This window comes from Microbacterium sp. 5K110 (assembly GCF_005774735.1).
In the GTDB taxonomy this organism is placed as follows: domain Bacteria; phylum Actinomycetota; class Actinomycetes; order Actinomycetales; family Microbacteriaceae; genus Microbacterium.
In genome coordinates this window covers 1-55985 of the sequence record NZ_VBUM01000002.1, presented here as the reverse complement: position 1 = coordinate 55985, position 55985 = coordinate 1, and the positions used below count along the sequence as shown (strand labels likewise).

The following is a 55985-nucleotide window of genomic DNA, read 5'->3' as shown; positions in this document are numbered from 1 at the left end:
ACACCGCGATCGCGGCATCCACGGTCGGCGGTTCGACGGCGCCGGCGGAGATCGCCCCCGGCGCATCAGCTGACCTCGTGATCGTCGACGCCGACCCGCGCGCGGCCGACGAGGCGGGCCTCCGCGCGATGCCGGTGCGCACGACGCTCCTCGCGGGTCGCGTCACGCACACGTCCTGACCCGCCGGCGCGTGAGGGGTCGATTTCTGTCGCCTCCGGGCGACTCAGGCGACAGAAATTGACTCCTCACCCCGCGGAACGGCGAAGGGGGCGGTGCCGAAGCACCGCCCCCTTTCAAAAAGAGCTCAGGCCGCGAGGTGTGCGAAGAGGAACCAGCGGTCCTTGTCGAGGCCGCGCTTGATCTCGATCGCGACGTCCTGGCTCGAGAGGTCCGTCTCGTCGAGGCCGTCGATGGCGGTCTGGATGTCGACAAGGACGGCGTCGATGTCGGCGATGACGGCCTGGATGACCACGTCGGACTGCGCGAAACCGGCGGGGACGGCGGTCTGCTTCGCCTTGGCGGCGACGGTGGAGAGGCGCGCGTCGATCGGCAGACCCAGGGCGACGATCCGCTCGGCGGCGAGGTCGGCCCAGTCCTGCGCGTGAGCGACGACCGTGTCGAGCAGCTCGTGCACGCCGATGAAGTTCGAGCCGCGGACGTGCCAGTGGGCCTGCTTGCCGTTGACGACGAGGGCCTCGAGGCCGAGGACGATCGGGGACAGGAACTGCGCGGTGCTGGAGGCCATGGTCGAGTCGACGGTGGTGGCGGCGGGCGTCTGAACGGTGCTCATGAGATCTCCTCGGGTTCTGCGGAAGTCGTGTTGACAGCAACGCTACTCACACGCGAACATTCCGCAAGCAAGATGAGGCTCGGCTAAATCCCTGGTGGCGAGGCAATCCTCGCCTTACCTGGCGGTAGTGTCACAGCATGACGATCGCCTCGGATGCCACGGTCCTCGCTCTCCCCGACGCCGCCCCGACGGTCCACGAGACCGCGTTCGTGGCATCCGGTGCCCGGGTCGTGGGAGAAGTGACACTGCGCGAGGGATCGAGCGTCTGGTACAACGCCGTCGTTCGCGGGGACAGTGCCGCGATCGTGCTCGGTCCGCGGAGCAATCTGCAGGACAACGTGTCGGTCCACGTCGACCGCGGACGCCCCGTCACCATCGGCGCCGACGTGTCGGTGGGGCACAATGCCGTCGTCCACGGGTGCACGATCGGCGACGGCAGCCTCATCGGGATGGGGAGTGTGGTGCTGTCGGGCGCCGAGATCGGCCCCGGATGCCTCGTCGCCGGGGGAGCGGTAGTACTCGAGGGCTCGGTCATTCCGGAGGGTTCCCTGGTCGCGGGTGTGCCAGCGAAGGTGCGGCGCGCGCTGACCGCCGAGGAGCGGGAGGGGATTCTGCGGAACGCCGAGACGTACCTCGCGCACGCGGAGCGGCACGCGAGGGCGGCGCCGGTGAAATGAGACCCGCTTTTCACCTCGGCGCGGTCACTTCCTCGACATAGACCGGTTCGATGCCGACGGCGATGTTCGATGTGCCCGGCCCCAATTCGGCGAGGACATCACCCGTATAGGAACGCACGATCGTGCGGTGGTCCGTCGCCGTGGTGATGGGGACATCCTGTGTCGCGGTGTCGTTGTCCGCGAACGGTGCGTTCTTCCACATCAGTCGACGCGTGCCACCGGCTTCATTTGTGAAGGTCATCTCGGAGACGTCCGCACCGACTGAGGCCGCGGACGAGAATCTGTATCCGTCGAGATGGCGGATGAAGAAGCTCATCGCGGCCGCCGCGGGTTTGGGCTGATACGCGCTGACGCCTGCGGTCGGCTGACGGTAAAGACCGAAGTTCGCCTCTGGCTCCCGGGGATCCGTTCCGTCATCGAGTGCCGCATACCAGACCGTCTGCGCGACGGCGGGGATCGACTTCATCGTCGCGTATATCTTGACCAATCCCGCTCCCGCTTGTTCCGCGTTGAGAACGCGGCTCACGTTACCCAGAGGCGGGCTCACGGTTGTGTTCGTCAGCCCGACCTCGCTGACGATGATCGGCTTGGATTTGCCGGCATTGTGTTGACGGATGAGCCTGTCCAACCCGCCGATGCCCTTGCGGAGGTCGTCGATGTTCGCTGCATATCCGTGCGTCGAGATGACGTCGGCGTAGGCGAGACCGCCGGCGTCGATGAAGTCGGCGAACCAGGTCATCGGGATACCTGCGGTGTTCCCGCGACGATCTTCACCGACGGATGCTCAGGCTTGACTCCCTGCCACACAGCCTTCACGAGGTCGGCATAGCAAGCGCCCGATTGGCAGCCGCTGGTGTTGCGCCGCGGTCGATTGAACTCGTTCCACACTTCGACCTTGTCGACCGTCGGGTTCGCATCGAGGACGGTATTGATGTATTTGACGAAAGCGTCTTTACCTTCTGCCGTTGTCGGAGGCGACATCGGACCGCTCATATCCCCGCCGTAGGCGCGCGGATTGCCGTAGCTGGCTACGAACATCATGTGCAGATCGTTCGCTTGGGCGGCGTCCGACAAATTCTCGGCGAAATCTGGGACGGAGTACTCCCCGGCGACGCGCTCGACGCTGGTCCAGGTGGTCTCGTCGCGGATCTCATTGATGCCGAGTGCGGTGACCAACGGGATGGTCGGTGTGAGCGGCCAGGTTGATTCCACGTATGTCTGCTTGCCCCAGTGCGTGGCGACAGCGAAGAACGGAGAGGGTGTGCCAGGGGCTCGGCCCGACACCAAAAAGTGCGCGGAGACTTTATCGTGACCGTTGTTGATCTCGAATGCGTAGTAGCCCGTGTCCACTATCCGAGGAACGATGTCGGTGGATGGAACTTCGTCGTCCGTTCCTGAGTCGACGACCGTCCCCGCATGATTCGTCACGGTCCAGCGGAGCTGGCCGCCCTCGTTGTGAACGCGGAGCCGTACGTCGTCCGGGGAGGTGAAAGTCAGGGACGGTGCATCTATCCTCAGCGCTCTCTGGTTGTCGCCGCGGAACATCACGCCCGAGCCCAAGACCAGGATTCCGACGACCACGACGATCATGAGCGCAAGGCCGACGGCAGGAAGTTCTGCGCGCCGGGCGTGTCGAAATTTCACCGCCTTGATCATCACCGGAAACAGTAGTCGGCCAGGTCCGGTGCACGCTGAAGGCCGCGGGTTCTCTCCGACGGCAAGCGCAGCGATCAACCACCACGGCGCTCGAGATGCCTGATCGAAGTGACCAACACGACCATCCCGACCAGCTCCACGAGCGTCTGCGTGACGACGGCCGCGGCCGCAGGCGCGAGCGGCGCGGGGAGGGCCAGTGCGATCGGCAGGATGACGAGCGAGTTCCGCGTCGCCCCGGAGAACATCAGACCCCGCGTGGAGGCCACGTCGTGACGCCAGACGCGCGCGACGAGCAGACCGAGGGCGCACGCGATCACGAGGAACGTCACGTAGATCGGCACCAGCCCCACGAGGTCGGACGCATGAGCGCGAACCGTCTCGACCTGCGCCGCGACGATGACGGCGAGGGTGACCGTCATGATCGGCACCATGCCGGCATCCATCGTCCTCTCCACGCCCCGGGCGAAGACGGATCGGCGGGCCAGGAGCTGCGTGCAGACCGCGAGGCCGAGAGGGAGCGCGATGAACAGCAGGAACGCCCGCACGAACGGTCCCACCCGAAGGGTGCCGAGAACGTCGGGGCCCGCCATCATCGCCAGGAATATGGGGAGGAGCGCGATCTGCAGGAGCATCAGCAGGGGCGATACCGCAAGGAGTTTCGACGCCGCACCTCCGGCCATGCGCGTGAAGACGATGACGTAGTCGATGCACGGAGTCAGAAGCACCAGGAGCACACCCACGAGGAGTGCGTGGTCGTGCGCGACGAGCCGGGACAGGCCGAAGACCACCGCCGGAAGGAGGACGAAGTTCAGCACCACGGCCGCAGAGAGGAAGCGGAGATCGCGAAGGCCGCGGGCGACGTCGACGAACGGGACCGCGAGGAATGTCGCGTACAGCAGCGCGATGAGGGCGGGTGCCACGAGTGCCTCGGCGATCGGTGCGCTCCGGGGGGCGAGAAGACCGAGCGTTGCGCCGAGGAGGATACCCGCGACGAAGAAAGGGACCTGCCACCGGTTCGCCCACTCCATCATCGCCCCGAGCCTACGGGGGAATCCCTCACAGCCCGGACAGAGAAGACGCTCAGCTTCTGTTCAGAAAAGGCACGAAAACGCTACGCTCGGGCCTGAAACGTCGCCACCTCTGATCTGGAGTCATCATGACCACAGCACCCCCGCCGCCACCGGCCGCCGCTCCCGCGTCCGTCCCCGGCAAGACTCTCGGCATCGTCGCCCTCGTCGTGGCGATCTTCTTCAACGTCATCGGACTGATCCTCGGCATCGTCGCGCTCGTCCAGAGCCGCAAGGCCGGGTACAAGAACGGCTTCGCGGTCGCGGCGATCATCGTCGGTGCCCTGCTGACCATCGTCGCGATCGTCGTGATCGTCTCGGTGGCCTCCGTCATCGGCGTGGCCACCGAGGCCTACCAGGCCTGTGAAGCGGTGGACTTCTCGGGAACCGTCATCGTCGCGGGCACCGAGATCTCCTGCACCACGGTCAGCCGCTAGAAGCGCGCTTCCGGCGGGGGCCCGTCACCGTCGGTGGCGGGCCCTTGCGCTGTTGCGGGAGGTCGGCCGGACTCCGCGGCAACGGTCGGCCACCGGCGGTGAGCCGGCTGGATGGCCAGATCCGTCACGGTGGGCCGAGCGGCCACGGAGGCGGCCGGTGACCGGCGAAGTGGAGGGGATGACGGGAATCGAACCCGCACCATCAGTTTGGAAGACTGAGGCTCTACCATTGAGCTACATCCCCGCGGCGGCGAACCGCAGCGGCATCCACTCTACTTCACGCGTGGGCCTGGCCTGAACACACCACGGAGCGCGCGTCGCCGTGTCGAGAACAGGCTGTGTCGCGACAACAGGGCGATCCTCCGGAAATCCGCCTGTTTCTGACGCATCGCCTGTTCTCGAGCCGCTGACAACATCAGCCGCGAGCCGCGGATTCCGCTCACACCAGCCCCCGCACCTCGATCGACTAGACTTTCAGGGGTCGTTTCGTCGAACGCGTCCTACGCGTCGCCCCGGGGCGTAGCTCAGCTTGGTAGAGCGCCCGCTTTGGGAGCGGGAGGCCGCAGGTTCAAATCCTGTCGCCCCGACGCAACGGCCCCACGGACCACAGGCCTAGCCGGCCCCCGCGTGCGCGCGGGCCACACGAGGAGAACACACCGCATGGTCAACAGCACCGTCGAGAAGCTCAGCCCGACCCGGGTCAAGCTCCACATCACGGTCTCGCCCGACGAGCTCAAGCCGAGCATCAGCCACGCCTACGAGCACATCGCGCAGGACGTGCAGATCCCCGGCTTCCGCAAGGGCAAGGTGCCCGCGCCGATCATCGACCAGCGCATCGGTCGCGGCGCCGTCATCGAGCACGCCGTCAACGAGGGTCTCGACGGGTTCTACCGCCAGGCCGTCGAGGACCAGGAGCTGCGCGTGATCGGCCGTCCCAGCGCCGAGATCGTCGAGCTGCCCGAGCTCAAGGACTACTCCGGAGACCTCGTGATCGACGTCGAGGTCGACGTGCGTCCCGAGTTCGACCTGCCCGCCTACGACACGATCACCGTGACCGTCGACGCCGTCGAGGCCGATGACGCCGCGGTGGATGCCGAGCTCGACCGCCTGCGCGCCCGCTTCGGCACGCTCGTGACCGTCGACCGTCCGGCCGCGACGGGCGATTTCGTCGAGCTCGATCTCGTCGCCACGATCGACGGCGCCGAGATCGACCGCGCCGAAGGCGTGTCGTACGAGGTCGGCTCCGGCGAGCTGCTCGAGGGTATCGATGAGGCCGTCGACTCGCTCACCGCCGACGAGCAGACCACGTTCCGTTCGAAGCTCGTCGGTGGCGACCACGCCGGCGAAGAGGCCGAGGTCGCGGTCACCATCACCGCCGTCAAGGAGCGCGAGCTCCCCGAGGCCGACGACGACTTCGCCCAGATGGCGTCGGAGTTCGACACCCTCGCCGAGCTGCGGGCGTCGCTCGCCGAGCGAGTCTCGGAGCAGTCGGTCTTCACGCAGGGTGCCGCCGCGCGCGACAAGTTCGTCGAGGCGCTCATCGAGGCCGTCGAGATCCCCGTGCCGCCGCAGCTCATCGAGGACGAGGTCCACAACCACCTCGAGGGCGAGAACCGCCTCGAGGACGACGTGCACCGCGCCGAGGTCACCGAGGCGAGCGAGAAGCAGTTCCGCACCCAGATGATCCTCGACAAGATCGCCGAGGATGCCAACGTGCAGGTGTCGCAGGACGAGCTCACGCAGTACCTGATCCAGTCGGCCGCGCAGTACGGCATGGCTCCGCAGGACTTCGTCAACGCGCTGCAGCAGGGCAACCAGCTGCCCGCGATGGTCGGCGAGGTCGCTCGGAACAAGGCGCTCGCGATCGCCCTCGGCAAGGTCACCGTCGTCGACTCCAACGGCAAGCCCGTCGACCTGGCCGGCTTCATCGCCGTCGAGGGTGAAGAGGCCGCCGAGGACGAGGTCGTCGAAGAGGCTCAGGAGATCGCCGACGCCGCCGCCGACGCGGACGCCGTCATCGAGGCCGGAGAAGCCGCCGCCGAGGAGGAGGCCCCCAAGAAGGCCCCCGCCAAGAAGCGCGCTCCCGCCAAGAAGAAGGCCGCCGAGAAGGCCGCCGACAGCGAGTAAGACTCGATCGTCATTCTCGACAGGGGGTGGATGCCACGGCATCCGCCCCCTGCTCTTTTCCCGGAGACGAAGGGCTCGACATGAGCGACTGGCAGGACCGCGTGGATGCCGTTTGGGCGGACAGCGCCCTGACCGAGGACGAGGTGATCGACCGCATCGACGTCCTCGCCGCCGAGCGCTCCGTCGACGACCCCGTCGCCCTGTTCGAGCGGGCGGGCGCGCGTGACTCGGCGGGCCGCGAGGCGGAGGCCGAGGTCCTGTACCGCCGAGCCCTGGAGATCGGGCTCGACGACGAGCGCCGTACTCGAGCGACGATTCAGCTGGCCAGCACCATCCGCAACCTCGGCAAGATCGACGAGGCGCGAGAGATGTTGCGGGCGGAGTACGAGCGGGAGCCGCGCGGACCGCTGCACGACGCGGCTGCGGCGTTCTACGCCCTCGCGCTCGTGTCGGCCGGCGAGGCCGAGCGAGCGGCATCCATCTCGCTTCAGGCCCTCGCTCCGCACCTGCCGCGCTATACCCGTTCCGTGACCGGATACGCCCGCGAGATCGCGGACGGACACGCCTGATCCGCCCGCGGCGAACACGGCGACCGGCCCCGAACCGCGCCGGTAGATTCGTTGCAGATCACCGGAAGAGGAGCACACATGCCCGAACCCCTTATGGCAACGAGCGTCTTCGACAGGCTGCTCAAGGACCGCATCATCTGGCTCGGTTCGGAGGTGCGTGACGAGAACGCCAACGAGATCTGCGCCAAGATCCTGCTGCTGGCAGCCGAGGACTCGCAGAAGGACATCTACCTCTACATCAACTCGCCCGGCGGCTCGATCACGGCCGGCATGGCGATCTACGACACCATGCAGTTCGTGCCGAACGACATCGTCACGGTCGGCATCGGCATGGCCGCGTCGATGGGCCAGCTCCTGCTGACCAGCGGCACCAAGGGCAAGCGCTACATCACGCCCAACGCCCGCGTGCTGCTGCACCAGCCGCACGGCGGCTTCGGCGGAACCGCGAGCGACATCCAGACGCAGGCGCAGCTCATTCTCGACATGAAGAAGCGTCTCGCCGAGATCACCGCCGCCCAGACGGGCAAGAGCGTCGAGCAGATCAACGCCGACGGCGACCGCGACCGCTGGTTCAGCGCGGCCGAGGCCCTCGAGTACGGCTTCGTCGACCACATGCGTGAGCACGCCACCGACGTCGCCGGCGGCGGCGGGACCGCGGCCTGAGGCCGAGGGCGAGAGGAAAGGACACCGCAATGCACACTCCCACCTTCGGCGGCGGCGCCGCGCACATGCCGAGCAGCCGCTACATCCTGCCCCAGTTCGAGGAGCGGACAGCCTACGGCTACAAGCGCCAGGACCCGTACAACAAGCTCTTCGAGGACCGCGTGATCTTCCTGGGCGTCCAGGTCGACGACGCGTCGGCCGACGACGTCATGGCCCAGCTGCTCGTGCTCGAGTCGCAGGACCCCGACCGCGACATCATCATGTACATCAACTCGCCCGGCGGCTCCTTCACTGCCATGACGGCGATCTACGACACGATGCAGTACGTCTCGCCGCAGATCCAGACCGTCGTGCTGGGCCAGGCCGCGTCCGCTGCGTCGGTGCTGCTGGCGGCCGGCGCCCCCGGCAAGCGTCTGGCTCTGCCCAACGCCCGCATCCTGATCCACCAGCCCGCCGTCGGCGAGTCCGGTCACGGTCAGGCGTCGGACATCGAGATCCAGGCTGCCGAGATCATGCGCATGCGCACGTGGCTCGAAGAGACCATGGCCCGTCACACCGGCCAGGACGTCGCGAAGGTCAACAAGGACATCGACCGCGACAAGATCCTCTCCGCTCAGGAGGCGATGGAGTACGGCATCGTCGACCAGGTCCTGACGACGCGCAAGCGCGTCCCGGCGGCCCTGACCGCCTGAGCGCCCCTCATCGATGCCCCGCCGAAATCTCATCGGCGGGGCATCGTCGCGTCCGGGTCTTCTGAGGGTGAGTCGCCAAGGCCGAAGGAGAGCGGATGCGGTGCCCGGAGGGCGCGGCATCCGTGTCCGCCCGTGGCGATCAGACGAACGGCACTCGCGCAAATGCCCTCGATTGTCGTGGGCAGCGGTTAGGCTCGGAGGCACTCGGGCGAGTGGGCCGGGTGACGAGGAGGACGGGCATGGCACGCATCGGAGAGAGCGCCGACCTGTTCAAATGCTCCTTCTGCGGCAAGAGCCAGAAGCAGGTGCAGCAGCTGATCGCGGGTCCCGGCGTGTACATCTGCGACGAATGCGTAGAGCTGTGCAACGAGATCATCGAAGAGCGCATGGCCGAGTCGTCCTCCGGCGAGGTCGCCGACTTCGACCTGCCGAAGCCGCGAGAGATCTTCGGCTTCCTCGAGGAGTACGTCGTCGGACAGGAGTCCGCGAAGCGGGCCCTGGCTGTCGCCGTCTACAACCACTACAAGCGCGTGCGCTCGCACGGCACTCTTCAGCCCGCCGAGCAGCGCGCCGAAGAGATCGACATCGCCAAGAGCAACATCCTTCTGCTCGGACCCACGGGGTGCGGCAAGACGTACTTGGCCCAGACCCTCGCGAAGCGCCTCAACGTGCCGTTCGCGGTCGCGGATGCCACGGCCCTCACCGAGGCCGGCTACGTCGGTGAGGATGTCGAGAACATCCTGCTCAAGCTCCTGCAGGCCGCCGATTTCGACGTGAAGCGCGCCGAGACCGGCATCATCTACATCGACGAGGTCGACAAGATCGCCCGCAAGGCCGAGAACCCGTCGATCACGCGCGACGTGTCGGGCGAGGGCGTGCAGCAGGCCCTCCTCAAGATCCTCGAGGGCACGGTCGCCTCGGTGCCTCCTCAGGGTGGTCGCAAGCACCCGCATCAGGAGTTCATCCAGATCGACACGACGAACGTCCTGTTCATCGTGGCCGGCGCCTTCGCGGGACTCGAAGAGATCATCTCGTCCCGCGTGGGCAAGCATGGCGTCGGTTTCGGCGCTCCGCTGCACCGCAAAGAAGATGCGCCCGACCTGTTCAGCGAGGTCCTGCCCGAAGACCTCCACAAGTTCGGTCTGATCCCCGAGTTCATCGGTCGTCTGCCCGTCGTGGCATCCGTGTCGCCGCTCGACCAAGACGCGCTCATGGAGATTCTCACGGCCCCGCGCAACGCCCTGGTCAAGCAGTACCAGCGCATGTTCGAGCTCGACGGCGTGCAGCTGGAGTTCGAGGAGGACGCGTTGCGCGCGATCGCCGACCTCGCGGTGGGCCGCAAGACCGGCGCGCGTGGTCTTCGGGCGATCCTCGAGGACGTGCTGGGTCCGGTCATGTTCGACGTGCCGTCGGCCGACGACATCGCCAAGGTGGTCATCACCCGCGCGGCCGTCGAAGACGGTGCGCCCGCGACGATCGTGCTCGCTCAGAAGCGCAAGAGCGCCTGACCTTCACGATCTCCGACGGTCCCGATCGCACCTCGCGATCGGGACCGTCGTCGTTTCAGCCGGTGAGGCCGCGACGCTCGAGCAGCGGCTGGATCTCGGCATCCCGACCGCGGAAGTCACGGTAGGCCGCGAGCGGGTCGCCGGAGCCGCCGACGCCGAGGAGACGCTGGCGGAACCGGTCGCCGTTCTCGCGCGTGAGGCCGCCGTTCTCGCGGAACCACTCCACCGTGTCGGCGTCGAGCACCTCGCTCCAGATGTAGGAGTAGTACCCGGCGCTGTACCCGCCCGAGAACACGTGCGCGAAGTACGTCGAGGCGTAGCGAGTGGGCACCGCGGGGTTGTCGAGACCGATGTCGGCGAGGGCCGCCGCCTCGAACGCCGCGACGTCGATCTCGCCCGCCGCCTCACCGACCGACAGACCGTGCCAGGCCTGATCGATCCAGGATGCCGCAAGGTACTCGCTCGTGGCGAAGCCCTGGTTGAACGCCTCCGACGCGTGCAGCCGCTCGACGACGTCGGCCGGCAGCGGCTCGCCGGTCTCGTGGTGTCGCGCGTAGTGGGCGAGGATCTCGGGCCAGAAGATCCACATCTCGTTCACCTGGCTCGGGAACTCCACGAAGTCGCGGTGCACCGCGGTGCCGGCGAAGTGCGGGTAGGTGACCGTCGCGAACAGTCCGTGCAGTGCGTGACCGAACTCGTGGAACAGCGTCGTGACCTCGTCGAGGGTCAAGAGCGTCGGCGTGCCCGGTGCGGGCTTGTTCACGTTGAGGTTGTTGACCACGACCGGGGCTGTGCCGCGCAGTCGTGACTGCGTCACGATCGAGTTCATCCACGCGCCGCCGCGCTTGGAGTCGCGCGTGTACAGGTCGAGCAGGAACAGGCCGAGTTCGCTGCCGTCGGCGTTGTGCACCTCGAACACCCGCACGTCGGGGTGGTAGCCCTGGAGGTCGTGGCGCTCGGCGATCCGGATGCCGTACAGCTGCTCGGCGGCCGAGAACACGCCGTCGCGCAGCACTCGCTCCGCTTCGAACCAGGGCCGCAGCGCCGCACGATCGAGGTCGTATTGCTCGGCCCGCACCTTCTCGGTGTAGAACGCCCAGTCGTGCGCTTCGATCGCCACGCCATCGGTGTCGGCGATCCGCTGGAGGGCCTGCTGCTCGGCGCGCGCGTTGGCGGCCGCGGGACCGGCGAGGCGGCGGAGCAGATCGCGCGCGGCATCCGGAGACCCGGCGGTCTGGTCGGCGAGCACCGCGGCCGCGTGCGAGGGGTAACCGAGCAGGGCGGCGCGCTCGGCGCGCAGCCGCACGATCTCGCGGAGCGTCGCACGGTTGTCGTTCGCGTTCCCGCGGGTCCCGCGCGCCCGCGAGGCCTCCAGCAGCCGACGACGGGAGTCGCGGTTCGTGAGCGAAGCGAGATACGGGTGCCCGGTGTACAGCGTGAGCGTGACGACGTAGCGACCGTCGAGCCCGCGCTCGGTTGCGGCCTGCGCGGCGGCCGACAGCTCGCCCTCGCTCAGTCCGTCGAGTTCGGCGGCGTCGTCGAACACGACGGCGAGGTCGTTGGTGTCGGCGAGCAGGTTCTTCTCGAACGTCGTGGTGAGCGTCGACAGGCGCTGGTTGAGGTCGGTGAGGCGCTGCTTCTGCGCGTCATCGAGTCCCGCGCCCGCCAGCGACATCTCGCGGTGGCGACGTTCGACGAGATACCGGCTCTCGGCATCCAGGTCGAGGGCGTCCAGGGACTCGTGCACGGCGGTGACGCGCGCGAACAGCGCGGTGTCGAGCTGGATCGCGTCGCCGTGGGCGGACATGAGCGGTGCGAGCTCTTCCTCGATGGCCTGGATCTCGGGCGTGCCGTCGGCCGAGGCGACGGTGTAGAACGTGCGAGCGACGCGGTCGAGCATCTCTCCGCTGCGCTCGAGCGCGACGAGGGTGTTCTCGAACCTCGGGGGCTCGATCTGGGCGGTGATCGCATCGACTTCTGCGCGCTGCGCGGCGAAGGCCTCGTGGAACGCGGGGAGGTAGTGCTCCGGGCGGATGCTGCCGTAGGGCGGCAGATCGTAGGGGAGCGGCGTCGGAGCGAGGAGGGGATTGGTCACGGCATCCGTCATCGTTCCAGCGTAGTCACTCCGACATGCAAAGAAGGGTTTGCATAACTTTCGATGCAAAGGTAACTTTGCATTCGTGACCAGCCCAACCGACCCCCGCGACCGCGTTCTCGACGCGGGAGCCCTCCGCGCCCTGGCCCACCCGCTGCGGGCACAGCTGTTCGATCTGCTCAGCCAGTACGGACCGCAGACGGCGAGTGGACTGGCGTCGCTCACCGGCGAATCCACCGGGGCGACGAGCTACCACTTGCGCGCCCTCGCCCGGCAGGACCTCATCCGCGAGGTCGAGGGGCGCGGGACCGCGCGCGAACGCTGGTGGGAGCGCCCCGTCGGGATGGTGACGCTGTCGAATCCCGAGCTCTCGCACACCGCCGCGGGTCGTGCGATTCAAGAGGCCGTGCACAGCGAGACCCTCAACATCCGCCAGCAACGACTGCTGCACTTCGCCATCCACGGATGGGAGGAACCCGAGCCGTGGCGCGAGGGCAGCCTCATCTCCACCGCCAGCGCGCGGCTCACCGCGGAGCAGATGACCGAACTCAGCGCCCGGCTGCAGGCGGTCGTCGACGAGACCGTCCAGCGCTATCGCCATCAGACCGGAGACGGGCTGCGCGTCGTCACGATGCGCGCCGACGTCTTCCCCCTGCCCGCCGAAGGAGGCTCCTCATGACCGCGCTCACCGCGCCGCTCGTGGCCGCCACGACCGTCGAGAAACTGCTCCTCGCTCTGTCGCGGGCCCTGGCCGAGCACGCCCACGCCCGCATGCAGGCACGCGTGGTTCGCGCCGACGCCACCGCTCAGCGCGCCGTCCTGCTGACGAAGTCTCGTCGGCCGGTGTTCGAGGCCGAGTCCTACCTCAGAGTGCGCTGACCGAATGACCGAGGGCCGGGATACGGCATCCCGGCCCTCGGTCGTCGAATCAGGCGAACTCGTCGTCCGTGTCATACCGCACGACGACCTCGCCCGAGGCGTCCTGCGACACGATCACGCCCGTATCGAGCTCAGCGACGGGGCGCCCCTCGAGGAACGTCAACGTCCACCGCGGAGCCGGCGCGCTCAGCCCGTCGGGGTTCAGCGCCGCTTCGACGGCGGCGATCTGGGCGTGCAACACGGCCGGCACGGCGGCCGGCGGCTGCTCGCGAGCGGTCCAACGGGTTCCGAGCTGCATCAGTCCTCCTGGGGTGCGAACACGATGTCGGTGACGGTGGTGGCCTCGGCGTCGGCGAACGCGATCGTCTCGATGCGTCCCACGGCGCGCAGGTCGCCCTCGGCGAGGCGCAGGAGCGCCGCGTGCGGGCTCGCGATCGTCAGCGAGGTCACCGGCGTCTTCTGCGAGGCCTTGGCCTCGGTCTTGGCGCGACGGATGCCGATGAGTGCTTCGCTGACCGCGGTGAGCACGGCCGGGTCGCCCTCGATGCCGAGCGGCGTGGGCCACGCGGCGGTGTGCACCGAGCCCTCTTCGAACCACGACCAGGTCTCTTCGGCCGCGAACGACAGCACGGGGGCGAACAGGCGGACGAGGGCCGACAGGGCGGTCCGCAGGGCGAGGGCCGCAGACGCCTGACCGGCGTCGGTGCGGTCGTACGCCCGCTCCTTGACGAGCTCGAGGTAGTCGTCGCAGAACGTCCAGAAGAACGACTCGGTGATCTCCAGCGCGCGCGCGTGGTCGTACGCCTCGAAAGCCGCCGTGGCGTCGTGCACGACGGCATCCAGGGTCGCGAGCATCGACGCGTCGAGCGCGTGCGTGACCTCGGCGCCCTCGGGCACCGGGAACGACAGCACGAACTTCGCCGCGTTCAGCAGCTTGATCGCCAGGCGCCGGCCGATCTTGATCTGCGTCGGGTTCTGCGGGTCGAACGCGGCGTCGGTTCCGAGACGGCTCGAGGCCGCCCAGTAGCGCACGGCGTCGGAACCGTGCTGCTGCAGAATGTTGGCGGGCGTGACGACGTTGCCCTTGGACTTCGACATCTTCTTGCGGTCGGGGTCGACGATGAAGCCCGAGATGGCGGCATCCGTCCACGGCACCCGACCGTCTTCGAGGGCGCTGCGCAGCATCGTCGAGAACAGCCACGTGCGGATGATGTCCTGCCCCTGCGGGCGCAGGTCGAACGGTGCCACGAGGTTCCACAGCTCGTCGTCGCGCTGCCACCCACCGGCCAGCTGCGGGGTGAGCGACGACGTCGCCCACGTGTCGAGGATGTCGCGCTCGGCGTCGAAGCCGCCCGGAACGCCGCGCTGGTCCTCGGTGTAGCCCGGGGGCACGTCGGTCGTCGGGTCGACGGGGAGGGTGGCCGCCTCGGGGGTGATCACGCGCGCGTAATCGCGCTCCCCGTTCTCGTCGAGGGCGTACCAGACCGGGATCGGCACGCCGAAGAAGCGCTGGCGCGAGACGAGCCAGTCACCGGTGAGGCCGTTGGTCCAGTTCTCGTAGCGCACGCGCATGAAGTCCGGATGCCACGACATCTCGCGGCCGAGGGCCACGAGGCGTTCGCGCAGCTCCGCGTCGCGCGCGCCGTTGCGGATGTACCACTGGCGCGTCGACACGATCTCGAGCGGGCGGTCGCCCTTCTCGAAGAACTTCACCGGGTGCGTGAAGGGCTTCGGGGCGCCCTCCATCTCGCCGGACTCCTGCAGCAGCTCGACGATGCGCTTCTTGGCGCTGAAGACCGTCTTGCCCGCCAGTTCCGCGTACGCCGCCTTCGCGGCATCCGTCACGATGACGTCGGGAGCGTCGGCGACGATGCGGCCGTCTTTGCCGATGATCGTGCGGTTGGGGAGGTCGAGTTCGCGCCACCAGATGATGTCGGTGACGTCGCCGAACGTGCAGATCATCGCGATGCCCGAGCCCTTGTCCTGCTGCGCGAGCGGGTGGGGGAGCACCGGCACCTCGACGTCGAACAGGGGCGTGCGCACCGTCGTGCCGAACAGCGGCTGGTAGCGCTCGTCGTCGGGGTTGGCGACGAGCGCCACGCACGCGGCGAGCAGTTCAGGGCGGGTCGTCTCGATGAACACGTCGCCCGAGCCGTCGGTCTTGTGGAATCCGAGGCGGTGGTACGCCGCCGGCTGGTCGCGGTCCTCGAGCTCGGCCTGCGCGATCGCGGAGCGGAAGTCGACGTCCCACAGCGTCGGGGCGAGGGCCTGGTACGCCTCGCCGCGCTCGATGTTGCGGAGGAACGCCAGCTGGCTCGTGCGCATCGCGTCGTCGGAGATCGTGCGGTACGTCTGGTTCCAGTCGACGCTGAGCCCGAGGTCGCGCCACAGCGCCTCGAACGCCTTCTCATCCTCGACGGTGAGCTCTTCGCACAGCTCGATGAAGTTGCGGCGGCTGATGGGCACCTGGTCGGCGGCCTTGCTGCTCTTGTTGTCGCCGCCCGCGAACGGCGGAGTGAAGTCGGCGTCGTAGGGGAGGGAGGGGTCGCAGCGCACGCCGTAGTAGTTCTGCACGCGGCGCTCGGTGGGGAGGCCGTTGTCGTCCCAGCCCATGGGATAGAACACCGTCTTGCCGCGCATGCGCTCGAAGCGCACCTTCACGTCGGTGTGGGTGTAGCTGAAGACGTGCCCGATGTGCAGGCTTCCGGATGCCGTGGGCGGCGGGGTGTCGATGGAATAGACGCCCTCGCGGCCCACCTCGACGGCGCGGGCACGGTCGAAGACATACGTGCCGCGCTCGGTCCACGCGGCATCCCACTTCTGCTCGAGGCCCTCCAGGGCGGGCTTGTCCGGAATCAGCGACATGGGTACTCCTCGAGCGATATGTGCGGCACCGTGTGTGCGTGCCTGACTGTGGTCGCCTCCAGGATACCGAGTCCGGCCCGCGTGCTCGCGCGATGGGCGGACGGGCGTGGAACTCCGCCGATTTCGAGACCGCGTCCAGGAACTCGGTAAACTGAGGGCTTACCCCTACGCGATTTCGAGGTCGTTCCATGCCGTCCGTGCTCCTGCGCCGTCTCCTCTCCGTGACCGCCGTCGCGGCCGTGTCCGCCCTGGCCCTCTCGGCCTGCTCGGGAACGGATGAGGGTTCCTCCAGCGACAGCGAGCTGGTGTGGGCCATCGAGGGCGCCAACCTCTCGGCCGGCCACATGGACCCGCAGACCAGTCAGCTCGACGTGTCGGCCATGGTGCAGCGCGCCGTGCTCGACTCGCTCGTGTTCCAGGGGGCCGACGGGTCGTTCACGCCGTGGCTCGCCGAGTCGTGGGACGTCGAGGACGGCGGAGCGACGTACACCTTCCGTCTGCGCCAGGGTGTGACCTTCCACGACGGCTCGCCGTTCGACGCCGCCGCGGTGAAGGCCAACTTCGACCGCATCGTCGACCCCGAGACCGCGTCGGCGCAGGCCGCCGCGATGCTCGGCGGCGACCTGTACGCCGGCACCGATGTCGTCGACGAGAACACCGTCCGCGTGCGTTTCTCGCAGCCCTACGCGCCGTTCCTCCAGGCCGCGAGCACCGCCCTGCTCGGCTTCTACTCGCCGAAGGTGATCGAGACCTCCGCCGATCAGCTCAAGGCCGGAGGCCCGGACGTCACCGTCGGCACCGGTCCGTACGTGCTCAGCTCGTACACGCCCGATCAGGAGATCGTGTACACCGCCAACGAGGACTACTCGTGGGGACCCGACGGCGGCGGTGCCCCGCGGGTGAAGACTCTCCGCGTCGAGATCCTCCCCGAGGCCTCCGTGCGCCTGGGCGTCCTTTCCAGCGGCGAAGCCGACGTCGTGACGAACCTGCCGCCGAACCTCGTGTCGCAGGTTCCCGCCGACGACACCGTGAACGCGATCGAGTACCCCGGACTGCCCTACTCGCTCTACCTCAACGAGAAGTACGGCGTCTTCGCCGATCAGAAGGTGCGTCAGGCGTTCTCGCGCGCGATCGACGTCGATACCGCCGTGCAGGAGATCTTCTTCGGCCAGTACCCCCGCGCGTGGAGCATCCTCGGCGCGACGACCCCCGGCTACGACGCGAGCCTCGAGGGCTCGTGGCCCTTCGACCCGGCGGCCGCGAACGCGCTCCTCGACGAGGCGGGCTGGACGGGACGGGATGCCGACGGCATCCGCACCAAGGACGGTCAGCGCCTCACCGCCCGCTGGATCGCCTGGACCCCCGTGCCCGACGACCGCGCCGCCCTCGCGAACGCCCTGCAGTCCGACCTGCGCGCGGTGGGCTTCGACCTGCAGCGCGAAGTGCTCGAGCCCGGCGCGTACAACGAGCAGTACGGCCCGAAGACCTTCGATCTCACCGATTGGGGCTTCTCGGGCGTGGACGCCGATCTGCTGCGCAGCCACCTCGCCACCGACGGCTTCCAGAACGCCTCGCAAGTGAGCGACCCGGCCCTCGACGCGCTGCTCGAGCAGGGCGCGGCCACGACCGACCCCGCGGCTCGCGCCGACATCTACGCCCAGGTGCAGCAGTGGAACGCCCAGCACGTCGCGATCGTGCCGCTGTACAGCCCGGCCCTGATCACCGCCGTGCGTCCCGACGTCACCGGCCTCAGCTTCGACCTGTACGGCCGGCCGCTGTTCGCCACGGCGAACCTCGGCTGACCCGGAGAGACGGATGCCGCGTTCCCGCGATCGTGCGCGCGCCGCGCTGATGCGGATCGGCGGGATCGCGGCATCCGTCGTTCTCGTGCTGTGGGGCGCCGCGACGCTGGCGTTCCTGGCGTTCCGGATCATCCCGGGAGACGCGGTCGACGTGTTGCTCGGACCCCAGGCGCAAGTGAGCGAAGCGGTGAAGGACGGCATCCGCGCGGAGCTCGGCTTCGACCGGCCGGTGCTCGAGCAGTATGCGGCGTTCCTCGCACGGCTTGCGCGCGGCGATCTCGGGGAGTCGTACCAGTTGCGCCTGCCGGTGACCGAGGTGATCGGGCGCCAGCTCGGATCGACCCTGCAGCTCACGGGTCTGGCACTCGTCATCGCGATCGTGCTGGCGCTGGCGTCGGTGCTGCTCGTGCGCGGCCGGACCGCGCGAGCGGTGGCCGGCGGTGTCGAACTCGTCGTGCTGTCGTCCCCCGTGTTTTGGACGGGCCTGCTGCTGCTGTCGGTGTTCTCGTTCCAGCTGGGGTGGTTCCCGGTGTCGGGAGCGCGCGATCCCGCCGCCGTCGTGCTTCCGGCGATCACTCTCGCGCTTCCCGTCGCGGCGCTGCTGTCGCAAGTCCTCCGCGACGGCGTCGAGACCGCCGAACGAGAGCCGTTCCTGCTGACCGTCCGCGCCCGCGGAGCCTCCCCGCTGCGGGAGAGTACCCACCACACGCTGCGCCACGCCTCCGTCGGCGGGGCCACGCTCGCCGCCTACCTCGTCGGGTCTCTTCTCGGCGGGGCGGTGCTCGTGGAGACCGTCTTCGCCCGTCCCGGCATCGGCCGGGTCACCCTGACCGCGATCACCGACCGGGATCTGCCGGTCGTCACGGGCGTCATCCTGTTGAGCGCCCTCGTCTTCGTCGTCGTCAACACGATCGCCGACCTCGTCGTGCCGCTGCTGGACCCGCGGCTCGCACGCGCGACCCCCGCGCTCGGCCCCCGGACGGAGGTGCCCGCGTGAGCACCGAGATCCGCTCGACGCTCGTCCGGCGTCGCTCCGCCCCGGGCGGCACCGCGCGACGGGTCGCGCTGATCGCCGCCGCCGTGGTACTGCTCGCCCTCGGCTTCGCGGCGCTCGCGCCCGGCCTGCTCGCGACGCACGACCCGCTCCTCACCGACGTCCGTCAAGCGCTGCAGGCTCCGAGCGCGCAGCACTGGTTCGGCACCGACCAGAGCGGACGCGACGTGTACTCGCGCGTCGTGTTCGGCGCCGGGCGCTCGATCGGCATCGGGCTGCTCGCCACCGGACTCGCCCTCGTCGTGGGGGTCGCGATCGGTTCGCTCGCCGCGGTCGCGCCGCGCCCCGTGGATGCCGCGGCGATGCGGGTGATCGACGTCCTGCTGGCGTTCCCCGAGTTCTTGCTCGCCCTTTTGGTGGTCGCCGTCCTCGGGCCCGGAGCGACGAACGTCGCGGTCGCCGTCACCCTCGCGGCGCTGCCCGTGTACGTCCGGCTCGCCCGAACCCGCACGCGCGCGCTCTCGTCGACCGAGTACGCCGAGGCCGCCCGGATCGTCGGCGTGCCCCGGCCCGTGGTGCACGTGACGCATGTGCTCCCCGGGGTCCTGGCATCCGCGAGCGTGTTGGCGACGATCGGCATCGGCACCAGCATCCTCGCGGCCGCCGGACTGAGCTTCCTCGGACTCGGGCCGACCGAGCCGACGCCCGAGTGGGGGCTCATGCTTTCGTCGGGCCGCAACCTCCTCGTCCAGGCACCGTGGGTCGCGGTCTTCCCGGGACTGGCCATCACGGCCACCGTGGTCGCGGTCAGCATCGTCGGTCGGATCCTCCGTGCACGGTCCGAGGAGCGTGGGGCATGAGCGGCATCCGGGTTCGCGGCCTGCGCATCGCGGGAGCGGACGGCGAGATCGTGCGGGGCCTGGACCTCGATGTCGCGGCGTGGGAGTGCGTCGCGCTCGTCGGTGAGTCCGGCACCGGCAAGTCGCTCACCGCCCGGTCGCTCCTCGGTCTGCTGCCCCGCGGGTTGACCGCCGCCGCCGAGACGATGGAGATCGACGGCGTCGACGTGCGCGGCTTCGGCGAGCGGCAGTGGCGCACACTCCGTGGACGCCGGGTCGCCCTCGTGTCGCAGGATGCGCTCGTCTCCCTCGATCCGCTGCGGCGCATCGGTGCCGAGGTGGCCGAACCTCTCCGCATCCACGCGCCGTCGGTCCGCGGAGCGGCCCTGCGTGACCGTGTCCGCGACGCGCTCACGCGGGTCGCCCTTCCCGAACCCGACCTCCGGGCACGGCAGTATCCGCACGAGTTGTCGGGCGGTCTCCGCCAGCGCGCCCTCATCGCCTCGGCGGTGGCCGCGCGACCGGCCGTGCTCATCGCCGACGAACCGACGACGGCCCTGGATGCCACGGTGCAGGCGCGCGTGCTCGATCTGCTGCGTTCCGTCGCCGACGAAGGCGTCGCGGTCGTCCTCATCACCCACGACTTGGCCGCCGTCCGTCGCATCGCCGACCGCGTCGTCATCCTGCACGAGGGCGCCGTCGTCGAGACCGGACCGACCGCCGCGGTGATGGCCGCTCCACGCGACCCGCACACGCGCACCCTCGTCGCCGCGGCCGCTGCCGCGCCGTTGCGTCGCGCGCCGCGGACCGACGCTCCGCTGCTGAGCGCCGAGGGCCTGACCAAGCGGTTCGGCGACCGCGTCGCCGTCGACGGCGTCTCGTTCGAGGTGCGTCGAGGGCGCACGCTCGCGGTCGTGGGGGAGTCCGGGTCGGGCAAGACGACGCTCGCCCGAATGATCGTGGGCGTCGCCGAGGCCGACGCCGGCACTCTGCGCGTCGACGGCCGCGCGTGGTCGCCGCGCGCCGCGCGGGGCGCTGCCCGACGCCGGATACAACTCGTGCAGCAGAACCCGTGGGGTGCCCTCGATCCGCGCTGGAGCGTCGGGCGGACGCTCCGCGAAGCCGTCGCCGTCACCGGCGCGCCTCGCTCCCAGCGCCGTGCTCTCGTCACCGATCTGCTCCGCGAGGTCGGGCTCTCGCCGGCCTTCGCCACCCGGCGACCGGCGCAACTGTCGGGCGGACAACGGCAGCGGGTCGCGATCGCCCGAGCCCTCGCGGTCGGTCCGGAGCTGCTGGTGCTCGACGAGCCCGTGTCGGCCCTGGACGCCACCGTGCGCGCGCGTATCCTCGACCGCCTCCTCGACCTCCAGCACGAGCGCGACCTCGCGATGGTGTTCGTCACCCACGACCTCGACGTGGTGCGGGGCATCGCCGACGACGTCCTCGTGATGCAGGACGGCCGGGTCGTGGAGGCAGGCCCGGTCGCGCGCATCTTCGCCGAGCCGCGCCATCCGTTCACGAGAGAGCTGCTCGACGCCGCGGCATCCGCGCCCTCCGGTCCCGGCACGACGGCGTAGACTGGGCGAATCAGCACCGATCCGGCCATCACCGGGGAGCTCTCGGAAGAACCGGGCCACGGCCCGCAGTAGAACCGAGCGGGGCAGGCCCGTCACAGCCGCAGTGAGAGAGGCGCACACCCCGGTGGGCGCAATGCGGGGTGGTACCGCGGTCCGAACGGATCGTCCTCGCAGGTGGATCGCGACCTGCGGAGAGACATGACCTACCCACGCCCCTCATCCTTCGGACCGGCGGCCGATGCCGCGGCATCCGTCGTTCCCAGCCCCCGGTTCCCGGAGATCGAGAGAGACACGCTCGCGTTCTGGGACGCCGACGACACCTTCCGGGCCTCGATCGCACAGCGCGACGGCGGCGAGGAGTGGGTGTTCTACGACGGCCCGCCGTTCGCGAACGGCCTGCCCCACTACGGGCACCTCCTCACCGGCTACGCCAAGGACGTCTTCCCGCGCTTCCAGACGATGCGCGGCAAGAAGGTCGATCGCGTCTTCGGGTGGGACACGCACGGCCTGCCCGCCGAGCTCGAGGCCATGAAGCAGCTCGGGATCACCGAGAAGGACGAGATCGAGCGCATGGGCGTCGCCGTCTTCAACGGCAAGGCGCGCGAGTCGGTGCTCGAGTACACGCGGGACTGGCAGGACTACGTCACGCGCCAGGCGCGCTGGGTCGACTTCGAGCGCGGCTACAAGACGCTCGACACGACGTACATGGAGAGCGTTCTCTGGGCCTTCAAGACCCTGCACGACAAGGGTCTGGCGTACGAGGGCTACCGCGTCCTGCCCTACTGCTGGCGCGACGAGACGCCGCTGTCCAGCCATGAGCTGCGCATGGACGACGACGTCTACAAGATGCGCCAGGACCCCTCGGTCACCGTCACGTTCCCGCTCGTCGGTGCCAAGGCCGAGGCGCTCGGCCTCACCGGTGTGCGAGCGCTCGCGTGGACGACGACGCCGTGGACCCTGCCGACGAACCTCGCGCTCGCGGTGGGTCCCGGCATCCGGTACGCCGTGATCGAGGGCGGACCCCACGGTGCCGCCGACGTGCACCGCGCGCCCGACGGCACGCCCGACGAAGCGATCGAGGCCACCGCGCACCGCTACCTGCTCGCCGAAGACCTGCTGCCCGGCTACGCGAAGGACCTCGGGTACGAGACGCCGGATGCCGCCCGCCAGGCCGTGCAGACGACGATCCTGGGTTCGGAGCTCGCGGGCGTCTCGTACGACCGGCTGTTCGACTACTACGCCGACGCCGAGACGTGGGGGACGGGCAACGCCTGGAAGATCCTCGTCGACGACTACGTCACCGTCAGCGACGGCACGGGCATCGTCCACCAGGCCCCGGCCTACGGCGAGGACGACAAGCGTCTCGCGGACGCCGCGGGCCTGCCCACGATCATCTCGCTCGACGACGGCGGCCGGTTCCTCTCTGCCGTCACCGACGTGGCGGGGGAGCTGTGGATGGAGGCCAACCGGCCCCTCATCCGCCTGCTGAAGCAGCAGGGGCGTCTTCTGCGCGAAGCCTCCTACGAGCACTCGTACCCGCACTGCTGGCGCTGCCGGAACCCCCTGATCTACAAGGCGGTGTCGAGCTGGTTCGTGCGCGTCACCGACGTCAAGGACCGTCTGCTCGAGAACAACGAGCAGATCACCTGGGTGCCCGAGAACGTCAAGGAGGGCCAGTTCGGCAAATGGCTCGAGGGCGCGCGCGACTGGTCGATCAGCCGCAACCGCTACTGGGGCTCGCCGATCCCGGTGTGGAAGAGCGACGACCCGAACTACCCGCGCGTCGACGTGTACGGTTCGCTCGCCGAGATGGAGGCCGACTTCGGCCGTCTGCCGCGCAACGCGGACGACGAGGTCGACCTCCACCGTCCCTACATCGACGACCTGACGCGTCCGAACCCCGACGACCCCACTGGCCGCTCCACGATGCGTCGCATCGAGGACGTGCTGGACGTGTGGTTCGACTCGGGCTCGATGCCGTTCGCGCAAGTGCACTACCCGTTCGAGAACCACGAGTGGTTCGACGAGCACGCGCCCGCGGACTTCATCGTGGAGTACATCGGTCAGACCCGCGGCTGGTTCTACGTCATGCACGTGCTCTCGACCGCCCTGTTCGACCGCCCCGCGTTCACGGGGGTCTCGTGCCACGGCATCGTGCTCGGCAACGACGGGCAGAAGATGTCGAAGTCGCTGCGCAACTACCCCGACGTGCGCGAAGTGTTCGACCGCGACGGCTCGGATGCCATGCGGTGGTTCCTCATGTCGAGCTCGGTGCTGCGCGGCGGCAACCTCGTCGTGACGGAGGAGGGCATTCGCTCCGGCGTGCGGGAGTTCCTGCTCCCGATGTGGAACGCGTGGTACTTCTTCGCGACGTACGCGAACGCCTCCGGGACCGAGGGCTACGAGGCGCAGTGGCGCACGGACTCGACGGATGTGCTCGACCGCTACATCCTCGCGCTCACCGGCGACCTCGTGCGCGACGTCGCCGCCGATCTCGAAGGCCTCGACTCCACGACCGCGGCCGAGCGGCTGCGCGACTTCGTCGAGGTGCTGACGAACTGGTACATCCGCCGGTCGCGCGACCGGTTCTGGGTCGGCGTGACCGACGACCCGACCAGCCGCGAGGCGTTCGACACGCTGTACACCGTGCTCGAGACCCTCACGCGCGTCGCGGCGCCGCTGCTTCCGCTCGTGACCGAGCGGGTATGGCAGGGCCTCACCGGCGGCCGCAGCGTCCACCTCGAGGACTGGCCGGATGCCACGGCGTTCCCGGCCGCGGCCGACATCCGCACCGCGATGGACACCGTGCGCGACGTCTCGAGCGTCGCCAACGCCCTGCGCAAGCGCGAGGGCAAGCGCGTGCGCCTGCCGCTGCCGCGTCTGACGGTCGTGACCCCGGATGCCGCGGGCCTCGCGCAGTTCGAAGACCTCGTGCGCGAGGAGCTCAACGTCAAGGCGGTGTCGCTGGTGGAGTTGAGCCCGCAGTCGTTCGACGACTTCGGGCTCGCCCAGCGTCTGGTCGTCAACGCCCGCGTGGCCGGTCCGCGACTCGGGAAGCGTGTGCAGCAGGTCATCCAGGCGGCGAAGTCCGGCGCGTGGGCCGAGACCGACCGCGGGATCGTCGTGCAGACCCCCGACGGGGAGGTCGTCCTCGCGGATGGCGAGGGAACGCTCGAGACCGACGCGTCGCGCCTCGCCGAGGGCGAGGCCGTCGCGCTGCTCGTCACCGCCGACGGATTCCTCGTGCTCGACACGTCGACCACCCCCGAGCTCGAGGCCGAGGGCCTGGCGCGCGACATGATCCGCGGCATCCAGGACACCCGCAAGGCCGCCGGCTTCGATGTGAGCGACCGCATCTCGCTCACGCTGACGTTCGACGACGCCGAGGACGCCGCGGCCGTGGCCCAGGCCTTCGACGTCGCCGGGGTGGCATCCGAGACCCTCGCCGAGGGCGTCGTGCTCGCGAGCCGCACCGCACGGCTCATCGAACGCGGCGAGACTCGCGCCCCGGAGTTCGAGACCGTGATCGCCGCGAAGACGTACGCGAACGTCGGTGCCGTGACCGTCGCAGTCGCGCGCACGGCGGGAGGTGCCGCGTGAGCGACCGCAGCCGGGCCGACGCCGTCTACGCTGCGCTCCTGGAGCGCCAGGGTGAGCAGTGGGTGCAGCCCCGCATCGAGCGGACCCGGCGCGTCCTTGAGCTGCTCGACGACCCGCAACGCACGTACCGCGTCATCCACGTCACCGGGACGAACGGCAAGACCTCGACGAGCCGCATCATCGAGAGTCTGCTGCGCGCCCTCGGGCTGCGGACGGGCCTGTTCACCAGCCCTCACCTCGAGCGGTTCACCGAGCGCATCCTCATCGACGGCGAACCCGTCGCGGATGCCGCGATCGCCGACGCGTGGGACGAGATCCAGCCGTTCGTGCAGATGGTGGATGCCGAGCTCGTCGCCGCCGATGACGCGCCGCTGACGTTCTTCGAGCTCCTGACAGTGCTGGCGTTCGTCGCGTGCGCCGATGCGCCGATCGACGTGCTCGTGCTGGAGGTCGGCATGGGCGGGGCGTGGGACTCCACGAACACCGCCGACGGCGACGTCGCGGTCTTCACCCCGATCGACATCGACCACGTCGACCGCCTGGGGACGACGATCGCCGAGATCGCCACCGTCAAGGCCGGGATCATCAAAGAGGGCGCGGCCGTCGTCTCGGCCGCCCAGCCCGACGCGGCGAAGCGCGCGATCCTCTCGCGCGCCGAGCAGATGAACGCCTCCGTGGCCTTCCAGGGCGAGGCCTTCGCGCTCGAGTCCCAGACCCTCGCGGTCGGTGGACAGTTGCTCACGGTCCGCGGGATCGCCGGGACCTACGCCGAGCTGTACCTGCCGCTGTACGGCGCGCACCAGGGAGCGAACGCGGCCCTGGCGATCGCCGCCGTCGAATCGCTCATCGGAGGAGGCGCGCAGCCCCTCGCCTCCGACGTCGTCACCGACGGGCTCGGTGCGACGACCTCCCCGGGCCGCCTGCAGCTCCTCGGCACGGCGCCCACCGTGCTCGTCGACGCCGCGCACAACCCCCACGGCGCTCGTGCCCTCGTGGCCGCGCTCGATGAGGCGTTCGACATCGACGAGTGGGGGGCCGTGATCGGCATCCTGTCCGGCAAGGACACTGCCGGCATCGTCTCGACGCTCACCCCCGCCGTCGCTCGCGTCTTCGCCACGGCGCCGGACAGCGACCGCGCCGCCGACCCCGACGCGATCGCCGATGTCGCCGAGGCCGCCGACGTTCCCGTCACCGTGCACCCCACGCTCGAAGAGGCAGCGGACGCGGCGCGCGAGTGGGCCGCCGAGTCCGACCGTCGCGCCGTCGTCATCGCCGGCTCCGTCGTGCTGGCCGGTGAAGCGATCCGCCTCTCCGCGCTCGAGGACTGGAAGTCCGGGTGGCAGCGATGAGTCCGCGCGAGCGCCGCCCGCGCCGCACCCGCGGTGCCCTGGAGTCCCTCGGAGCGGTCGTCCTCGGCTTCGAGTCGATCGTCGTGTTCCTCGGCGGCCTCGTCGTCTACGGTCTCAAGGCTCTGCCCTGGGGGATCGAACCGTGGTGGGGCATCGTCGGCGGCGCCGTGATGGCGGTCGCGATGGTCGCGGTTTCGGGACTGCTGCGCCACCGCTGGGCGATCGTCGCCGGATGGGCGCTGCAGGTGATCCTCGCCCTCGGCGGCATCCTGGTTCCCGCCCTCGCGGTGGTCGCGCTCATTTTCGGCGGGATGTGGGCGTATGCGACCATCAAGGGAGCGGCCCTCGACCGTGCCAATGCACGACGAGCCGCCGACCCCGACCTCTCGAACGGAGAATGACCCATGGCCACCGAAGAGACCCTCGTCCTGGTCAAGCCCGATGGCGTCGCCCGCGGCCTGACCGGCGCGATCCTCGCCCGCATCGAGGCGAAGGGCTACGCCCTCGTCGACATCCGCCTCGTCGAGCCCGACCGTGAGCGGCTCGCCGAGCACTACGCCGAGCACGAGGGCAAGCCCTTCTACGAGCCCCTGCTGGAGTTCATGCTCTCGGGCCCGTCGGTGGCGATCCGCCTCGCCGGCAACCGCGTCATCGAGGGCTTCCGCTCCCTCGCCGGCACCACCGACCCCACGACCGCCGCCCCGGGCACGATCCGCGGCGACTTCGGCCGCGACTGGGGCCTCAAGGTTCAGCAGAACCTGGTCCACGGCAGCGACAGCCCCGAGTCGGCCGCACGCGAACTGTCGATCTGGTTCGACTGATCCCGGATGCCACCGCGGCCGCCGTCCCCGTCAGGGGCGGCGGCCGTCGTCGTCCGCGGAGCGCTCGTCGATCGGGCGTGGGGCGATGTGTCGCGTCTCGCGGAACCACAGTCCGGCACCGATGAGCGGCACGAACAGGATCATCAGCGTCCAGCCGACGTACTGCGCGGTGGCGAGGCGACGGGAGCGTCCGAAGAGGGATGCCAGCGCCCCGACCGTCAGCAGGAACGAGCACGCGGCGACGCCGGCGAAGACGACCCCCAGGGGCACGGGCATGAGCGGGTTCGGCACGTCCATGATCCGACCCTACGCACGCGCAGCGGGACGGGCCGGTGCGCAAGCCTCACAGCTGGGAGAGCACGTCCAGACGCAGCTGGGCCAGCACCGCGACGACGACATAGCCCCCGAGGGCCATGAGCGGGACCCACGGCATGAGGGAGGCCGCGGCATCCCGAACCTTCGCGCTCACCGGGACGACGCCCTCGCGCAACAGGTGCAGCGTGACGGCGAAGAACGTGGGGATCACGACCGACCACGTCACCATGCACCACGGGCAGAGCGTCCCGAGCACGAAGATGCTCTGCGAGATCAGCCAGATGACGAAGGTCATGGCCCCGGCGATGCCGAGCCAGAACAGGATCCAGAACCAGCGGGCGAAGCGAGCCCCCGCGAGGATCGCGACCCCGACCACGATCGGCGCGATCCAGGCGGCGAGGCCGATGATCGGGTTCGGGAACCCGAAGACGCTGCCCTGCCACGACTGCAGGTTCGCGCTGCACTGCACCAGCACGCTGAAGTCGCACGAGGCGGCGGCGCCGCCGTCCATCAATTGGTGGAAGCGCTCCATCGTCAGCGAGAACGCCGCCCACCACCCCACGACTCCCGCGATGATGAGCCAGACCGCCAGGACGGTCGGACGGCGGGGCGTGACGGTTTCGCTCATGCGGCCGATTCTTCCACTGCCGAACGGTGGCAACACTGTGCGATCCTTCGCCGTCGAGACGCTGCGGCGCTGCCGGTGCCGCGATAAACGCTTTCGGCACTGAAACACGCCGTCTGCGAGCGTTTCCCAGTGCAGGAAGCGTTTATTGCTGGGCAAGGTGGGCGTGCACGGTGACCGAATCGGGCCGACCGTGCGATAATGGAGCTTCGATGAGCCGCGGCCGCGCCGCAGGACCATCACCAGCAGACTTCGGGCGATGACCGCCCTTCGCAGCACGAGCCGCAGGCCGGCTGCAGACCGAGTGAGTTCGCGGCCCCGCCGGGTGCGGCGCCGCACGAGATTTCGCCGGGCGACGCGCGGTGTCGCCCGCCAGGGAGTACGTCCGATATGGCCGACGCAACCGACGATCAGACCCCCGCCGAGACCCCGGCGACCGATACGCCTCCCGCCGAGGCGGCGCACGACGAGACCCTCACCGCCGGCCACGCCCCGGCCGAAGAGACCGCCCCCGTCGAGGACGCCGACGACGAGGCGGCCGTGGATGCCGCCGAGGCTGCGGCCGATACGGACTCCGGCGCCCCCGCGGTGCTCGAGACCGGCGAGGCAGAGCCCGAGGCGCAGCCCGCCGACGGCGACGTCGCGGCAGCAGATGAGCCCGCGCCGGCGGAGGAGCCCGCAGCGGCGGAGGAGTCTGCAGCGGCCGAGTCGCAGCCCGCGGCGCCCGTCGAGCCCGACGCCCCGGAATCCGCCGCTCCGGCCGAGCCCGAGGCCCCGGCATCCGACGCTCCTGCCGAGCCCGCGGCATCCGATGCTCCGGCCGCGCCCGCCACGCCGGTGATCCCGACCGCGGTCTCGCTGGGGCTGCTGCCCGAGGTCTTCGTCTCGGCCGTCTCGACGCAGCTGCACTTCTACGCTCCCGAGCTTCCGGCAGCGCCCGCGCGCGACGAGGTCGACGAGATCGAGGACGAGGCTCCGAACGACCGGGTCTCCTCGAACGCACGCCGTCGCAACCGTCGCCGCGGGGGAGCGGCGGCGAACGGTTCCGACGAGCAGCTCGAGGCCCCGGCCGCCCCCGTGCGCCAGCGCGCCGTCGAGCTCATCACCGAGCCGCAGCGCATCAAGGGCTCCACGCGTCTCGAGGCCAAGAAGCAGCGTCGCCGCGACGGTCGCGAGGCCGGTCGCCGTCGCCCGGTCGTGACCGAGGCCGAGTTCCTGGCCCGCCGCGAGGCCGTCGACCGCGTCATGGTCGTGCGGTCCAAGGCCGGTCGCATCCAGATCGCCGTCCTCGAAGACAACGTGCTCGTCGAGCACTACGTCGCCCGCAACCAGGACGCGTCGCTCATCGGCAACGTGTACCTGGGCCGCGTGCAGAACGTCCTGCCGAGCATGGAGGCGGCGTTCGTCGACATCGGTCGTGGACGCAACGCCGTGCTGTACTCCGGCGAGGTCGACTGGGACGGCGTCGAGACCGGCAACCAGCCGCGCCGCATCGAGCTGGCCCTGAAGTCCGGCGACCGCGTTCTCGTGCAGGTCACGAAGGACCCCGTGGGTCACAAGGGCGCGCGCCTGACGAGCCAGATCTCGCTGCCCGGCCGCTACCTCGTGTACGTGCCGAACGGGTCGATGAACGGCATTTCGCGCAAGCTCCCCGACACCGAGCGCGCGCGCCTGAAGAAGATCCTCAAGGAGGTGCTGCCCGAGTCGTCGGGCGTCATCGTCCGCACGGCCGCCGAGGGCGCGACCGAGGACCAGTTGACGCGCGACGTGCAGCGTCTGACCGCGCAGTGGGAGCACATCAGCACCCAGGTGAAGACCATCCAGGCCCCGGCGCTGTTGCACTCCGAGCCCGATCTGCTGGTCAAGATCGTCCGCGACGTCTTCAACGAGGACTTCACGCGCATGCTCATCCAGGGCGACGAGGCACTGTCGACGATCTCCACCTACCTGCAGGGTGTCGCTCCCGACCTGCTGGAGCGCGTCGAGAAGTACGACGGCGACCAGGACCCGTTCGACGCGTTCCGCGTGACGGAGCAGATCGAGAAGGCCCTGGACCGCAAGGTGTGGCTCCCATCCGGCGGTTCGCTGGTCATCGACCGCACCGAGGCGATGACCGTCGTCGACGTCAACACAGGCAAGTTCGTCGGTTCCGGCGGCAACCTCGAAGAGACCGTCACCAAGAACAACCTCGAGGCCGCGGAAGAGATCGTCCGTCAGCTGCGGCTGCGGGACATCGGCGGCATCATCGTCGTCGACTTCATCGACATGGTGCTGGAGTCCAACCGCGATCTCGTGCTGCGTCGCCTGATCGAGTGCCTGAGCCGCGACCGGACGAAGCACCAGGTCGCCGAAGTCACCTCGCTCGGGCTCGTGCAGATGACCCGCAAGAAGCTGGGTCTGGGTCTGCTCGAGACCTTCAGCGAGGCGTGCGAGGTTTGCGCGGGTCGCGGCGTCGTCGTGCACCACGACCCCGTCGTCAAGCACCGTTCGGCCTCCGCAGGCAACGGTAACGGTGGCTCCAACGGCAACGGCAACGGCAACAACCGTCGCAGCCGTGGTGGCAACGGCCCGTCCGCCGGGAACGGCGCGGGTAACGGCACCGCCCCCGCGAACGGCGGACAGGCCGCCCCGACCGGCGGCACGCACGTCATCACCGAGGGCGTCAAGTCCGCACTCGCCCAGATCGCGGCATCCACGATCCACCCCACGGTCGAAGACCCGGCCGTGGTCGAGGCGGCCGTCGTCGCCTCGGTCGAGGCGGTCATGGATGCCAAGGTCGAGGCGCCCGTGCGCGAGAAGCGCCCGCGCAAGAAGCGCGAGCCGAAGGCAGCGCGCACCGAGAAGGACGCGCTGCTCGAGTCGGTGCTCGAGGCTCTCCCCGAGCCCAAGGCGCCGGGTCAGGGCCGCTCACGCCGCCGCGTGACGACCGCCGCGCTCACCGGCACCCCGGTGAACGCCCAGCCCTCCGACGGTTCCTGAGTCCCCCAGGCCACCCGCGCGTGAGGGGTCAAGATCTGTCGCTTCAGACGCGGTCAGGCGACAATTCTTGACCCCTCACGCCTCCGCGCGGGCCCGGCGCTCGCGGGCGGTGATCCGCAGACCGGACGCGCGCAAGCGGCGGACGAGTTCACGTCCCCCGACGTGCTCGGCGCCCGCGGCGACGAGGTCGGCGTGGCGCTCATCGGGCACGTCGTAGTGGTCCAGATCGAAAGCGCGGCGAGGAATCCCCGCGGCGGCGGCGAAGGCGTGCAACTCGTCGATGCTGGCGTCGCTCACGAGGTGCGCCCAGAGTCGCCCGTGCGCAGGCCACTGCGGGTCGTCGATGAGAATCGCCACTCCGTGATCCTACGGCCGACACGCACCCCCGATGCTTTTGCCGGATGCCGCCCGGTGAGCTAAACTCGTCCTTTGGTGCGTCGTGTCCGCGCGTTGGCGCGAGACCCCGCGGGCTTCGGCCGGCAGATCGCACCGAGACTCAGGGCGTGAAGCCCTCCCGACGTCATCAGACAAACCGGAGCCGTGCGCTCCCGAACGAAACAGGTGTGAAGTGGTTTACGCAGTTGTGCGCGCCGGCGGCCGCCAGGAGAAGGTCCAGGTCGGCACGATCGTTGTGCTCGACCGCCAGAAGGCGAAGATCGGCGAGAGCATCCAGCTGCCCGCCGTCCTGTTCGTCGACGGCGACGCGGTCACGACCGACGCCGACAAGCTCGCGAAGGTCTCGGTCACGGCCGAGGTGCTCGGCGAGGAGCGCGGTCCGAAGATCGTGATCCAGAAGTTCAAGAACAAGACCGGCTACAAGAAGCGCCAGGGCCACCGTCAGGACCTCACGCGCGTCAAGATCACCGGCATCAAGTAAGAGCCAGGAGACGCAGAGATGGCACACAAAAAGGGCGCAAGCTCCACCCGTAACGGTCGTGACTCCAACGCACAGCGCCTCGGCGTGAAGCGCTTCGGGGGTCAGGTCGTCCTCGCCGGCGAGATCATCGTGCGTCAGCGTGGCACGCACTTCCACCCCGGCGCCAACGTCGGTCGCGGTGGCGACGACACGCTGTTCGCGCTGGCCCCCGGCTCGGTCCAGTTCGGTCAGAAGGGCGGCCGCAAGGTCGTCAACATCGTCGCCGCAGCGGAGTAATCCGCAGCGCACGGCGCTCTCGAGGGGGTGGGCACTGCCCGCCCCCTCGTCGTTTTTCCCGCCCCGGCCTCGGCCGGCCCATCCCGGAAGGACCTCTCATGGTCACCTTCGTCGACCGCGTCACCCTGCACCTGCGTGCGGGCAAGGGCGGCAACGGCTGCGTATCGGTGCGCCGCGAGAAGTTCAAGCCGCTCGCCGGCCCCGACGGCGGTAACGGCGGACACGGCGGCGACGTCGTGCTCGTCGCCGACCCGCAGGAGACGACGCTGCTGTCCTACCACCACTCGCCGCACCGCTCCGCGGGCAACGGCGGGTTCGGGATGGGCGACCACCGCTCCGGGGCGGCCGGTGAGGAGCAGGAGCTCCCCGTGCCCCTCGGCACGGTCGTGAAGGATGCCGACGGCGAAGTGCTCGTCGACATGCTCACCCCGGGGATGCGCTTCGTCGTCGCTCCCGGTGGGCTCGGCGGGCTCGGCAACGCCGCTCTGGCCTCACCCAAGCGCAAGGCCCCCGGCTTCGCGCTGCTGGGAACGCCCGGGTGGGAGGGCGATGTCGTCCTCGAGCTCAAGACCGTCGCCGACGTGGCGCTGGTCGGTTTCCCGTCGGCCGGCAAGTCGAGCCTCATCGCCGCCGTCTCCGCCGCGCGGCCCAAGATCGCCGACTACCCGTTCACGACGCTGCACCCGAACCTCGGCGTCGTGCAGGCCGGCGACGTCCGCTTCACGATCGCCGACGTGCCCGGACTCATCGAGGGCGCGAGCGAGGGCAAGGGCCTGGGCCTGGAGTTCCTCCGTCACGTCGAGCGCTGCACGGCACTCGTCCACGTCCTGGACTGCGCGACGCTCGACCCCGGTCGCGACCCGCTCACCGACCTCGACGCCATCCTCGCCGAGCTCGCCGCCTACCCGGTCCCCGAGGGCCAGTTGCCGCTCCTCGAGCGCCCCCAGATCGTCGCGCTGAACAAGGTCGATGTCCCCGAGGCGCGCGATCTCGCCGACCTCGTGCGCCCCGACCTCGAGGCGCGAGGGTTCCGCGTCTTCGAGATCTCCACGGTGAGCCGGGCGGGGCTGCGCGAACTCACGTTCGCCTTGGCCGAGGTCGTCGAGCAGCACCGCGTCGCGACGCTCGACGACACTCCCGCCGAGCGCATCGTCATCCGCCCCACCGGCTCCGAGAAGGACTTCACCATCAAGGTGGAGGGCGGCACCTACGGCCCCGTCTACCGCATCCTCGGTGACAAGCCCGTCAAGTGGGTGCAGCAGACGGACTTCCAGAATGAGGAGGCCGTCGGGTACCTCGCGGATCGTCTCGCGCGTCTCGGCGTCGAGGACGAGCTGTTCCGTTCCGGCGCGGTCGCCGGTGCGACCGTGGTGATCGGCCCCGGCGACGGCATCGTGTTCGACTGGGAGCCCACGCTCTCGTCCGCGGCGGAGCTCATGACCGCGCCCCGCGGCACCGACCCGCGTCTTCTGCAGAGCAACCGCCGCACGAGCAACGAGCGCCGCGAGCGCTACCACGAGCGGATGGATGCCAAGGCCGAGGCCCGCGCCGAGCTCGAGGCGGAGCGCCTCGCCGCTCGGGCAGGAGACGACGAGGCCTCGAAATGACCGCTCGCGTCCGTGCCGACCTGCCCGCCGCCGCGCGAGTCGTGGTGAAGGTCGGGTCATCCTCGATCAGCGGCGACGGCGCGTTCCGGATCGACCTCATCGTCGATGCCCTCGCCCGGGCGCGCGCAGCAGGAGTCGAAGTCGTGCTGGTGTCGTCGGGAGCGATCGCGACGGCGCTCCCGCTCCTCGACCTGCAGGGCCGCCCCAACGACCTCGCCACTCAGCAGGCCGCCGCAGCCGTCGGGCAGAACGTCCTGATGTGGCGGTACCAGACCGCGCTCGATCGGTTCGGGCTCCTCGCCGGGCAGGTTCTGCTCACCGCGGGCGACCTCGAGAACGCGACGCACCGGTCGAATGCGCGCCGCGCGATGGAGCGGCTGTTGGGGCTCGGCATCCTGCCCATCGTCAACGAGAACGACACGGTCGCGACGCACGAGATCCGTTTCGGCGACAACGATCGTCTGGCAGCGCTGGTCGCCCAGCTCATCGGCGCCGATGCACTCGTGCTGCTCAGCGACATCGAGTGCCTGTACACGGCCCCGCCCAGTGAGCCGGACGCCCGCCCCATCACGGACGTCGAGTGGGGCGACGACCTGTCGGAGTACACCTTCGGGTCCGTCACCGTGAACGGCGTGGGCACCGGGGGAGCGGCCACGAAGGCCTCGGCCGCCAAGCTCGCGTCCGCGGCCGGCGTCGGCGTCCTCGTCACCAGTGCCGACTTCGTCGCTCAGGCGCTCGCGGGCGCGTCCGTCGGCACGTGGTTCGCGCCGCATCCCTACCCCGTCAGCCTCAGCACGGGCCCCGTGGGCGCCGTGTCGGCAGCGATAGACTGACACGATGACCCTCACCGCCGTCTCGGTCGACGATCGCCTGCGTCTGGCGAAGGACGCCGCCCGTCAGGTCGGACTCCTCGACTCCGCAGCCAAGACGGCGATGCTGCGCGCGATCGCCGACGCGATCGACGCCGCCACCGACGACATCGTCGCGGCCAACGCCGAGGATCTCGACCGTGGCCGGGATGCCGACATCGGCGACGCCCTGCTCGACCGACTGCGCCTGGACGCCGAGCGGGTGGCGTCTCTGGCCGCCGCGGTCCGCGACGTCGCTGAGCTTCCCGACCCGGTCGGCCGCGTGCTCGACCGCCGCACGCTGGCGAACGGTCTCGCGCTCGAGAAGGTCGCCGTGCCGTTCGGCGTCGTCGGCTCGATCTACGAGGCACGCCCCAACGTCACGGTCGATATCGCCGCCCTCGCCCTCCGCTCGGGCAATGCGGTGGTGCTGCGCGGAGGGTCCGCCGCCCAGAGCTCCAACGCGGCGCTCGTCGAGGTCATGCGCGGCGCGCTGAAGAGCCGCGGCGTCTCGCCCGAGGCGATCCAGACCGTGGACGAATTCGGACGTGCGGGCGCCCGCGCCCTCATGAACGCGCGCGGCCTGGTCGACGTCCTCGTTCCTCGCGGGAGCGCCGGGCTCATCGAAACGGTCGTGACCGAGTCCACCGTGCCCGTCATCGAGACCGGCGCCGGTGTCGTGCACGTCTACCTGGATGCCACGGCGCGGGCCGACTGGGCGCGCGACATCGTGCTGAACGCCAAGACCCAGCGTCCGAGCGTCTGCAACGCCGTCGAGACGGTGCTCGTGCACCGGGACGCGGCCGACCGGCTCCTGCCCGACCTCCTCGACTCGCTCGCCACCGCAGGGGTGCGCGTTCATGGAGACGAGACGGCGGCGGGCTACGACCCGCGGATCGTCGCGGCCACGGAAGAGGACTGGGCGACCGAGTACCTCAGCCTCGACCTCGCCGTGCGCGTGGTCGACGATCTCGACGGCGCTCTCGAGCACATCCGCCGGTACTCGACGCACCACACCGAATCGATCATCACCGACGACGCGGCATCCGCAGCGCGATTCCTGGCCGAGGTGGATTCGGCCGTCGTGCTCGTGAACGCGTCGACGCGCTTCACCGACGGTGGCGAATTCGGCTTCGGTGCCGAGGTCGGGATCTCGACCCAGAAACTGCACGCCCGCGGCCCCATGGGGCTCGCCGAACTCACCAGCACCAAGTGGCTCGGGCGCGGCGACGGCCAGGTCCGGGCCTGACCGCTAAAATGGATCTGCGCCTCGCGCAGAATTCTCGAACGGAGCACTGATGACTTTCGCCTCGCTGATCGCCCACGCCGCTGAAGAAGGCGCACACCACGGCGGCAACGTTCAGGCCGAGACCCTCTGGATCGGCGCGGTGGCGTTCGTCGTGTTCATCTCGCTGAGCCTGGTCACCCTGTCGTACCGCAACGTCTCGAACCGTCACGCGCACAAGGCCGAGGCCTACGCGCGCAAGAACGGGACGCCCACTCCCGAGGCGCACGGCCACTGAGGCCCACCATATGTCGGTGACGCGAACCCCTCGCATCGGGGTCATGGGTGGGACGTTCGATCCCATCCACCACGGTCACCTGGTCGCCGCGAGCGAGGTCGCGCAGTCGTTCGATCTCGATGAGGTCATCTTCGTGCCGACGGGGCGACCGTGGCAGAAGGCGGACGTCACCGAGAGCGAACACCGCTACCTGATGACGGTCATCGCGACCGCTTCCAATCCGCAGTTCACGGTGAGCCGTGTCGACATCGATCGCGCTGGCCCCACCTACACGATCGACACCTTGCGGGATCTGAAGCGCGAGCGCCCCGGCGCCGATCTGTTCTTCATCAGCGGTGCCGACGCCGTCGCGCAGATCCTCGGATGGCGCAATCACCAGGAGCTGTGGGACCTCGCCCATTTCGTCGCCGTGTCCCGTCCCGGGCACGTGCTGACGACCGAGGGACTGCCCACCGACGACGTCAGCCAACTCGAGATCCCGGCGCTGTCCATCTCGTCCACAGACTGTCGCGCCCGCGTGCGCCGAGGCCACCCGGTGTGGTACCTCGTGCCCGACGGTGTCGTGCAGTACATCGCGAAGCATCACCTCTACCGGAGCCCTGCATGAGCACATCCGAGAACCCCGAGACCCCGCCGCTGACGCGGCGTCAGCTGCGCGAACTCCGCAACACCGGCGCGACGCCGATCATCACGCCGCAGCTCGACGAGCCGGCACCGGAGGCGCCCGCCGAGCCGGAGTCCGCGCCGGTCGACGCCCAGATCCCCTCGCCCTCCGGCGACGCCACGATCGAGGAAGCATCGGCCGAAGAGCCCGTCGTCGAGCCGCAGCGGGCTCCCGAGGCGCCGGCGAAGAAGGGCGGCGTGCTCGGCGGACTGTTCGGTCGAGGAAGGGCCGACAAGACCGAGGCCGCCCCCGCCGCAGCGGACGAGGACGAGCCATCCTCGGACGAGGTCGCTCCCGCGGCGCCGGAATCGACGGATGCCACCGCCCCCGTCGTGACGGAACACCCCATCGTTCCCGCATCCTTCGCGCCCGCGTCCGACCCCGGCGACCTCGGTGTGACCGGCCTGACCCGCCGCCAGGCCCGCGCGCAGGAGCGCATCCGCACCGCGTCCGTGCCGATCATCTCGCCCGATCTGCAGCCCGGCCTCCCGGCGCCGCTGTCGGCGGCATCGACGGCTGAGGCACCCGCGGACGAAGAGCCCGCCACGGAGCACGCCGTCGCCGTCGCCACAGCGGATTCGGCCTCGCCCGATGAGACGCCGTCCACCGCGGCCGACCACGCGGACGAACGCGAGAAGGACTCGCTCCCAGCGATCTTCCGCCCCGCAGCCGCGGAAGAGACCCCCGTGGCACCGGAGCCCTCCGCGGGAGGCGATGAGGACGCCCCGGTGTCCACCGTGAACCCGGCCCTCGGGTCCGACCTCCTCGCCGGCCAGACACCCGAGATCTCGCTCCCGCCGTCCTTCGACCAGCTCATCGCCCGTGGCCCCTCCACCGGTTCGGTGTCGACGCCGAACGCCCTGATCCTGTCGCAGACCCCCTCGGGCGTGCCGCTCGTCGGCCCCGTGACATCGACGGGCGAGGTGCTCATCACCGGCACGTTCGAACTCCCCGAGGGACTCGGCTCGGCCGGACACGCTCCCGGCACCACGGACGGTCGCGACGTCGACGCCGTGCTTCTGGACGGGGAGCTGCCGCCGGCATCGTCCCCGACGCCGATCGCCGCCAGTGCCGCGATCAGCACCGTCAAGCAACCCGGGGAGATCATCCGGCCACCGGCACCCGAGAAGGGCAGCAAGCTCGTCATCGGTCTCATCATCACCACCGGCGCCCTCGCCGTCGCGGTCGCCGTCGCGCTGGTCCTCGCCTTCACGACAGGAGTCTTCGGATGACCGCCAGCGCCAACGGAATCGAGATGGCGCGTATCGCCGCCATCGCCGCCGACTCGAAGGCGGGTGAAGACCTGGTCGCCCTCGACGTGTCCGAGCCGCTGCCGCTCGTCGACATCTTCCTCCTCGTGACGGGACGCAACGAGCGCAACGTCGCCGCCATCGCCGACGAGGTCGAAGAGAAGCTCCTCGAAGCGGGCCACAAGCGCCTCCGCCGTGAGGGCCGTCAGGAATCGCGCTGGATCCTGCTGGACTTCGGTGACCTCGTGGTGCACGTCTTCCACGAGCAGGAGCGCGTCTACTACGGCCTCGAGCGCCTGTGGAAGGACTGCCCCGTCGTTCCGCTGGAGCTTCCGACCCCGGCATCCGCCGACTGAGCCGAGACGCATCGAAGGGCCGCCCCCACCGGAGCGGCCCTTCGGCGTTTCAGACCAGCGCGCCCGTGAGCTCCTCGCGCAGGATCGCCGCACCGGCGCTCAGCGCGCTCAGTTTCGCGAGGGCCACGTCCCGGGGCAGCGGCGCCATTCCGCAGTTCGAGCTCGGGATGAGCTTGTCGGCATCGACGTATTGCAGCGCCTTCCGCAGCGTGTCCGCCACCTCGTCGGGGGTCTCGATGTCGTGGGTGGCCACGTCCACGGCCCCGAGCATGACCTTCTTGCCGCGGATCAATTCGATGATCTGCATCGGGATCCGGGAGTTGTGGGACTCGAGCGACACGATGTCGATGCTCGACTGCTGCAGCAGCGGGAACGACTCTTCGTACTGCCGCCACTCGGGCCCGAGCGTCGCCTTCCAGTCGGTGTTCGCCTTGATCCCGTAGCCGTAGCAGATGTGCACAGCGGTCTCGGCGCGGAGGCCCTCGACGGCCCGTTCCAGGGTCGCCATGCCCCAGTCCCGCACATCGTCGAAGAACACGTTGAACGCGGGCTCGTCGAACTGGATGACATCGACCCCCGCCGCTTCGAGTTCGCGCGCCTCCTGGTTCAGGATGCCGGCGAACTCCCACGCGAGCTTCTCGCGACTGCCGTAGTACCGGTCGGCGAGCGTGTCGATCATCGTCATGGGGCCGGGGAGGGCCCACTTGATGGGCTGGTCGGTTTGGGACCGGAGGAACGCGGCATCCTGAACGAAGACGGGCTTCTCGCGCTCGACGGCGCCGACGACGGTGGGCACGCTCGCGTCGTACCGGTTGCGGATGCGAACCGTCTCGCGGTTCTCGAAGTCGACACCGCTGAGGTGCTCGATGAACGTCGTGACGAAGTGCTGACGGGTCTGCTCGCCGTCACTGACGATGTCGATGCCGCGCCGGTGCTGCTCGTGGACGGCCGCGCGCAAGGCGTCCTGCTGGCCCTCGACGAGAGCGTCGCCCTCGAGTGCCCACGGTGACCAGAGCTTCTCGGGTTCCGCGAGCCACGAGGGCTTGGGCAGGCTGCCGACGACGGCGGTGGGCAGAAGTGTGTTCATGTGTGGGGGTCCCGGGGATCAGCGGACGAGAGCGGGGGAGAGGCCGGCCCAACGGGCGAGGAGGTCTCCGTGCGGCGCGATGAAGTGCTCCTCGGCGTACTTGCCCTGCGTCACGGCGAGTCGCGAGCGCTCCTCGCGGTCATACTCGACGCGAGTCCGCGAGAAGTCGTGGTTCTCGAGGGTCGGGCGGTAGATGTTCGCCGCGGCCGAGTTGGCGTTGTACAGCTCGGGCCGATAGATCTTCTGGAACGATTCCATGGTGCTGATCGTGCCGATGAGCTGCAGGTTGCTGTAGTCGTTGAGGAGGTCGCCCTGGAAGTAGAACGCGAGGGGCGCGACGCTGCCCTCGGGCAGGAAGTAGCGCACCTGGAGTCCCATCTTGCCGAAGTACTCGTCGGTGAGGGAGTACTCGTTCTGCGCGTACTCGACGCCGAGGACGGGGTGGACGTTGTCGGTGCGACGGTAGGTCTTGCTCGTCGAGACACTGATGCAGATCACGGGCGACAGCGCGAAGCGCTCGCGATAGGCCTCGGACTCGAGGAAGTGCTGGAAGAGGGCGCCGTGGAGGGTGCCGAAGTCCTCGGGCACCGTGAAGGTCGTCGCGTCCGCGTTGACCGCGGGCAGCAGCACGCTGAAGTCGAAGTCGCGGAGGTACGACGAGAAGTTGTTGCCGACGATCCCCGGGAGGCGCTTTCCGGTCGCCCGGTCGACGACCTGCACGTCGAGCACCTCGAGGAGCGGGAACCGCTGGGCCTCGCCCGCCTCGGCGAACTCCAGGTCGACCGAGACGATGTCGAGCTCGACGGTGTAGCGGTTGCCGTCCGGGTTGTCCCACCGCGCGAGGTCGTTGAACCGGCGGTCGATCATCGTCAGCGCGTTGCGGAGGTTCTCCTGCCGGGCCTCGCCGCGCGCCAGATTGGCGAAGTTCGTCGTGGCCCGAGAGCTGTCGGACGGCGAGTAGTCCTCGTCGAACCGGGTGGTCGAGATCCGGAAGGTGAACTCGTTCGCCATGGCGCCACTCCTGTAGCTCGTCGTCCCACGACCGGGCGGTCGTCGGTGAGTCCATCGTGCGGGCCACCATCGATCATCGGGTAATCCATCGCCACTATCCGTAACTATAGGATTCACCTATGGCACGACGGGCGAGCGGCGTGACGCTGCAGCAGCTGCAGTCCTTCATCGAGGTCGCCGCGGAGGGCTCCATCACCGCGGCCGCCGACCTCCTCTACGTGTCGCAGCCGACGATGTCCGCGGCGATGAAGGATCTCGAAGCCCGCGTCGGGCGCGCCCTCCTCGTCCGGTCGGCGCGCGGGATCACACTGACCGCCGACGGTGTCGAGTTCCTCGGATATGCGCGCCAGGTCGTCGAACAGGTGGCGCTCCTCGAACAGCGGTACCTGGACCGGCCTCCGTCGCGTCGTCTTCTCGGCGTCTCGACCCAGCATTACTCCTTCGCGGTGGACGCATTCGTCCGGATGGTGAAGGCGAGCGACGCCGCCGAGTACGAGTTCTCGCTCCGCGAGACGCGCACGTGGGACATCATCGAGGACGTCCGCACGCTGCGGAGCGAACTCGGCATCCTGTACCGCAACGATTTCAACCGCAACGTGATCGACAAGCTGCTGCGCGATTCGGGCCTCGTCTTCCACCCGCTCTTCCTCGCCGACCCGCACATCTTCGTATCGCGCAAGAATCCGCTCGCGGCGCGCGAACGAGTGACTCTCGACGATCTCGCCGGTCTTCCCCGGCTGACGTTCGACCAGGGCACGAACAACTCGTTCTACTTCGCCGAGGAGATCCTCTCGACGCTGTCCAGCGCACAGGAGATCCGGGTGTCGGACCGCGCAACGATCTTCAACCTCATGATCGGCCTCGAGGGCTACACGATCTCGACCGGCATCATCAGCGACGACCTCGACCCCGAGATCGTGGCCGTCCCGCTCCAGGTCGACGAGCGCATCGAGATCGGCTGGATCGCCCATTCCGCCATCCCACTGACCGCTCAGGCGCAGAAGTACCTCGACGAAGTGCGCGCGGTCGTCACGGAGTTCGACGTGGAGCTGATCGGGTAGCGACCGGATGCCACCTCGGCGAGCCATCGCGGGGGAAACGAAAACGTCTCGCGACGGATGCCGCGAGACGTTGTGTTGGTGGACCTGAGGGGACTCGAACCCCTGACCCCCTGCATGCCATGCAGGTGCGCTACCAGCTGCGCCACAGGCCCGTATTCGTTTGTTTCGCCCCGTTCGAGGCAACTCCATGAGCTTACTACACGGAATCAGGACGCAAGAAATCGGCTCCACCGGGCGTGTCGTCGCCCGCGGTGACGGCATTCAGCAGGCCCGTGCGCAGAGCCTGGGACCGCTCGCTCAGCGCGCGCTGGCGAGCGACGTACTGCGCTTTTCCGGCGGGCGTCTCGATCGCGACGGGGGAGTAGCCCCAGTCGGCGAGGTCGTAGGGCGATGCCTCCATGTCGAGCGTGCGGATGTCGCGGGCCAGCGCGAACGCGTCGAGCAGGATGTCGCCCGGCACGAGCGGCCCGAGCTTCACCGCCCACTTGTAGACGTCCATGCCCGCGTGCAGGCAGCCGGGCTGCTCGTGGCGCACCTGCAGGTCGCGGGTCAGCGCAGTGCGGTTCCGGGGAGCGGCATCCGGCGTGAAGAACCGGAACGCGTCGAAGTGCGTACAGGTGAGCTCATGGGTCTCGACGACGGCATCTGTGCCGTCGCGCCCCAGCCGCAGCGGCACGGCGTGGCGCACGTCATCGGAGCGGTAGGCCATCGCCCATTCGTGGAGCCCGAAGCAGCCGAAACGCGCCGGACGCGCGGCCGTCGCCCGCAGCAGGTTCACGACTCCGCGGTACAGCGAGCCCCGTTCGCGGCGGAAGGTCTCGGCATCCACCTCGACGCCGTCGGCGGACTCGCAGTACCAGCGCCAGGACGCGCGCTCCTCGGCATCGCACAGCGCCACACCCGGACCCGGATGCCACTTGCGCAGGATCGCCGGCTTGTACGAGTAGTAGGTGAACAGGAAGTCCTCGACGGGGTGCTTCTGCTGTCGGGCGGCACGGGCGCGGTGGGCGGCGGTCAGTTCGTCGGCCCGCGCAGCGTGCGCCTCGGCCCGGGCGCTCCACTCGGCGCGGGAGAGGGCGGTTCCATCGAGGACGGCGCTCATTCGACGGGCTCGATGAGGTCGGGGGAATCGTTGCGGACGTTCCCCACCGCCGCCGACACGACGTGGTCGTCAAGGGTCTCGACCATGTCGGGGGCCGCGTCGATCGCGGCATCCAGGATGTCGCCGACGTTCTCTGTCGTGGGGTCGAGCCACGCATCGGCGAAGTCGGGATCCATGAACAGTGGCATCCGGTCGTGGATCGACCCGAGCCGCCCGATGGCGTCGCGCGTGAGGATCGTGCAGCTCAGCACCCAGCGCGCCGGGTCGTCGTCGGCTTTGGTCGGGTCTTTCCACCATTCGTACAGGCCGGCGAAGAACAGCGGTGAACCGTCGGCGGGGTGGATGTAATGGGGGGTCTTGCCCGCCTCGGTCGTCTTCCACTCGTAGTACCCCGACGCGGGGATCACGGCGCGCCGCTTGATGAGGGCGTTCCGGAACATCGGCTTCTCTTCGACTTCTTCGGACCGGGCGTTGAAGGCGCGCGCCCCGATCTTGACGTCTTTCGCCCAGCCCGGGACGAGACCCCACCGCGCGACCTCGAGGCGCCGGACGGGCGGCTCGGTCTTCACCGAGTCGAGCACGATCGCGACGGATGCCGTGGGCGCGATGTTGTACGACGGCGGAGGGAGTTCGTCGGCCTCGACGTCGACGCGCAACACGCCCACGAGCTCGGATGCCACATTGGCCACGACGAATCGACCGCACATGTCTCCACCGTACGCGGCACCTCGGACACGCGGGGTGGCGACGGAGCCGTGGGCCCGCGAGACTTCACGCCGCTGACAACTCCACTGCAGGCTGCAACCGGGATGTCAGCCGGCTGCAGTCTCGCGGAATCGCCGCGCCGCACCGACACGGGGCGACACCGGCACCGCACCGGCACCCCGCGGCACCGACCCCGCGCGGGTCAGGCGTCGCGCGAGACGACCCCGACGTCCTCGAGCCGCTCGAGGAGGCCGGCGCCATCCGACTCGCTCACCCACGGCACGTCGGCGGCGGAGTGGTCGTCGACGACGGTGCGACCACCGGCGAGCACAGCTTCGGCGGGCAGCAGACGTCGGATGGCGACGGCCGCGACGCTCTCGGGGTGCTCGATCGCGAAGCCCGTGTAGATCGAATCGTCGTGCTGGCCGTCGTCGCCGACCAGCAGCCATTTCACGTGGGGGAACTCCGCGGCCAGACGGCGCAGGTTCTGTTCCTTGTGATCGCGGCCGCTGCGGAACCACCGGTCGTGGGTGGGACCCCAGTCCGTGAGCAGGAAAGACCCCGCCGGGAACAGGTGGCGGCGCATGAAGCGCGTGAGGGTCGGGGCGACGTTCCAGGCACCCGTCGACAGGTAGATGACGGGCGCGCCGGGGTGCTCGCGCGACAGGCGCTCGAGCATGACGGCCATCCCGGGAACGGGTTGGCGTGCGTGCTCGTCGACGACGAAGGAGTTCCAGGCCGCGAGCAGCGGTCGGGGGAGCGCGGTGACCATGACCGTGTCGTCGATGTCGCTCACGACGCCGAAGCGGATGTCGGAGCCCACGACGAAGACGCGGGTCTCGGTCGGCTCGCTGCCCTCGACTCTCATGGACACCGTCTGCCACCCGGGTGCGAGCGAGGCGGGCAGTGTGGCGTCGATGACGCCTCCCCGGTCGGCGACGACCTCGTGCGAGACGCCCTCGATGGTCACCGTGACCTGCGCGTAGCCCACCGGGACGGCGGCGAAGCTGCGCCAGCCCCGCAGGCTCGCCGAGTCCCCGGCAGCCGTGCGCTTGAGCGGCGGCGCGATGAGGACACGGCCCAGCACCCGCACCCACTCCTCGGTGCCGTACCCCGGGAACCCGGCGACGGCGGGGCGGAGCCCGCGGGCCCGCGCGCGACGTTCGCGCCAGGCATGGAAGCGGTACTCGAGGCGGGCGAACCAGAGCACTTTGGCGCGAGGGGAGCGAGGCATCCCGCTCAGTCTTTCACGTCGTCGCCCGCCGGCTCCAGGGAATCGGCCTCCTCGGCGAGGTGACGGCGCTCGATACGCTCCAGCACCTTCTTGCCCACGTACACGAGCACGAGGAAGACGACGATGATCCCGACGAAGACATACCCCGCGTAGTGGATCCGGTCCGCGAGCTCCCGGTAGGTACCCGCCGCGGTGGCCGCCACCGTGATGTACAGGCTCGCCCAGACGATGCACGCGGGCGCCGTCCACGCCAGGAATCGCCGGTAGCGGTAGCCGCTCATCCCCACCGTCAGGGGCACCAGCGAGTGGAGCACGGGCAGGAAGCGCGAGAGGAAGATCGCGGGTCCGCCGCGGCGGCGCAAGTACCGGTCGGCGCGGTCCCAGTTGCGGTCGCCGAGCTTCTGTCCGAGGCGTGAGGCCCGGATGCGGGGGCCGAAGTACCGGCCGAGCCAGAATCCCAGGCTCTCGCCCGCCAGCGAGCCGAGCACGACGGCGATGCCGAGGAGCACGCCCTCGAGGGGCGAGGCGATCGCGGTGCCCGCGACGATCACCACCGTGTCCCCGGGGACCACGAGACCGACGAGCACGCTCGTCTCGAGCACCATCGCGACTCCGGCGACCAGCGTGCGCACCACGGGGTCGACGTTCTGGACGACGTCGAGCAGCCACGTGAGGATCTCGTTCACCTCGCTCAGCCTAGGGCCGGCGGTGAGGCATAGCCTGAGAGCGTGCCGCGCTCCCTCTCCACGGTCGCCCTGCCGCGGTGGCGGGAGCCCGACGACGTCTTCTGCGCCCTGTTCGCCGACGAGCCGCACGCGTTCTGGCTCGACGCCGGCCCCGACGCCTCGACGGGGTGGAGCTACCTCGGCGCCGGGCGTCCGGACACGGCCGGATCGCCCCGGAACGTGGATGCCACGATCCCCCCGCCCCCGGGCATCTCCGGCCCCGACTTCCGCGGTGGATGGGTGGGCTGGGTCTCGTACGAGGGCGCTCCCGCCTGGCTGCGGGTGGAGGAACTGCTGGCCTTCGACCATGCGTCGCGGCGCGTCTGGGCGCTGTCGTCCACAGGGTCTGGAGGCTCCCTCGCTGCCGCGGGCGCAGATGCGCCACGGGCCGCGACGCCTCCGATCGTGGAAGGCCGGGGCGTGGCATCCGCTCGTCATTCCCCCGAGGAGTACGCCGGACTCATCGGAGCCTGCCGCGAGCGCATCGCCGACGGCGACGCCTACCAGCTCTGCCTCACCACCCGCTTCACCGTGCCGGGAACAGTCGACGCGCTGGCCGCCTTCCGCCGGCTGCGTATCGCCGCCTCGTCGCACCACGGGGGCTTCCTGCGTCTGGGCGACACGACGCTCGTCAGCGCGTCGCCGGAGCGCTTCCTCGAGGTGCGCGGGGGACGCGTGCACACGCACCCGATCAAGGGCACGCGTCCGCGGCATCCGGATCCGGAGCGCGATGCGGCCCTCGCCGACGACTTGCGATCGGATGCCAAGGAGCGCGCCGAGAACGTCATGATCGTCGACCTGATGCGCAACGACCTCTCGCGGGTGTGCGTGCCGTCGTCGGTCGGCGTGGATCGGCTGCTCGAGGTCGAGACATATCCGACCGTCCACCAGCTGGTGAGCGAGGTCTCGGGGGCGCTGCGTCCGGCGACGACGATCGGCGATCTCCTCGACGCCGCCTTCCCCGCCGGGAGCATGACCGGTGCTCCGAAGGCCTCGGCCCGGGAGATCCTCGCCGGTCTGGAGGGCGCCGAACGCGGTGTCTACTCCGGGACGTTCGGCTGGGTCGGCGACGACGGCGCCGCGGATCTCGCGATGGTCATCCGCAGCATCGTGGTGGAGCCGGATGCCGCCTGGGTCGGTGCCGGGGGAGGCATCACGTGGCGGTCAGTCGTGGCATCCGAGGTCGCCGAAGTGGGCATCAAGGCCCGGGCTCCGCTCGCGGCCCTCGGAGCCGCCGTGCCGCCCGGATGGTGAGGCGCTGCCCGCGCCGGAAGGGGCCGCGCGCGGTCCGGTAGCCTGGACGCTGGCCCTCGCGGCTCTCCCGACTTCACGATTGGTCTCACCCGTGTCTCAGAACCCCTCTTCCGCGCCGTCCACCGACGGAGGCTTCGATCCGCACGAGATCCAGGCGAAGTGGCAGCAGGCGTGGGCCGAGAAGGACCCGTTCCGCGCCGGCGGCGACGCCGACACGCGCCCCCGCAAGTACGTGCTCGCGATGTTCCCCTACCCCTCGGGCGATCTGCACATGGGGCACGCCGAGAACTACCTCTACTCCGACATCGTGGCGCGGTTCTGGCGCCACCGCGGGTACAACGTCCTCAACCCCATCGGGTGGGACTCGTTCGGCCTGCCCGCTGAGAACGCCGCGATCAAGCGCGGCGCCGACCCCGTGGAGTGGACCTACGCGAACATCGCGCAGCAGAAGGAGAGCCTGAAGGACTACGGCGTCTCGTTCGACTGGAGCCGCGTGCTGCACACGAGCGACCCCGAGTACTACCGCTGGAACCAGTGGCTGTTCCAGAAGCTGTACGAGAAGGGCCTCGCCTACCGCAAGGACGCCCTCGTCAACTGGGACCCGGTCGACCAGACGGTGCTCGCGAACGAGCAGGTGCTGCCCGACGGCACGAGCGAGCGCAGCGGTGCCGTCGTCGTCAAGAAGAAGCTGACGCAGTGGTTCCTGCGGATCACCGACTACGCCGACCGTCTGCTCGACGACCTCAACCAGCTCGAGGGCTTCTGGCCGCAGAAGGTCATCCAGATGCAGCGCAACTGGATCGGCCGTTCGATCGGTGCCGACATCGAGTTCGAGATCGAGGGTCGCGCCGACAAGATCACGGTCTTCTCCACCCGCCCCGACACGCTGCACGGAGCGACGTTCTTCGTCGTCGCGCCCGAGTCCGACCTCGCGGCCGAGCTCGCGGCATCCGCCGATATCGAGGTGCGCGAGCGCTTCCAGGGCTATCTCGCCGAGGTCCAGCGCGCGACCGACATCGAGCGCCAGGCCACCGACCGCCCGAAGACCGGTGTGTTCCTCGGCCACTACGCGATCAACCCGGTCAACGGCGAGAAGCTGCCGATCTGGGCCGCCGACTACGTGCTCGCCGACTACGGACACGGCGCCGTCATGGCCGTGCCCGCGCACGACCAGCGCGACCTCGACTTCGCCCGCGCATTCGACCTGCCCGTGAAGGTCGTCGTCGACACGAACGCTCCGGTGACCGGCGCGATCCCCGTGATCGAGCTCGACGACGAAGGTGTGCCGATCGACCCGCTCGGCGACGTCGACGACCTCGACCCGGTGAAGACGGGCATCGCCCTGACCGGTGACGGTCGCATGATCAACTCCGGCTCGCTGAACGGCCTGTCCAAGCGTCACGCGATCGCGCGCATGATCGAGGAACTCGAGTCCAAGGGCGTCGGCCGCGCGGCCAAGACCTACCGCCTGCGTGACTGGCTCATCTCGCGCCAGCGCTACTGGGGCACGCCCATCCCGATGCTGCACGCCGAGGACGGCACGATCGTGCCCGTGCCTGCCGACCAGCTGCCCGTCGTGCTGCCGTCGGTCGAGGGGCTCGACCTCAAGCCCAAGGGCACATCGCCGCTCGGTGCCGCGACCGACTGGGTGCAGGTCACCGACCCCGAGACGGGTCAGACGATGCTCCGCGACCCCGACACGATGGACACGTTCGTCGACAGCTCGTGGTACTTCCTGCGCTTCCTCTCGCCGAACGACGAGACCGAGGCGTTCTCGGGCCGCGAGGCCGGCAAGTGGGGACCGGTCGACTACTACATCGGTGGCGTCGAGCACGCGATCCTCCACCTTCTGTACGCGCGCTTCATCACCAAGGCCCTGTTCGACATGGGCCTGGTGGAGTTCACCGAGCCCTTCTCGAGCCTCATCAACCAGGGCATGGTGATCCTCGACGGCGCCAAGATGTCGAAGAGCAAGGGCAACCTCGTGCTCTTCCAGGAAGAGCTCGACGCCCACGGCGCCGACGCGCTGCGCGTGGCTCTCGCCTTCGCCGGCCCGGTGGAAGACGACAAGGACTGGAACGACGTCTCGACCACGGGCGCGGCGAAGTTCCTCGCTCGTGCCCTCCGCATCGCGCACGACGTCGACAGCGAGACCGACGTCGTGTGGGCCGAAGGCGACCAGGCCCTGCGCCGCGTCACGCACCGTCTGCTGGCCGAGGCACCGAACCTCGTCGAGCAGACGAAGTTCAACGTCGTCGTCGCGCGCCTCATGGAGCTCGTGAACGCGACCCGCAAGGCCATCGACGGCAGCGCGGGCACGAGCGACCCCGCCGTGCGCGAAGCGGCTGAGGTCATCGCGATGACGCTCGATCTGTTCGCCCCGCACACCGCCGAGGAGATGTGGCAGACGCTCGGCTACGACGGCTTCGTCGGGCTCACGACGTGGCGCCAGGCCGACCCGACGCTGCTCGTCGAAGACACCGTGACCGCGGTCGTGCAGATCGACGGCAAGGTGCGCGGCACGCTCGAGGTCTCGGCCAAGATCGGCGCCGAAGAGCTCGAGGCCCTGGCCCGCCAGGACGAGAAGGTGCGCCGGGCGCTCGGTGAGCGCGAGATCGTGCGCGCGGTCGTGCGCCCGCCGAAGGTGGTCAGCTTCTCGACGAAGTAAGCGGTTGATTTAGCACGCAATCCGTGGGCTGATCGTCGAGGCCGATTGCATGCAATCCGGATGCCACGCCCCCGGCGCTCTGCCGAGCGTGGGGGCGTGGCATCCGTCGTTCAGGGGGCGGCGAGGGCGTAGGCGGTTCCGGTGCGCGTGCGTTCGACGAGACCGGTGTCGACGAGGGCGCGGCGCAGTGCAGCGACGTCGTCGGTGATCATCGCGAGGCGTGTGTTGATCTCGGTCTCGGTCACGACCTCGCCGGGCGAGAGCGAACGGGATGCCACGACGGTGAGCACCGAGCGCCGGTCGGCGTCGCGGGATGGGAGGGTCGTCAGGCGCCCTTCCATGAAGAAGCGCTCCGGGCCTGTGGCGCGCGGGGTGCGCGGCGCCGCGGCGAGGGCATCACGGAACACCGTCGGTGACGCGGAGTAGCCATCATCGGTCTCGGTGATGAGTCCTGCTGAGATCAGGGCGGCAAGGCTCCGTCGTGCTTTCGTGGGCGTCTGGGTGCTGTCGACCGGCTCGCCCCGCACGATCCGCGCGTAGAGCTCGCGACCGCGGTCATCGGCGAGGGCGGACAGAATTGCGCGCCACGCGTTCTCGTTCATCGTTCCAGGCTAGGCGCGACTCCTCCCCAGGGAGGCGATCCGAGACATCGTCCACGAATGCGGCGCAGAGCCCGACGGGCGTGCGCGCGACCTTCGTAGGGTGCTGGCGTGATGGCATCACCGGACCCGATCGAGACTCCTCCGCGCCTCGGTTCGCGCCGCCGTCTCGGTGTCGGGGCGGTGATCGTCCTCGTGCTCCTCGCCTTCGCCATCACCGTGGGGATCGGGATCTTCCGCGGGACGACGGGCACCGAGACCGTCACGACGACGCCCGCGCCGACGGGCCGGGCCAGCGCTCCCGCCGGGGCCGGCGTGTACGTTCACGTGGCGGGCGCGGTACGGGCAGCGGGGCTCTACCGGCTGGAGGTCGGCGACCGCGTGGCCGACGCGATCGCGCGCGCGGGAGGCTTCGCGGACGATGCCGAACGCGCGGGCGTGAACCTCGCGCGCGCCGTCACGGACGGGGAGCAGATCGTCGTGCCCGTCGTCGGCGCCGCACCTACGGCCGCCGCCGGGGGAGCGCCGGGAGCGACGGTCGGGCCGCTCGACCTCAACACCGCGACGCGCGAGCAGCTCGACGCGCTGCCCCGGATCGGTCCGGCGCTCGCGGATCGCATCCTCGCGTGGCGCGAGGAGAACGGCCGCTTCACGAGCGTCGACGATCTCGGTTCGGTGCCCGGCATCGGCGACAAGATGCTCGCGGGACTGCGCGATCTGGTGCGGGTGTGAACGGCTCCGTACGGTCCAGCGCCGAGGCGGCCGGCCTCCCGAGACTCGACGGGCAGGGAGACGGTCGCCGCGCTCTGCGTCGCCGCGCGTGGCGCCCCGCCGCCGTGGCCGCGACGACCTGGGCTGGAGCGGCGGCGGGGACGGCCTTCCCGGACCCATGGATCCTCGCGCTGATCCTCGCTATGGCCTCGGCGGTCTCGATCGGTGTGCTCGTGAAGTTCCGGCATCCGGCGATCGTCGTGGCAGCCGTCGCTCTCGCGTGCGCGGCGGCCAGTGTGGGCACCGTTGCGACCCTCGCCCCGACTCGCGCGCAGGTCGGCGACCTGCAGGTCGATGGCGGCCGCCACCTCCGGGTGACCGCCACGGTCACCGGCCACCTGTCGCGCAGCGTCGATGGAGGCGCGTGGTTCGATGCGGTCGCCTCCGCCGTCTCCGCGGGCGCGAGTACGGTGCGCGGAGCGCTCCCCGTGCGCATCGGGGTCGACGCCGACGGACGCGAGCGACTCGCGGCATCCGAGCAGGGAAGCGAGGTCGTCCTGTCCGGTCGGGCGATCCCCGCGGATCCCACCGACCGCGCCGTGCTCGTGCTGCGCGCAACCCAGGTCGACCGCGCGCCCCCGCCGGACGGATTCTGGGGCTGGTTCGCAGCGCTCCGCGACGGGCTCCTGGCCTCGACTCGTGGACTGCCGCAGCCGGGTGCGGGTCTCATTCCCGGGCTCGCGGTCGGCGACACCTCCGGGCTCGACGCCGCGACCGAGGAGGCGATGAACGCCGCGTCGCTGTCACACCTGACGGCGGTGTCGGGCGCGAACTGTGCGCTCGTGGTCGGCGCCGCGTTCGGCGTGCTCGCCCTGTGCGGTACCCGCCGGTGGGTCCGGGTGGCCGGTGCGCTGCTCGTGCTCGCGGGCTTCGTGGTGCTCGTCACGCCCGAGCCCAGCGTGGTCCGGGCGGCGGCGATGAGCGCGATCGGCATCCTCGCCCTCGGCTTCGGGCGTCCCACGCTCGGCGTCGCGGTGCTGTCGGCGGCGGTCACGTTCCTCCTGATCGCCGACCCCTGGCTGTGTCGCTCGCTCGGCTTCGCCCTGTCGGCAGCCGCTACCGCCGCGCTCCTCGTCCTGGCCCGGCCGCTCGCGGACGGGCTCGGTCGATGGATGCCGGCGCCCCTCGCTCTCGCCCTCGCGGTGCCGGCGGCTGCCCAGCTCGTCTGCGGCCCGCTCATCGTGCTGATCGACCCGCACGTCCCCCTCCTCGGGGTCGCCGCGAACCTCCTCGCGGATCCGGCGGCGGCACCGGCGACGATCGCCGGGGTCCTGGCCTGCGTCGCGCCGTTCCCGTGGCTGCGCGACGGGCTGACCGCGCTGGCGTGGATCCCCGCCGCCTGGATCGCCGGGGTGGCGCACACCACCGCGTCCTGGCCTGCGCAGAACCTTCCCTGGCCGGACGGACCGCCGGGCGCGGCGCTCCTGGCCGCGGTGGGCGGCGCGGTCGTCCTCGCGATCCTTCGCCCCCGCCGCGGCCCGCGGATCACCGCGCTCGCGACGGCGGCGGTGGCCATCCTCCTGGGCGCGATCGGCGGCACCAGCACGATCCGCACGGTCGCGGGGCCGCTCACGGTTCCGCCCGACTGGCGGGTTGCGATGTGCGACGTCGGTCAGGGCGATGCCACGCTGTGGCGATCCGGGTCCGCGGTGGCGCTCGTCGACACCGGACCCGAGCCCGAGCCGCTCGCGGAATGTCTGCAGACGTTCGGGATCGACCGCCTCGACCTGGTGGTGCTCACGCACTTCGACAAGGACCACGTCGGCGGATCCCCGGCCATCCTCGGACGCGCGGACGTCGTCCTGCACGGACCGGTCGGAGAGCGCGCGGACGAGAGGCTGCTCGACCGCTTCGCCGCGAGAGGGGCGGAGCTGCGCACGGCATCCCTCGGTCTCACGGGCACCCTCGGCGAGACGCGGTGGCAGGCGCTCGGCCCGCTTCCGGGCATGGAGCCCGGCAACGACGCGAGCGTGGCCATCGACGTCTCCGGGCCCGGCTTCCCCCGCACGGTGATGCTCGGCGACCTGGGCGCCGAGCCGCAGGCGGCGCTCCTCCGCCGCGTCGACGTCCCCCGCGTCGAGATCGTGAAGGTCTCGCACCACGGCAGCGCCGACCAGGACCCCGAGCTCTACCGTCGCCTGCACGCGCCCCTCGGGCTCATCGGTGTCGGCGCGGACAACACGTACGGCCATCCCACGGCCCGATTGCTCGACATCCTCACGTCCGTCGGCACCACCGCGGCTCGCACCGACGCCGACGGCATCCTGGCGGTCTGGTACGACGAGTCGGAGCGGTTGACCCTGTGGCGACAGAGACCGCCGTGAGCCACGCCTGTGCCCTGACAGCACTCCTGGTGCTGCCCGCGCGAGTGGTCAGACCTCGATCACCAGTCGCTCGATGCATCCGGCCGCGAGGTCGAATCCGTGTCGGAGCAGGACGGTACCGCCGGGGAAGTTGCCGTCGAGTCGGACCCGCACGACTGCTCGACGGGTGTCATCGACCCACTGGTCCAGGCGGGAGCTCGTGTACGTGAACTCCGTCGAGGACGTTGCGATCCAGGCGGAGATCGCGTCGCGACCCCGGTAGGTCCGGCCGTCGTCGATCACGACCGCGTCCGGAGAGAACACGGCCGTGGCGTCGGCGTGGCGGTGGTCGTCCCGCGCGTCGAGGTAGGCGACGACCGGGGAGGGAAGGAGGGTCGGGTCGTAGGGCGTGTACACGTCGGTCATGGTCTGTCCCTTCCAGGGATCATCGGTGGTCAGATGGTTCGGACGGTGCCACCGTCGATGACGAGGTCGGCTCCGGTGATGCTCGCCGCGGCATCCGAGGCCAAGAAGGCGATCGTGGACGCGACCTCGTCGGGCGTCGCGAAACGCCCCCACGGCACACCGCCGAGCGCGGAGACGAGTGAGTCCCACGCCGCGTCTTTGTCTCCGTCGAGGTCCGCGGCGAGGCGTTCGACGAGCGCCTCGGCCCCCGCGGTCTGGATACCGCCCGGCGAGACGGTGTTCACGCGGATGCCGAGGGGAGCGAGCTGACACGAAAGGCCCTTGCTGTACGTACGCAGGGCCGCTTTCGCGGCCGCGTACGCCAGCGTGCCGTCCCACAACGGCATCCGCGCCTGGATCGAGGACACGTGAACGATCGCTCCGCGCCCGGCCTCGATCATGGCCGGGACGAGCTCGCGATCGAGCCGCACTGCCGCCAGGAGGTTGAGGTCGATCTCGCGCGCCCACTCGGTCTCGCCGAGGGCTCCGAAGCCGCCGCCGGGGGAGTGCGATCCGCCGGCAACATGGACGACGACGTCGGGGGCCCCGTCGGTCAGGATGACCCGCGCGGCGTCGCGAACCGCACCCGGGTCGGTCACGTCGGCGGCCACGAACCGGACATCCTCGTCGGTGCCGGGCGTCCGGGCGATCGCGGTGACCTGCATCCCCGCGGCCCGCAGCCGGCGAGCCACGGCCGCACCCGTGCCCTTCGTGCCTCCGCTGACCACAGCCCGATGCTGTCTTCCGTGGGGTGCCCCGGAAGGCGTAACTTCTGTTTCGACAGTCACCATGGCTGCTACATTAGCAGTGACTGGCCGAGTGCGCCGGTCACGGTCGGAAGGAGTGTCGGATGTCTGCACAGATCCGGGTCGAGGATCGCGAATGCCCGCTATCGACCGCGATGTCGTACGTGGGCGAATGGTGGACCATGCTGATCCTCCATGACTGCTTCGACGGCTACACGCGTTTCGACGAGTTCGAAGCGAACATCGGCCTGTCCTCGAGCATGCTGACCAAGCGCCTCAAGGTGCTCGTCGAGAACGGCATCCTCACCACCCGCCCGTACCAGGACCGCCCCGTCCGGAACGAGTACGTGCTCACGGAGTTCGGCCGGTCGCTCCGACCGATCCTCGTCGCCCTCGCGGCGTGGAGGAACGAGCAGCTGGCCCCGGAGGAGCGGGCGATGGTGCTCGTGGACGTGACGACCGGCGACGAAGTGGAACCGGTGACGATCGACCCCGTGACCGGGCTCTCCGTCTCGGATCCGCGCTTCGCGTTCCGGTCCGGACCGGCCGCCGGGCCGGAGATGCGCGCCCGCTACGCCACCCCGCGCACACCCGCCTCGACGGGGCGAACGGCTGACCCCGGCCGCTGATCCTCGGCGTCCGTGTCCGACCCGGTCGGTAGGCTGGGGGAGTGACCCCGGCCCCTCGACGCTCCGCCCCCGCGAAGGCGAAGTCGGCCATTCCCCAGATCGGATGGCGCACCCCCCAGCCCGCGCCGGTCGTGCTCATCTCGGGCCCGGAAGAAGTGTGCGCCGAGCGCGCGACCGCGGGCATCCGCGAATACCTCAAGAGCGAGGACCCGAGCCTCGAGATCACCGACGTCCGAGCCGATGACTACACCGCGGGCACTCTGCTCGCGGTCACTTCGCCCTCTTTGTTCGGCGAACCGCGGCTCGTGCGCGTCGGGGGAGTCGAGAAGTGCAGCGACGCCTTCCTCACCGAGGCGCTGTCGTACCTCGCGCACCCGCAGGACGGCGCGACGGTCGTCCTCCGCCACACCGGTGCGAGCGTGCGCGGCAAGAAGCTCCTGGATGCCATCCGCGCGGGCCAGGGCGGCGGCATCGAGATCGCGTGCCCCGCCGTCAAGCGCGACTCCGACCGCTTCGACTTCGCCGTCGGCGAGTTCAAGGCCGCGCAGAAGCGCATCGCCCCGGTCGCCTTGCGGTCGCTCGTCTCGGCCTTCGCCGACGACCTCACCGAGCTCGCGGCCGCGTGCCAACAGCTCATCGCCGACGTCCCCGGCGACATCGATGAGCGTACGGTCGAGCGATACTACGGCGGCCGCGTCGAGACCTCCGCGTTCACGGTCGCCGACACCGCGATCGCCGGTCAGTACGGCCCCGCGCTCCTGGCGTTGCGCCACGCCCTGGCATCCGGGGCCGATCCCGTCCCGCTCGTCGCGGCCGTGGCCATGAAGCTCCGGACGATGGCGCGCGTCGCCGGCCACCGCGAATCGTCGGGGGTGCTCGCTCAACGCTTGGGCATGAAGGACTGGCAGATCGACCGCGCGCGGCGCGACCTCGTCGGCTGGACCGGGAACACGCTCGGGATGGCGATCCATGCGACCGCGCGCGCCGACGCCGAGGTCAAGGGCGCCTCCCGCGACCCGGTGTTCGCGCTGGAGCGCATGATCACGATCATCGCCACGCGCCAGCCCTACGGCGGCTGATTCGCGACCGCTGCCGGGCGGCGCCAGCGCGGCCCAGACGTCGTCGCCGCGTTGGGCCGCCCGACCGGCGGCTTCCCGGGCCCGCGACACCCTCAACTCCGCGCGGCCCCGCCGCGACCGGCATCCTGTGTTCCTCTCTCGCGCGAGAGCGCTTCAGCGGAGGAGATTCGGGGAGCGGAGGACCGAAACTCCCGCGGCCATCCTCCGCCCGCGGAATCC

54 protein-coding genes and 3 tRNA genes (1 of these 57 running past the window's edge) are annotated in these 55985 nt (G+C 69.9%); 36 read left to right on the top strand and 21 right to left on the bottom strand.

Features of this window, described 5'->3' with window-relative positions:
• A protein-coding gene (locus FE256_RS00930) for an amidohydrolase (protein WP_138172354.1) crosses the window boundary here: on the top strand, positions 1 to 179 show its end. It extends 1318 nt beyond the left edge of the window; only the last 179 of its 1497 coding nucleotides appear in the window; its start codon lies beyond the left edge, outside the window; it ends in the stop codon at positions 177 to 179.
• 125 nt (positions 180 to 304) lie between these two features.
• Here the strand turns inward: FE256_RS00930 and FE256_RS00925 are convergent, their stop codons facing one another.
• Positions 305 to 790 (bottom strand): Dps family protein, encoded by a 486-nt coding sequence (locus FE256_RS00925; protein WP_138172353.1) that lies wholly within the window; start codon positions 788 to 790, stop codon positions 305 to 307.
• Positions 791 to 927: 137 nt separating this feature from the next.
• On the opposite strand from FE256_RS00925, the gene FE256_RS00920 reads away from it, so the two are divergent.
• Positions 928 to 1467, top strand: coding sequence for a gamma carbonic anhydrase family protein (locus FE256_RS00920; protein ID WP_138172352.1), 540 nt, complete (start codon positions 928 to 930; stop codon positions 1465 to 1467).
• Between the two features lie 10 nt (positions 1468 to 1477).
• On the opposite strand, the gene FE256_RS00915 is transcribed toward FE256_RS00920, so the two are convergent.
• The 3 genes from FE256_RS00915 to FE256_RS00905 form a co-directional block, all read right to left on the bottom strand.
• On the bottom strand, positions 1478 to 2206 hold the full coding sequence (locus FE256_RS00915; RefSeq protein WP_138172351.1) for a hypothetical protein: 729 nt from the start codon (positions 2204 to 2206) through the stop codon (positions 1478 to 1480).
• A complete protein-coding gene (locus tag FE256_RS00910; protein ID WP_138172350.1) occupies positions 2203 to 3123 on the bottom strand; it encodes a hypothetical protein in 921 nt (306 codons plus the stop codon). Before FE256_RS00910 ends, FE256_RS00915 begins: the two co-directional genes overlap by 4 nt.
• A gap of 74 nt (positions 3124 to 3197) precedes the next feature.
• Positions 3198 to 4154, bottom strand: a complete 957-nt coding sequence (locus FE256_RS00905; protein WP_138172349.1) for an arsenic resistance protein — start codon at positions 4152 to 4154, stop codon at positions 3198 to 3200.
• A gap of 125 nt (positions 4155 to 4279) precedes the next feature.
• On the opposite strand from FE256_RS00905, the gene FE256_RS00900 reads away from it, so the two are divergent.
• Positions 4280 to 4627 carry a DUF4190 domain-containing protein gene (locus FE256_RS00900; protein ID WP_138172348.1) on the top strand — a complete coding sequence of 116 codons (348 nt, stop codon included), beginning with the start codon at positions 4280 to 4282 and terminating at the stop codon, positions 4625 to 4627.
• A gap of 170 nt (positions 4628 to 4797) precedes the next feature.
• Here the strand turns inward: FE256_RS00900 and FE256_RS00895 are convergent.
• Positions 4798 to 4871 (bottom strand) — tRNA-Gly (locus FE256_RS00895).
• A 269-nt stretch (positions 4872 to 5140) separates the two neighbouring features.
• Here FE256_RS00895 and FE256_RS00890 point away from each other — a divergent pair.
• The 6 genes from FE256_RS00890 (at position 5141) to clpX (ending at position 10186) form a co-directional block, all read left to right on the top strand.
• Positions 5141 to 5214, top strand: a tRNA-Pro gene (locus FE256_RS00890).
• A gap of 73 nt (positions 5215 to 5287) precedes the next feature.
• A complete protein-coding gene (gene tig, locus FE256_RS00885; RefSeq protein WP_138172347.1) occupies positions 5288 to 6754 on the top strand; it encodes a trigger factor in 1467 nt (488 codons plus the stop codon).
• 80 nt (positions 6755 to 6834) lie between these two features.
• Positions 6835 to 7323, top strand: coding sequence for a tetratricopeptide repeat protein (locus tag FE256_RS00880; RefSeq protein WP_138172346.1), 489 nt, complete (start codon positions 6835 to 6837; stop codon positions 7321 to 7323).
• A gap of 78 nt (positions 7324 to 7401) precedes the next feature.
• The gene (locus FE256_RS00875; RefSeq protein WP_171024127.1) at positions 7402 to 7986 is read left to right on the top strand and encodes an ATP-dependent Clp protease proteolytic subunit; all 585 of its coding nucleotides are present in this window, start codon (positions 7402 to 7404) and stop codon (positions 7984 to 7986) included.
• A gap of 29 nt (positions 7987 to 8015) precedes the next feature.
• A complete protein-coding gene (locus tag FE256_RS00870; RefSeq protein ID WP_138172345.1) occupies positions 8016 to 8678 on the top strand; it encodes an ATP-dependent Clp protease proteolytic subunit in 663 nt (220 codons plus the stop codon).
• Between the two features lie 239 nt (positions 8679 to 8917).
• Positions 8918 to 10186, top strand: a complete 1269-nt coding sequence (clpX, locus tag FE256_RS00865; protein WP_138172344.1) for an ATP-dependent Clp protease ATP-binding subunit ClpX — start codon at positions 8918 to 8920, stop codon at positions 10184 to 10186.
• 55 nt (positions 10187 to 10241) lie between these two features.
• Here clpX and FE256_RS00860 read toward each other — a convergent pair whose 3' ends face one another.
• Positions 10242 to 12293 (bottom strand): M3 family metallopeptidase, encoded by a 2052-nt coding sequence (locus FE256_RS00860; RefSeq protein WP_138172343.1) that lies wholly within the window; start codon positions 12291 to 12293, stop codon positions 10242 to 10244.
• Between the two features lie 73 nt (positions 12294 to 12366).
• Here FE256_RS00860 and FE256_RS00855 point away from each other — a divergent pair, with 73 nt between their 5' ends.
• Both FE256_RS00855 and FE256_RS00850 read left to right on the top strand, forming a co-directional pair.
• Positions 12367 to 12960, top strand: coding sequence for an ArsR/SmtB family transcription factor (locus tag FE256_RS00855; protein ID WP_138172342.1), 594 nt, complete (start codon positions 12367 to 12369; stop codon positions 12958 to 12960).
• Positions 12957 to 13160 carry a hypothetical protein gene (locus FE256_RS00850; protein WP_138172341.1) on the top strand — a complete coding sequence of 68 codons (204 nt, stop codon included), beginning with the start codon at positions 12957 to 12959 and terminating at the stop codon, positions 13158 to 13160. The genes FE256_RS00855 and FE256_RS00850 overlap by 4 nt, the downstream gene beginning before the upstream one ends.
• A 49-nt stretch (positions 13161 to 13209) precedes the next feature.
• On the opposite strand, the gene FE256_RS00845 is transcribed toward FE256_RS00850, so the two are convergent.
• On the bottom strand, positions 13210 to 13458 hold the full coding sequence (locus FE256_RS00845; protein ID WP_128219005.1) for a hypothetical protein: 249 nt from the start codon (positions 13456 to 13458) through the stop codon (positions 13210 to 13212).
• Positions 13458 to 16025 carry a valine--tRNA ligase gene (gene valS / locus FE256_RS00840; RefSeq protein WP_138172340.1) on the bottom strand — a complete coding sequence of 856 codons (2568 nt, stop codon included), beginning with the start codon at positions 16023 to 16025 and terminating at the stop codon, positions 13458 to 13460. Before valS ends, FE256_RS00845 begins: the two co-directional genes overlap by 1 nt.
• A 188-nt stretch (positions 16026 to 16213) precedes the next feature.
• Between valS and FE256_RS00835 the strand changes: the two genes are divergently transcribed.
• The 8 genes from FE256_RS00835 (at position 16214) to ndk (ending at position 27007) form a co-directional block, all read left to right on the top strand.
• Positions 16214 to 17827: an ABC transporter substrate-binding protein gene (locus FE256_RS00835; RefSeq protein ID WP_138172339.1), complete on the top strand. Its 1614-nt coding sequence runs from the start codon at positions 16214 to 16216 to the stop codon at positions 17825 to 17827.
• A gap of 13 nt (positions 17828 to 17840) precedes the next feature.
• A complete protein-coding gene (locus FE256_RS00830; RefSeq protein ID WP_138172338.1) occupies positions 17841 to 18824 on the top strand; it encodes an ABC transporter permease in 984 nt (327 codons plus the stop codon).
• Positions 18821 to 19681 (top strand): ABC transporter permease, encoded by an 861-nt coding sequence (locus FE256_RS00825; protein WP_252370857.1) that lies wholly within the window; start codon positions 18821 to 18823, stop codon positions 19679 to 19681. The genes FE256_RS00830 and FE256_RS00825 overlap by 4 nt, the downstream gene beginning before the upstream one ends.
• Positions 19678 to 21237 carry a dipeptide ABC transporter ATP-binding protein gene (locus FE256_RS00820; RefSeq protein WP_138172337.1) on the top strand — a complete coding sequence of 520 codons (1560 nt, stop codon included), beginning with the start codon at positions 19678 to 19680 and terminating at the stop codon, positions 21235 to 21237. Before FE256_RS00825 ends, FE256_RS00820 begins: the two co-directional genes overlap by 4 nt.
• A 198-nt stretch (positions 21238 to 21435) precedes the next feature.
• A complete protein-coding gene (ileS, locus tag FE256_RS00815) occupies positions 21436 to 24837 on the top strand; it encodes an isoleucine--tRNA ligase (protein ID WP_138172336.1) in 3402 nt (1133 codons plus the stop codon).
• Positions 24834 to 26186: a bifunctional folylpolyglutamate synthase/dihydrofolate synthase gene (locus FE256_RS00810; protein WP_138172335.1), complete on the top strand. Its 1353-nt coding sequence runs from the start codon at positions 24834 to 24836 to the stop codon at positions 26184 to 26186. Before ileS ends, FE256_RS00810 begins: the two co-directional genes overlap by 4 nt.
• Entirely contained in the window at positions 26183 to 26587 is a 405-nt protein-coding gene (locus tag FE256_RS00805; protein ID WP_138172334.1) for a DUF4233 domain-containing protein, read from the top strand. The genes FE256_RS00810 and FE256_RS00805 overlap by 4 nt, the downstream gene beginning before the upstream one ends.
• Positions 26588 to 26590: 3 nt before the next feature.
• Positions 26591 to 27007 (top strand): nucleoside-diphosphate kinase, encoded by a 417-nt coding sequence (gene ndk, locus FE256_RS00800; RefSeq protein WP_138172333.1) that lies wholly within the window; start codon positions 26591 to 26593, stop codon positions 27005 to 27007.
• A gap of 30 nt (positions 27008 to 27037) precedes the next feature.
• On the opposite strand, the gene FE256_RS00795 is transcribed toward ndk, so the two are convergent.
• The gene (locus tag FE256_RS00795; RefSeq protein WP_138172332.1) at positions 27038 to 27304 is read right to left on the bottom strand and encodes a PLDc N-terminal domain-containing protein; all 267 of its coding nucleotides are present in this window, start codon (positions 27302 to 27304) and stop codon (positions 27038 to 27040) included.
• A 46-nt stretch (positions 27305 to 27350) separates the two neighbouring features.
• Positions 27351 to 27950, bottom strand: a complete 600-nt coding sequence (locus FE256_RS00790) for a vitamin K epoxide reductase family protein (protein WP_138172331.1) — start codon at positions 27948 to 27950, stop codon at positions 27351 to 27353.
• Between the two features lie 387 nt (positions 27951 to 28337).
• On the opposite strand from FE256_RS00790, the gene FE256_RS00785 reads away from it, so the two are divergent.
• The gene (locus FE256_RS00785; protein ID WP_138172330.1) at positions 28338 to 30926 is read left to right on the top strand and encodes an Rne/Rng family ribonuclease; all 2589 of its coding nucleotides are present in this window, start codon (positions 28338 to 28340) and stop codon (positions 30924 to 30926) included.
• Between the two features lie 75 nt (positions 30927 to 31001).
• On the opposite strand, the gene FE256_RS00780 is transcribed toward FE256_RS00785, so the two are convergent.
• Complete coding sequence (locus FE256_RS00780; RefSeq protein WP_138172329.1) at positions 31002 to 31283, bottom strand: DUF4031 domain-containing protein; 282 nt, start codon at positions 31281 to 31283, stop codon at positions 31002 to 31004.
• 211 nt (positions 31284 to 31494) lie between these two features.
• Between FE256_RS00780 and rplU the strand changes: the two genes are divergently transcribed.
• From rplU to rsfS, 9 genes are all read left to right on the top strand, one after another.
• A complete protein-coding gene (gene rplU, locus FE256_RS00775; RefSeq protein ID WP_138172328.1) occupies positions 31495 to 31803 on the top strand; it encodes a 50S ribosomal protein L21 in 309 nt (102 codons plus the stop codon).
• A gap of 18 nt (positions 31804 to 31821) precedes the next feature.
• Positions 31822 to 32079 carry a 50S ribosomal protein L27 gene (rpmA, locus tag FE256_RS00770; protein WP_138172327.1) on the top strand — a complete coding sequence of 86 codons (258 nt, stop codon included), beginning with the start codon at positions 31822 to 31824 and terminating at the stop codon, positions 32077 to 32079.
• 98 nt (positions 32080 to 32177) lie between these two features.
• Positions 32178 to 33686 carry a GTPase ObgE gene (gene obgE / locus FE256_RS00765; RefSeq protein WP_138172326.1) on the top strand — a complete coding sequence of 503 codons (1509 nt, stop codon included), beginning with the start codon at positions 32178 to 32180 and terminating at the stop codon, positions 33684 to 33686.
• On the top strand, positions 33683 to 34519 hold the full coding sequence (proB, locus tag FE256_RS00760; protein ID WP_138172325.1) for a glutamate 5-kinase: 837 nt from the start codon (positions 33683 to 33685) through the stop codon (positions 34517 to 34519). Before obgE ends, proB begins: the two co-directional genes overlap by 4 nt.
• Positions 34520 to 34523: 4 nt before the next feature.
• Complete coding sequence (locus FE256_RS00755) at positions 34524 to 35783, top strand: glutamate-5-semialdehyde dehydrogenase (RefSeq protein ID WP_138172324.1); 1260 nt, start codon at positions 34524 to 34526, stop codon at positions 35781 to 35783.
• Between the two features lie 49 nt (positions 35784 to 35832).
• Complete coding sequence (locus tag FE256_RS00750) at positions 35833 to 36057, top strand: hypothetical protein (RefSeq protein WP_138172323.1); 225 nt, start codon at positions 35833 to 35835, stop codon at positions 36055 to 36057.
• A gap of 10 nt (positions 36058 to 36067) precedes the next feature.
• The gene (nadD, locus tag FE256_RS00745) at positions 36068 to 36664 is read left to right on the top strand and encodes a nicotinate-nucleotide adenylyltransferase (RefSeq protein WP_138172322.1); all 597 of its coding nucleotides are present in this window, start codon (positions 36068 to 36070) and stop codon (positions 36662 to 36664) included.
• Complete coding sequence (locus tag FE256_RS18410; protein WP_252370856.1) at positions 36661 to 37953, top strand: hypothetical protein; 1293 nt, start codon at positions 36661 to 36663, stop codon at positions 37951 to 37953. Before nadD ends, FE256_RS18410 begins: the two co-directional genes overlap by 4 nt.
• Entirely contained in the window at positions 37950 to 38327 is a 378-nt protein-coding gene (gene rsfS, locus FE256_RS00735) for a ribosome silencing factor (RefSeq protein WP_138172321.1), read from the top strand. Before FE256_RS18410 ends, rsfS begins: the two co-directional genes overlap by 4 nt.
• A 49-nt stretch (positions 38328 to 38376) precedes the next feature.
• On the opposite strand, the gene FE256_RS00730 is transcribed toward rsfS, so the two are convergent.
• Together FE256_RS00730 and FE256_RS00725 are read right to left on the bottom strand one after the other, a co-directional pair.
• Entirely contained in the window at positions 38377 to 39414 is a 1038-nt protein-coding gene (locus FE256_RS00730) for a methionine synthase (protein WP_138172320.1), read from the bottom strand.
• Between the two features lie 18 nt (positions 39415 to 39432).
• Complete coding sequence (locus FE256_RS00725) at positions 39433 to 40425, bottom strand: DUF1852 domain-containing protein (RefSeq protein WP_138172319.1); 993 nt, start codon at positions 40423 to 40425, stop codon at positions 39433 to 39435.
• Positions 40426 to 40544: 119 nt separating this feature from the next.
• Between FE256_RS00725 and FE256_RS00720 the strand changes: the two genes are divergently transcribed.
• Positions 40545 to 41486: a LysR family transcriptional regulator gene (locus FE256_RS00720; RefSeq protein WP_138172318.1), complete on the top strand. Its 942-nt coding sequence runs from the start codon at positions 40545 to 40547 to the stop codon at positions 41484 to 41486.
• A gap of 76 nt (positions 41487 to 41562) precedes the next feature.
• Here the strand turns inward: FE256_RS00720 and FE256_RS00715 are convergent.
• From FE256_RS00715 to FE256_RS00695, 5 genes are all read right to left on the bottom strand, one after another.
• A tRNA-Ala gene (locus FE256_RS00715) sits at positions 41563 to 41638 on the bottom strand.
• Positions 41639 to 41682: 44 nt separating this feature from the next.
• Positions 41683 to 42588 (bottom strand): 3-methyladenine DNA glycosylase, encoded by a 906-nt coding sequence (locus FE256_RS00710; RefSeq protein ID WP_138172317.1) that lies wholly within the window; start codon positions 42586 to 42588, stop codon positions 41683 to 41685.
• Positions 42585 to 43295 carry an SOS response-associated peptidase gene (locus tag FE256_RS00705; protein ID WP_138172316.1) on the bottom strand — a complete coding sequence of 237 codons (711 nt, stop codon included), beginning with the start codon at positions 43293 to 43295 and terminating at the stop codon, positions 42585 to 42587. The genes FE256_RS00710 and FE256_RS00705 overlap by 4 nt, the downstream gene beginning before the upstream one ends.
• A 200-nt stretch (positions 43296 to 43495) precedes the next feature.
• Positions 43496 to 44527 carry an App1 family protein phosphatidate phosphatase gene (locus FE256_RS00700; protein ID WP_138172315.1) on the bottom strand — a complete coding sequence of 344 codons (1032 nt, stop codon included), beginning with the start codon at positions 44525 to 44527 and terminating at the stop codon, positions 43496 to 43498.
• Between the two features lie 5 nt (positions 44528 to 44532).
• Positions 44533 to 45213 (bottom strand): DedA family protein, encoded by a 681-nt coding sequence (locus FE256_RS00695; protein WP_138172314.1) that lies wholly within the window; start codon positions 45211 to 45213, stop codon positions 44533 to 44535.
• A 42-nt stretch (positions 45214 to 45255) separates the two neighbouring features.
• Here FE256_RS00695 and FE256_RS00690 point away from each other — a divergent pair, with 42 nt between their 5' ends.
• Both FE256_RS00690 and leuS read left to right on the top strand, forming a co-directional pair.
• On the top strand, positions 45256 to 46506 hold the full coding sequence (locus FE256_RS00690) for an anthranilate synthase component I family protein (RefSeq protein WP_138172313.1): 1251 nt from the start codon (positions 45256 to 45258) through the stop codon (positions 46504 to 46506).
• A gap of 91 nt (positions 46507 to 46597) precedes the next feature.
• Complete coding sequence (gene leuS / locus FE256_RS00685; RefSeq protein ID WP_138172312.1) at positions 46598 to 49174, top strand: leucine--tRNA ligase; 2577 nt, start codon at positions 46598 to 46600, stop codon at positions 49172 to 49174.
• Between the two features lie 110 nt (positions 49175 to 49284).
• On the opposite strand, the gene FE256_RS00680 is transcribed toward leuS, so the two are convergent.
• Positions 49285 to 49776, bottom strand: a complete 492-nt coding sequence (locus tag FE256_RS00680; RefSeq protein WP_138172311.1) for a DUF2087 domain-containing protein — start codon at positions 49774 to 49776, stop codon at positions 49285 to 49287.
• Between the two features lie 111 nt (positions 49777 to 49887).
• Here FE256_RS00680 and FE256_RS00675 point away from each other — a divergent pair, with 111 nt between their 5' ends.
• Positions 49888 to 50505: a ComEA family DNA-binding protein gene (locus FE256_RS00675; protein WP_138172310.1), complete on the top strand. Its 618-nt coding sequence runs from the start codon at positions 49888 to 49890 to the stop codon at positions 50503 to 50505.
• Entirely contained in the window at positions 50502 to 52868 is a 2367-nt protein-coding gene (locus FE256_RS00670) for a ComEC/Rec2 family competence protein (RefSeq protein ID WP_138172309.1), read from the top strand. Before FE256_RS00675 ends, FE256_RS00670 begins: the two co-directional genes overlap by 4 nt.
• Before the next feature lie 48 nt (positions 52869 to 52916).
• On the opposite strand, the gene FE256_RS00665 is transcribed toward FE256_RS00670, so the two are convergent.
• Both FE256_RS00665 and FE256_RS00660 read right to left on the bottom strand, forming a co-directional pair.
• Entirely contained in the window at positions 52917 to 53273 is a 357-nt protein-coding gene (locus tag FE256_RS00665) for a nuclear transport factor 2 family protein (RefSeq protein ID WP_138172308.1), read from the bottom strand.
• A 29-nt stretch (positions 53274 to 53302) separates the two neighbouring features.
• Positions 53303 to 54040 (bottom strand): oxidoreductase, encoded by a 738-nt coding sequence (locus FE256_RS00660; RefSeq protein WP_138172307.1) that lies wholly within the window; start codon positions 54038 to 54040, stop codon positions 53303 to 53305.
• Between the two features lie 122 nt (positions 54041 to 54162).
• Here FE256_RS00660 and FE256_RS00655 point away from each other — a divergent pair, with 122 nt between their 5' ends.
• Both FE256_RS00655 and holA read left to right on the top strand, forming a co-directional pair.
• On the top strand, positions 54163 to 54687 hold the full coding sequence (locus FE256_RS00655; protein ID WP_138172306.1) for a winged helix-turn-helix transcriptional regulator: 525 nt from the start codon (positions 54163 to 54165) through the stop codon (positions 54685 to 54687).
• A gap of 41 nt (positions 54688 to 54728) precedes the next feature.
• Positions 54729 to 55766 (top strand): DNA polymerase III subunit delta, encoded by a 1038-nt coding sequence (gene holA / locus FE256_RS00650; protein ID WP_138172305.1) that lies wholly within the window; start codon positions 54729 to 54731, stop codon positions 55764 to 55766.
• Positions 55767 to 55985 lie beyond the last annotated feature (219 nt).

Bases quoted from the DNA above. Each gene is read 5' to 3' on its own strand.
- FE256_RS00925 (WP_138172353.1), bottom strand. From the start codon at position 790: ATGAGCACCGTTCAGACGCCCGCCGCCACCACCGTCGACTCGACCATG.
- FE256_RS00920 (WP_138172352.1), top strand. From the start codon at position 928: ATGACGATCGCCTCGGATGCCACGGTCCTCGCTCTCCCCGACGCCGCC.
- FE256_RS00915 (WP_138172351.1), bottom strand. From the start codon at position 2,206: ATGACCTGGTTCGCCGACTTCATCGACGCCGGCGGTCTCGCCTACGCC.
- FE256_RS00910 (WP_138172350.1), bottom strand. From the start codon at position 3,123: ATGATCAAGGCGGTGAAATTTCGACACGCCCGGCGCGCAGAACTTCCT.
- FE256_RS00905 (WP_138172349.1), bottom strand. From the start codon at position 4,154: ATGATGGAGTGGGCGAACCGGTGGCAGGTCCCTTTCTTCGTCGCGGGT.
- FE256_RS00900 (WP_138172348.1), top strand. From the start codon at position 4,280: ATGACCACAGCACCCCCGCCGCCACCGGCCGCCGCTCCCGCGTCCGTC.
- tig (WP_138172347.1), top strand. From the start codon at position 5,288: ATGGTCAACAGCACCGTCGAGAAGCTCAGCCCGACCCGGGTCAAGCTC.
- FE256_RS00880 (WP_138172346.1), top strand. From the start codon at position 6,835: ATGAGCGACTGGCAGGACCGCGTGGATGCCGTTTGGGCGGACAGCGCC.
- FE256_RS00875 (WP_171024127.1), top strand. From the start codon at position 7,402: ATGCCCGAACCCCTTATGGCAACGAGCGTCTTCGACAGGCTGCTCAAG.
- FE256_RS00870 (WP_138172345.1), top strand. From the start codon at position 8,016: ATGCACACTCCCACCTTCGGCGGCGGCGCCGCGCACATGCCGAGCAGC.
- clpX (WP_138172344.1), top strand. From the start codon at position 8,918: ATGGCACGCATCGGAGAGAGCGCCGACCTGTTCAAATGCTCCTTCTGC.
- FE256_RS00860 (WP_138172343.1), bottom strand. From the start codon at position 12,293: ATGACGGATGCCGTGACCAATCCCCTCCTCGCTCCGACGCCGCTCCCC.
- FE256_RS00850 (WP_138172341.1), top strand. From the start codon at position 12,957: ATGACCGCGCTCACCGCGCCGCTCGTGGCCGCCACGACCGTCGAGAAA.
- FE256_RS00845 (WP_128219005.1), bottom strand. From the start codon at position 13,458: ATGCAGCTCGGAACCCGTTGGACCGCTCGCGAGCAGCCGCCGGCCGCC.
- valS (WP_138172340.1), bottom strand. From the start codon at position 16,025: ATGTCGCTGATTCCGGACAAGCCCGCCCTGGAGGGCCTCGAGCAGAAG.
- FE256_RS00835 (WP_138172339.1), top strand. From the start codon at position 16,214: ATGCCGTCCGTGCTCCTGCGCCGTCTCCTCTCCGTGACCGCCGTCGCG.
- FE256_RS00830 (WP_138172338.1), top strand. From the start codon at position 17,841: ATGCCGCGTTCCCGCGATCGTGCGCGCGCCGCGCTGATGCGGATCGGC.
- FE256_RS00820 (WP_138172337.1), top strand. From the start codon at position 19,678: ATGAGCGGCATCCGGGTTCGCGGCCTGCGCATCGCGGGAGCGGACGGC.
- ileS (WP_138172336.1), top strand. From the start codon at position 21,436: ATGACCTACCCACGCCCCTCATCCTTCGGACCGGCGGCCGATGCCGCG.
- FE256_RS00805 (WP_138172334.1), top strand. From the start codon at position 26,183: ATGAGTCCGCGCGAGCGCCGCCCGCGCCGCACCCGCGGTGCCCTGGAG.
- ndk (WP_138172333.1), top strand. From the start codon at position 26,591: ATGGCCACCGAAGAGACCCTCGTCCTGGTCAAGCCCGATGGCGTCGCC.
- FE256_RS00795 (WP_138172332.1), bottom strand. From the start codon at position 27,304: ATGGACGTGCCGAACCCGCTCATGCCCGTGCCCCTGGGGGTCGTCTTC.
- FE256_RS00790 (WP_138172331.1), bottom strand. From the start codon at position 27,950: ATGAGCGAAACCGTCACGCCCCGCCGTCCGACCGTCCTGGCGGTCTGG.
- FE256_RS00785 (WP_138172330.1), top strand. From the start codon at position 28,338: ATGGCCGACGCAACCGACGATCAGACCCCCGCCGAGACCCCGGCGACC.
- rpmA (WP_138172327.1), top strand. From the start codon at position 31,822: ATGGCACACAAAAAGGGCGCAAGCTCCACCCGTAACGGTCGTGACTCC.
- obgE (WP_138172326.1), top strand. From the start codon at position 32,178: ATGGTCACCTTCGTCGACCGCGTCACCCTGCACCTGCGTGCGGGCAAG.
- proB (WP_138172325.1), top strand. From the start codon at position 33,683: ATGACCGCTCGCGTCCGTGCCGACCTGCCCGCCGCCGCGCGAGTCGTG.
- FE256_RS00755 (WP_138172324.1), top strand. From the start codon at position 34,524: ATGACCCTCACCGCCGTCTCGGTCGACGATCGCCTGCGTCTGGCGAAG.
- FE256_RS00750 (WP_138172323.1), top strand. From the start codon at position 35,833: ATGACTTTCGCCTCGCTGATCGCCCACGCCGCTGAAGAAGGCGCACAC.
- nadD (WP_138172322.1), top strand. From the start codon at position 36,068: ATGTCGGTGACGCGAACCCCTCGCATCGGGGTCATGGGTGGGACGTTC.
- FE256_RS18410 (WP_252370856.1), top strand. From the start codon at position 36,661: ATGAGCACATCCGAGAACCCCGAGACCCCGCCGCTGACGCGGCGTCAG.
- rsfS (WP_138172321.1), top strand. From the start codon at position 37,950: ATGACCGCCAGCGCCAACGGAATCGAGATGGCGCGTATCGCCGCCATC.
- FE256_RS00730 (WP_138172320.1), bottom strand. From the start codon at position 39,414: ATGAACACACTTCTGCCCACCGCCGTCGTCGGCAGCCTGCCCAAGCCC.
- FE256_RS00725 (WP_138172319.1), bottom strand. From the start codon at position 40,425: ATGGCGAACGAGTTCACCTTCCGGATCTCGACCACCCGGTTCGACGAG.
- FE256_RS00720 (WP_138172318.1), top strand. From the start codon at position 40,545: ATGGCACGACGGGCGAGCGGCGTGACGCTGCAGCAGCTGCAGTCCTTC.
- FE256_RS00710 (WP_138172317.1), bottom strand. From the start codon at position 42,588: ATGAGCGCCGTCCTCGATGGAACCGCCCTCTCCCGCGCCGAGTGGAGC.
- FE256_RS00705 (WP_138172316.1), bottom strand. From the start codon at position 43,295: ATGTGCGGTCGATTCGTCGTGGCCAATGTGGCATCCGAGCTCGTGGGC.
- FE256_RS00700 (WP_138172315.1), bottom strand. From the start codon at position 44,527: ATGCCTCGCTCCCCTCGCGCCAAAGTGCTCTGGTTCGCCCGCCTCGAG.
- FE256_RS00680 (WP_138172311.1), bottom strand. From the start codon at position 49,776: ATGAACGAGAACGCGTGGCGCGCAATTCTGTCCGCCCTCGCCGATGAC.
- FE256_RS00675 (WP_138172310.1), top strand. From the start codon at position 49,888: ATGGCATCACCGGACCCGATCGAGACTCCTCCGCGCCTCGGTTCGCGC.
- FE256_RS00665 (WP_138172308.1), bottom strand. From the start codon at position 53,273: ATGACCGACGTGTACACGCCCTACGACCCGACCCTCCTTCCCTCCCCG.
- FE256_RS00655 (WP_138172306.1), top strand. From the start codon at position 54,163: ATGTCTGCACAGATCCGGGTCGAGGATCGCGAATGCCCGCTATCGACC.